Raw genomic sequence first — 53,166 nt, forward strand, 5'->3', positions numbered from 1 at the left:
GGTATATAAGAATCACAACTTGTTACTCAAGGAAGTAAGATGGAACTCAATTTAACGCCAGTTGAACAACGCATTATTGGCTGCTTACTAGAAAAACAACAAACCACGCCAGATCAGTACCCTCTTTCGCTCAATAGCCTGACTAACGCCTGCAATCAAAAATCAAATCGTGAGCCTGTAATGGCGTTGTCGGAATCTGACGTACAAGAAGGCTTAGATTCACTTGTTGCAAAACGCTTAGTGACAGTTGATGAAGGGTTGTCGGGTCGCGTGAGTAAATATGCCCATCGCTTTTGTAATACAGAGTTCGGTTCAATAAAGCTAACCGATCAGCAAAAGGCGATTGTTTGCTTAATGTTGGTACGCGGTGCACAAACGCCTGGCGAGCTTAGAACACGTTCTAACCGTTTAGCAGAGTTTAGCAATGTAACGGAAGTTGAAAGTGCCCTTAACGCATTAGCGGAGCAAGAATATGTTGTGAAGTTGGAACGCGAACCTGGTAAACGTGAATCACGTTTTATGCATTTATTTGGTGATGCCGATATTTCTGAACTAACAGCAGTGAATTCGAATGCGCAATCGACGGTTGTGGCTAGCCATCAAAGTGATGAAATGGCACAATTAAGATTAGAAGTCGCTCAATTACGCAGCGAACTTGCAGAGATAAAATCACATCTAGGTTTATAACATTGGAGATAAACAGTGCGCGCTGAAATCATGGCTGAAATGAAGGTACTCCCTTCAATCGATCCACAAGCAGAAATTACACGTCGAATTGCTTTTATTAAATCTAAGCTGGTGGAGTCAGGTACACGCAGTTTAGTGCTTGGTATCTCTGGTGGTGTTGACTCATCAACATGTGGCAAATTGTGTCAGTTGGCGATTGATGAATTAAACCAAGAAAACGCAACGGATAAATACCAGTTTATCGCCATGCGTTTACCTTATGGTGTGCAAGCAGATGAAGATGAAGCGCAACTGGCTGTGGATTTTATTCAACCATCAAAGCGCGTCACTGTAAATATTAAGCCTGCAACCGATGGTATGCATTCAGAGGCGCTAGCAGCGCTTGAGGCTGCAGCAATTGAGCCACCAGCACAAAGTGCAATTGATTTTACCAAAGGCAACGTAAAGGCACGTCAGCGCATGATAGCGCAATATGAAATTGGCGGGTTAACCCAAGGTTTAGTGGTTGGCACAGATCACAGTGCTGAAAACATCACTGGTTTTTATACTAAGTTTGGTGATGGTGCATGTGACTTAGCCCCGTTGTTTGGTCTGTCTAAGCGTCAAGTCCGCTTGTTAGCTAAAACACTTGGTGCGCCAGAATTACTGGTAACGAAAACGCCAACTGCTGATTTAGAGTGTGATCGCCCTGGCCTTGCTGATGAAGATGCACTTGGCGTGAGCTACGATCAGATTGATGACTTCTTAGAAGGTAAAGACGTATCAAAAGAAGTTGAAGAAAAGCTGATTGCGATTTATCAGCGTACTCAGCATAAGCGCAAGCCAATCCCAACAGTTTATGATTAATCTTTATAATTTATAAAGGAAAGGCGCTCAAAATGAGCGCCTTTTTGTTTTACCGAGAGAGCGTTACGCTTTTAATGCTTTCTCAATTAGCATATCAATATAGGCTTTTTGCGCTTTCGCAGCATCTGACGCGCCCCAAGATAGGCTTGCACCTTGAATATCTTGTAGTTGCTTAAATGCAGCTGCTTTTGCCAAGTTATCGTGCTTTGACGGTTTGTTGATACCCGCAATCTTAATTAACGACTGCACATACTCAGTTTGTACGTTGTGGCTTACTGATGACGCTGACTTTGCATCAACAAAAACGGCAGCGGTTAAGTCATTTAAGAAGCTGTTCACATCGTATTCGTTACCGTATTTTGTGGTATCCGAAATACGCGTCATTACATTTGGGTGTAATAGCTGAGCTAATACATTCTTTTGCATGCGAAGTACCATAGCGTGGTACTTAGGATCTTCGTTTTTACCATAATGACTAAAGCCGCGACGCTGGTGTTGCATCTTGTTAAGCAGAGGTTCCATTGCTGATAGTGTATCTGGTGCAAATACTAAATCAGTTAGTACGTTCATCGCTTCTTTTTGTTTAGCAAGTGGCACTGGCGTGTAAGGCTGTGTATTGCTACCTACATTGTCACGCTCTACGTAAACACCACCAATGTAACGCGATACAACGCCTGCTTGAGCGCGGTATTGACCAAATAGCATATTTGCTTTGATCAGCAGCTCTTGATACGACTCACCGTCATTTAGCGCTGTTTGCTCAAGTTTACCGAATGTTTGGTTTACTAATTCCATACGATCTTTAGCATACGCCACAGCGTTTGATGACATATCGCCAATCATTACGCGTGGGTCTATATGACGACCAGGTGCGCGCATATCGTCGGCATCATTACCAAATGCTAAACCGTGTTCGCTAGAACGTTTTAAAATTGATTCTAAACGCGCCGCTTCTGCCGCAGCATCAGTTAAACCTTGTGAGTAACCATATTCAATAGCCCAATCATCGTAAGGGCCTGGCTTATCTTGGAAGTAATCGCCTTGGCTCATGCCTTTTGGTGCAATGTTTGCTGGCGTATAGTCCATTACTGAACCGGTTAAAATACCTTGCGTTTTAGCTTTGTCGTGAACGTCTTTTTCATCCCACAAAATAGACGCTTTCATATTGTGGTTAAGACCCAGCGTATGACCAACTTCGTGAAGAATAAGCATCTTTAAGCCTTGCTCTAAAATTTCTTTCTTCTCGATATCGGTTGTTGCTAGCGAGTTAGCTAACATCATGCCCTGTTGTAATTCATGGCCCTGGCTGCAATGTAACCCTTCTTGGCTTGCGATCTCATGGTTGTGAGCGCTTGATGACGCCGCTTGACTGTATAAGCTGTCCATCATCCAACGGTTTTTCATAAACACGTATTCAAGCATGATATCAGAACCTAAAATCTGGCCTGTTAGCGGGTTAGCAAGTGATGGGCCGTAACCGCCAAATGGAGGACGTGGTGAAGAAGTCCAACGTAATACGTTGTAGTTAATGTCGCCTGCATCCCAATCAGCATCGTCCGGCTGTACTTTTACTTCAATAGCGTTTTTAAAACCCGCTTTTTCAAATGCTAAGTTCCATGCTAATACACCCTCTTTTACTGTTTCGCGCCATTCAACTGGTGTGGTGTTTTCAATCCACCACGTAATTGGTTCAACAGGCTCAGAAATCGCGGCATTAGGATCTTTTTTAACGAGATTCCAACGGTTAATGTAATCTTGATATGGCGCCCAGTCGCTAGTCGTCATATCGTCAAATTGCTGACCAAAATAGCCAACGCGTGAATCATCTTTACGTGGCTGATAATCGTTTTGTGGCAATTCAATAAATGAGTGCTGTACTTTAATTGATACCGTGCGCGGATCCGTTACTGACTGTGTACCGCGAACGCTTGGGTTAGCATTTTTAAATACATAATCAACAACAATATCTAAATTATTGGTGTAGTTGCGGTTACTAAGAATACGCGATTTTTTGTCGTCTAGCTTACCTGGGTTAAAACGCTTGCTAGCGTTTTTATCATTTGCGCGTTTCCAAGGTGATACCTTATGCAGTGCTTCGCTTTTAAATAACTTATCTACTTTAAGCGCAAACTTACCTTCTTCTTCTTTTTCAATTTTTAAGCTTGCTAATACAGCTTCACTGATATTTGCATCGCTTGCTTTAGCAATTGCATTATTAGGATCAAACTTATAGCGTGGTGTTTTGCTTATAATATCAATGCGGTTGAAGTGACGGCGGAACTCAATTAATTTGGTTTCGCGGTAAGAGCCACGTACATGGCCTGCATCAATTACACCGTCAACCGTATGTGCAAAGTAAACGTAAGGCTTGTTTAAGTTTGCCTCACTAATTACCATCATGGTTTCGCCAGTTTTCTTATCTTGGTAAAGATTAAATAACCCTTCAGAAGCGGTTTTTTTCTCAAGCATTTCAGCCAGTGTTTTATCTTTCTTTTCGTCTTTTTTCTTGTCGTCTTTTGCCATTGCTGCGCCGCTGGTGGCGAAGCTTAGTGCTACAGCAAGTGTAAGTAGCTTTAATTTCATTGTGTTTCCCTTGGTACCTTCAAAGTGAAATTTTTGTTTTTATCAATAAATGAGTCTACCCAAAGCAAAAATGGATTTAAAACGTAAAAAGTAACTTAATGTTAACGATGCTTAATTTTGCTAAACTGCGGCTATTACTAACGCTAATATTTTGGGTTTACTGCTCACTCCATGACAACTTTACGTTTAGACCGTACAGCTAGTGCACCAATTGCGACTAAAACAGCAAAAACACTTAGTTCACACAATCAAGAACGCATAGACAACTACTACTGGATGCGCGATGATGCACGCGCTGACCAAGCTGTGCTTGATCACTTAATCGCTGAAAATAACTATTGCGATGCAGTATTAAAACCAAGTGAAACACTGCAAACTGAATTGTTTGAAGAGCTTAAAGGGCGCATTGAAAAAGATGACAGCACGGTACCAGTAAAAGATGGCAAGTATTGGTATCACAGCGAAGTAACTGGTGACGAAGAATATGCGCGTCATTACCGAGCCACCAGCGCGACTGGCGACAATAAAACCCTTTTATTAGATGTTAATGTGCTTGCTAGTGAACATGAGTTTTACGACTTAGGTGAAATTGGCATTAGCCCAAATGATGAATTACTCGCGTATTCAGAGGATACCGATAGCCGTCGCATTTACACCGTACGTTTTAAGCATATTGATTCAAATACCTATTTAGATGATGTACTTGAAAATACTGAAGGCCAAATTATTTGGGCTAACGATAATAAAACGGTATTTTATGTAAGGAAGGACTTACAAACTTTGCTGGGCTATCAAGTATACCGTCATGTGCTGGGTACATCACAAAATGATGATGTGCTGGTTTATGAAGAAGATGATCACAGTTTTTACATGGGGCTTGGCAAAAGTCGTGACGATAGCCTACTGATGATAGATCTTGCCGCTACCGAAACTACCGATTGCTTAGTGCTCGATGCCAACAACCCTTTTGGCGAGTTTAAACGCTTAATTCCTCGTGAAGAAAACCATATTTACGATATTGATAAGCTGGGCGACGAATACGTTATTTATTCCAACTGGCAGGCGAAGAACTTTTGTATTTTTACTGCTACCGCGCAAACTATTCAAGACAAGTCACTGTGGCAACCATTTGTTGCGCACCGTCCTAATGTACTGGTGGAAGGTGTTGAATTATTTACTCAGTTTAAAGTCGTGACAGAGCGCGAATTGGGGCAAATTCGTTTTGTTATCTACCCAAATAACGGTGAGCACTATGCCCTTGCCTTTGACGATCCATGCTTTTTTGCCGGTATTGGTGATAACCCAGAGCCAGATACCAACACTGCACGTATTTTCTATTCAAGTTTAACCACGCCAAGTAGCTTATTTGAGTTTGACCTAAACACAGGTGAAAAACGTTTGCTTAAGCAACAAAAAGTACTGGGTGATTTTGATGCAGCTAATTATCAAGCTGAGCGCTTGATGGTCACTAGCCGCGATGGTGTCGATATTCCAATATCCTTGGTTTACCGCAAAGACATGTTTAAGCAATATGGCACAAATCCGCTGTACCAATATGGTTATGGCGCTTATGGCATTACCATCGACCCTAACTTTTCGGCACATAATCTAAGCTTGCTCGATAGAGGGTTTGTTTATGCTATCTCGCATGTTCGAGGCTCTGAAATGCTTGGCCGCGAATGGTACGAGCAAGGTAAAATGCAACATAAGCAAAATAGTTTTAATGATTTTATCGATGTAACACGAGCGCTGGTTGAAAGTGGCTACGGTGCTAAAGATAAAGTATTTGCTTCGGGCGGCAGCGCTGGTGGTTTATTAATGGGCGCTGTGGTTAACCAAGCGCCGGAGCTTTATTTAGGTATTGATTGCACCGTTCCTTTCTTAGATGTGCTAACCACTATGTTAGATGAAAGCATTCCACTAACGACTAATGAGTATGATGAATGGGGCAATCCAAATGAACGCGATGCCTATGAATGGATTAAAGCGTATTCGCCATACGATAATATTAGCGCGCAAGACTACCCGAATATTTTAGTAACTACCGGTTTTCATGACTCGCAAGTTCAGTACTGGGAACCGATGAAATGGGTTGCTAAGTTACGTGAGTACAAAACAGATAATAACTTACTGTTATTTAAAACCGATATGGATAGTGGTCACGGTGGCGCATCTGGGCGTTTTAAAAGCTTAAAAGAGCGTGCGCTAGTACTTGCTTTCTTCCTTTCGTTACTTTCAGAGAAATAGTATGCAACCCTACTCTAAAGCCTGTGAGAATAATAAAGATCCGATTTTATCCATTCTTAAATCGGCATTTTCTAATGCAACCAGTGTTTTAGAGATAGGTTCAGGCAGTGGGCAACACGCGGTGTATTTTGCCCCTGCTCTTGCTCACCTTAGTTGGCAAACCAGCGATGTGTTAGCAAATCATCAAGGTATGATGGCATGGCTTGATGCCTTTCCATCACCTAACTTATTGCCGCCACTAGCACTCGATATTGCAGAGCCTTGGCAAATAGCACAATACGATGGCATATTTACCGCCAATACCCTGCATATTGTTAGCCCTCAACTTGTTGAAGCGTTTTTTGAAAAAGTTAATCGCTTTTTAGCGCAAAATGGCACGCTGTGTATTTATGGACCATTTAACTACCATGGTGAGTTTATATCACCGTCAAATGCAGAGTTTGACCAATGGTTAAAAGTGAAAGACAACACCCACGGTATTCGAGATTTTGAATGGATCTGCCAACTGGCAGCAAAAGCGGGTCTTGAATTTATTACCGATCACGAAATGCCAGCAAACAATCGTTTGCTAGAGTTTATTAAGCGTTATTAACGTTTCCCACAAAGCGTATTACCACGCATTGTTTACATTCGTATAAGTTATTAGATAATTTTAGATCAGCTTATGTTGTAAATTGAGGTAGTATTTTGTTATTCCAATAAAACCTAAAGGTTGGTTTGATGATTAACGTATTTAAAACATTAGGCATTTTACTATTTTTTATAAGTGCTAGTAGCTTTGCAAATTGCCTATCTCAAAGTGCAGACGTTAAGTTAATCAACCACTCAATTAGTGAGGGTAGCTATCGGTTTTTAGCTAAATCCGATGTTGCTAAAGTTCTTGATTTATCCGACCTTAATTTCGAAGATTATTTAGTGCAAACCGAGCAGCAAATAACAGCGCTCAACCCCCGTGCAAATGTACCTTGCCCTGTTAATAACTATGTTTTAGCCCAGCAAAATATTAGCTCACCAACCATTGCTGATTTAGTAAAACCGTATCAATTAACACACGCAAATAGCGATAAAGTGGTGCTGCTAATCCACGGTTTAACCGATTCGCCGTATAGTTTTCATGATTTATCCGCGTTTTACCACCAGCAAGGGTTCAATGTACGTACTGTATTGCTGCCAGGTCACGGCACTGCTGCGGAGCATTTACGTTATGTTGATTACAATGATTGGCGCGCACAGAGTGCATTTGCGATTGAGCAATCACTTAATGATTTTGAGCAGGTATATTTAGGCGGCTTCTCAACAGGAGCCGGTCTTATTTTAGATTATATGCTTACGCGAGAGTCTCTGAGCCCTAAATTATCTGGTGTAATGCTGTTTGCGCCAGCGACAAAGGCTAAAAATTCAATGTCGTGGCTTGCGCAGTACATTGATTATGTGCCTTTTTTAAATTGGCTCGATAAAGACGCAGATGTTGATTTTGCCAAGTATGAATCGTTTCCGATTAATGCTGGTGCACAAGTACATCATTTAATGAGTGATGTATATCCTCTGACAAAACGCCATATTACGCACAATGTACCTATGTTTGTTGCTGTGCCAGAGCATGATATGACAATTGATACTGCCGCAACACTTGATTTACTGGTCCAGTGGCAACGTAAAACCCCTACACCACTCACTTTGGTTTATTACGGCGAACGTGATAATGCAAATCAGCTGAGTGCATTTAAAAATGTAAAGTTAGTAACACCGCAATGCATGCCAAAGTGTGATGACCAACTACAAATGGCGCATACCGCAATTCCTAATGCGCCAAGCAATATCCATTATGGTGAGCATGCAGTATATCGAAACTGCGGCCATTACTTGGCGGACGCAGAAAAATACAATGCTTGCAAGGTAACGCCCAATATTCCAGCTTCGGAAAAAACACCGCTTGCTGGGGAAAAGCATGCGCTTTTTCAACGCTTAAGTTACAACCCTTATTATTCTGAATTAACTAACGAACTCGCACTGTTTTTAGCTAAATAAGGTTACGTGGCTTGGTATTGTGCGAGATTAGCTTTTTACCAAGTCTGCATTAAACTTAGTGCTAGTTGTTAGGCACTCGAATGAACTTAGTTAACTTCTACAACAATAAATACAAAAATTAAAAATGCAGCAAAATAACTCTCATACTACCGATTTATGGCGAAGCTTTATTGAAGTTGATGGCTTACACAGCGCCGAACTAAAACGCAGAGTTTTTTCATTTTTGGCAATGTCTGGTATCGCTTTGGTAGTGTTTTCAGGGTTGTTGTTAGCAAACTTTCAAACTTACCCGTGGCTTTTAAGCATTACTTTGTTGGGCGCTCTCATTGCCGTATTTATTAATGTGGTGATTTACTTTAGTACTCGACAACTTAAATATTGCAGTATTGGCATTGCGCTTACTGTCTTGCTACTAAGTATTTTATTGGTTTACACCGGCGGTAAGGAAAACACTGCGCTTTATTGGATTATGTTTTATCCAGTTGTGGTATTTACTATGTTGGGTGTTCGGTCCGGATTATTGCTTACAGCACTTGCGTTAAGTGCCATTGTTTTTCAGTTATATGGACCAGATTTTGGTCAAGCAAATTATGGTCACGTTGAAAAGTCGCGATTTTTATCGGGCTTTTCGCTGGTGGTATTTTTTGCATTTATTAGTGAATATTTTCGCGATAAAAGTCATCAAGCTATTACCAATATTACCTACAATCAAAAACAAAAAGCCAATACCGATGCGTTAACAGGTTTGCCAAATCGTCGATTTATTGATGCTATTTTCTTAACAAAAATGGAAAAAAATACCGCGGAATTGCTGCCTATGGCGGTGATTATGTGTGATATCGACCGCTTTAAAGACGTAAATGATAACTATGGTCACGATATTGGTGATAAAGCATTGATGCACATAGCTAAATTAATGCAAAATCAATTGCGTTATTCGGATGTCGTAGCGCGCTACGGCGGTGAAGAGTTTATTATTTGCTTGCCCCACGCATCGATGCGTCAAGCGGTGCAAATCGCAGAAAAATTACGTAAGAATATTGAAGAGCATCCGGTTAATTTGGAAAGTGGCGAGAATTTAGCGCTAACTGCCAGTTTTGGTGTGGCAGAAGTCCATTCAGTGGTTGCCTTTTACAATGCAGTTAAACAAGCGGATGAGGCCTTGTATAGAGCCAAACGAAGTGGTCGCAATCGTGTCGCGACCCTTTAACACCAATGAATAACACAGCAAATGCTGTGTTATCGCGTTATTTTCACCTTATAAACGGCAATCTGCTTTTCAATATAGCTTTCGCTATCTTCTGGCATAAACGCTTTTGAAAGATAAGTTTGTTGGCCTTTGTAATTAACAAAAAGCATACCTTTTGGTGTGTGGATGATTTCTTTGATTTGATCCCATTCAAGCAGTGATTCGGTGTAGGGGTTTTTACTTTCTATGCCATCTTCATTTAGGGTAATGGTGACAGTCGAATTCGATGCCCTGCTCCACATCTGGCGAGTAAGCCACCAAGGACGGCGATAGTAGAAACTGATAAATTCTAAAATGCCTAAACCAACCATAATGTAAGGCGCTACGCCACCAATCTCGGTAAAGATAATAAGCCCCATTCCAATGCCAATAAAACTGCCTGCAAAGCCGTATTTTGGTGTTTGGTGAGGACTGTGTGGCAGTGATTCGTCAAAACACTCTTCAAGGTATGCTTTGTCGAGCGTGAATTGGTAACTAATGGTCATTGGTATTTAACTTTTACTCATAAATAAAGCGAGAGATAACATTAATGGCGTAAGGTTTGCCGCAGCAGCTATCATGCCCATCGCAGGTAAATGCTGTGCTATGTTATCGCCTAAACGGAACAAGTATACCAAGGAAAGCAAACAAAGTACGAGAGGCAGTAACGCGATTAACGCAAGCTTAGGCAGAAGACCAATCATTACTAAACACACTAAGCCAGCAAATGCCGAAATCAATGACAACGCAAATACCCAGCGAGCAACGTTAACGCCATAGTAAATAGCGATATGTTTGCGGCCAACGCTTTTGTCGGCGACTATGTCGGGTAGTTGGTTTATTAGCAGTAGGTTATTGGTGATTAAAAACGGCACTAAACTAATCGCGACTAATGAGTAACTAATGTTACCCGTTTGCACTAAATATGCGCCAACAGGCATTAGAATAGCAAAGCCGATACCCGGTGCAATAAAACATAGCCAAGGGTGTTTGTTAAGCACCTTGGTATAACTCACTACTATCAATAGGCCAAGTAAACCAATTGGTATAAGCGCAGCGCCAATGCGAAAAATAAAAAATACACCAATTAATATCACCGCAATTATAGAGCCAACAGCGTATCGCTTAACTATGGGAGCGAGAGTTGGGTTTTGCTTTAATAAACCGCTGCCTCCGCTAAAAGGTGTTGGCGTGGTATTTAAATCTAAACCACTTTGAAAATCTTGATATTCATTGATGGTATTCACGGCAATTGCAGCGAGTATTGCACCCAGCACGCTTAGTAGCGCATCAAACATATCAATAGTTATGCCTTGATAAGTACAGTATGCAAGTCCAACTAAACACGACAGCGGCGCTAACGTTAAAAATGGTGGGCGAATGGCGGGCAGCGCGGCTATGTATTTGTTCATGTGCTCACTCCTAGTTCAGCTTGTATTCTTCCTTAAGTGCCAAATGTTGGGTTTTTAGTTTATTTAAACTCGTTTGAAATGCCTGCACTATTTCATCAGGTGTGTCTTTACTAAAAGCAATGTAATCATCAACGACTTTCAATAGTAGAATACGTTGAAATAATTTGCTGCCAAGCTTTCTTTGTTTTATAGCAGCGTTCAACCCTGAGCGTGAAATCGCTAATAGGTCGACACGCTTTGCTTTAAACAAAGCTAGCGCATCAGCCATACTTTTAGCAGCAAGAATTTGTTGATGTGGAAAATCCGTTTCGTAGATAAGACTTTGCGTTACGTCATTTCGAATAACCGCAATAGATTTATCAAAGACTTGCGAAATATCGGTAATAAATAAACCGCTATTCGGTTGCGCAATAATGTAATACTCTGCTGTAAATAATGGCCCTACCCATTTAAATTTTGCTGCACGATCAGCTGTTTTAGACATGGCAAATAATGCCGTATTTGGTTTGTCTCTAATTTCTTTATAGCCACGTGCCCAAGGCACAACTAATATAGGTTGCTCGGTGATACCTTGGTCGTGCCAAATGAGCTTTAATAAATCGACCGATAAGCCGATTAATTGATCGTTGTAATAATAACTTGAAGGTGGGTAAAGCTCAGTGTAGTAAGTGATTGGATGCGTTTTTTCAGCAGCCGCAAGGGGTTGCGCTAAAAGCAAACAGCCTGCAACAAATGCTAAACTAATTTTTATATTTAAAAATCGAAAAAACTGCACTGTACTACATAATTACTACTTTTGTTTTACTCTAGCTTATTGAATTACATAGAACAATGCATTTTATTCAATCATCTTTGACCTAGTACAAGTTAATTGATAATTCTTTCAAGTGGTTGACGCATAGCCAATTGTTGCGTGAAATACCGCATTGGAATAGTAATTAAGGCAACCAAAATACAAATCAAATAAATACTAAGCTGCTCACTGGTGTAATGTACTAGTCCGAACACACCAACTTCTAACACACAAATCACTGCAAAAAGAGCGATATTCTTTAAATTTATACAGCCTGAAAAGTATACGATTAATAAAGGCGCAAACGCTAAAAACATTGTTGTTGCAAATACGGTTAAAAAGGCGATTTTCACAGCTGCTTGCGCATCTTGCCTAAATAAAGTGATGGCAACCATTGCAGCAAAAATAAACACTGTATTACGCAATACCACTTTATCAAATGTGTAAATAATGTGTTTGATCAACTGACTGGTGCTGTCAAAGCAGTGAGCGATTGCTTTTATTTGATGTTTAAGCTGGTTGAACTCTTGATAAACTGGAAATTGGCATCCGAGTACGAGCGATAACAACATAAAGTTTATAAGTACTTCGTTATCTGTGGTCGCAAATAAAAAGCCAAAAATCGCGGCAAAATAGCCACCTAAATAACCAATTTTTGTTTGTGGGTAACATACTGCCCAGGCGATATCTTTGTTAAATGACTTTTTAAATTTAGCGGTAAACGTAGCTAATTTTTGGTTCCACCAAATGACCGATTGGCGGTCAGTTGGTACCAGGGTTTTACTGAGTTTAGTTCTGCCAGTCGGTGACTGAAAGGCGCTATAGATTGCGTAGCAAGCTGTTACAAATATGATTATTTGGGTTATTTCATGCGTTGCTTCAAACATCATTAAAATTAATAGCGATGAGCTAAACACGTTACGCAAAATATTGTGTACAACTGAGCCACTCGAATTTACTAGTAGTCCAATAATTGCAAAGCTAACCGGTATTAAAATGTAATGCAGTGAAAGCTCACTGCTTAATGTAATAAACGAACTCATTAGTAATGAGCCTATCACCGCTAAAATTAGTGCGCTTTTTAATATTGAGAAACGGTAAAGCGTATTTACAGCCCATAGGTAATGCGTTTTTAGTTTTGCCAGCCCAATTCCCAGCAAAAAGCCAAAAAAGAGTGATGGCAAACAGGTTATTAGCAAATAGGTTTTTACATAGCGAAAGGTGCTTGGGTCGAGTGATTTTTGTAGCCATAACGCATTAAATACAACTGAAAGCACAAGCATAAATGGCAGTGTTACTGTGCCACTGCGCATTAAAATCCACGCGTTTGATTTAAACAAACTCATTTGCCACCTCCAAATACCAGTCTTCCAGGTTGATTGGCTGAATCGTGGCATCAATATCGTAAAAAGCACACCACTCGTCTATCGGCTTTTTCAATGGTGCAATAATGCAAGTGTTGGTTGTGTCACCAAATTGTTGAACTCTGCTAATCGACGTGTCTTTTTCCAGCAGGTTAACTTTTGATTTATTAGTAAAGCTAAGTTTGGCAATGCTTGCCTTGAGCGCATCAAGCTCGTAGTAGTGGCGGATCACACCAAATTGCAGTACCGCAACGCGATTGGCAATGCGTTCTAAGTCAGACACAATATGAGTTGAAAAAATCACCGTAGTACCGTGTTCACAGCACAAATCGATCACTTCTTTTAAAAAGGCGCGGCGCATATTGGGATCAAGGTGTGCAACAGGTTCGTCTAAGATCAGCAGTTCAGGGCGAATTGATAATGCCTGCACCACGTCTAGCATTTGTTTTTGGCCACCAGAAAGCTTGCCAATTACCTGATCATGGCTGATGCGCCAGCGCTTTAGCAAGGTTTCGCAATAGGCTTTATCCCACGATGGAAAAAACTGACTAATGTAATCAGTGTATTGCGCTACTTTCATCCATTCAAATGCAGAACTGGTTTGCGCTACATAGCCAATTTTTTGTTTTTTGCTTTGCGGTAATTCATGCCATTCATAACCCCATAGTTTAATTGTGCCTTGATCTAATTGGCGCAGGCCCATAATCGATTCTAATAGGGTGCTTTTACCGGCGGCATTTTTTCCAAGTAAGCCAACAATATCGCCTTCGTTAACTTGCCAATTCAGTTTATCGATTACGCGCAAGCTTTTGTATGATTTGATGGCCTTTTCAATGGTGATAATCGGTTGAGTCATAGTTACGTCCTGTTGCTTAGCGCAGAAAGTGCATCTTGTATTAGGGTTATAATCGCGTCGTCAGAAAGCTTTTGCTGCTTGGCTAACGTTACAAATTGATCGCGCTGAGTGAGCAGCGCGTCACTGTAATTATTAATGTTGTGTTGCTCGGCAACCAACATGCCAATGCCTTTTCGCTTTTCCAGCACGCCTTGTTGTTCTAATTGCGAGTATGCTTTAGAAATAGTCATTGGGTTTACTTGTAAGCTAGATGCCATTACACGTACCGAAGGCAGCTGTTGCCCCGGTTGTAACAATCCCGCACGAATGCCCTGCTTGGTTTGCTCCATCACCTGACGATAAAGCGCACTCGATGCTTGGGTGTTTATGGTGTAAATTGCATGAATTAAATCTATGCTCATAGTGTATTAGTAATTTATAGGTGTATTAATACACTAATACAGTTTGAAATTAAGTCAATAAATAAAATGAAATTAATAGCAACGCTTAACTACCCTGTAGTGATCCATTATTGCGGTGACGATGAATTGGAATATGTTGAAAGCCAGCATCAGATGCGGGATTTACTGGGTAGTTTAGTGATAAATGACGGTGTGATTGATAGTAGCGGAAATTACCATCGTGTTATCAGCAATAGCGAGCTTTTACAGATAAATTCGTTCAACTTAGAAGAATTTACGCTGTTACTGCAAAAGCATGCTTTTGCTTTAGCAAATTGCTGCATTACTAAAATGCACTTTGCCAGTTTTGCAGAGGGCTTCGCTTTTATAAAAGTGACGCGTTAGCAATTAAGCGACAGGCATAAGGTATATGCCTGCTCCTTTGTATTTACGCTAGGTACTTCCTTTAAATAGATTGATACATAGCGTTAATCAGTGACTCAGCGCGTTGTCCCATAAGCGTGTTATTGTGTTTGCTTGGTTCATGGTATTTTTCAGTGACATAAGCCATCGCTAAGCCGCTTTCTAAATCGGCGAAGCCAAATGAGCCTCCCATGCCAAAATGACCAAATGCATGTTTATTTGGCCCTATCGGGAAAATATCTGGCGCATTAAACATAAATCCATTTTGCATTGCCCAATAAACTTTGGAGATGAACTCAAGCCTCGCTGGTGGCACTTTAAATGTGGTGTCAAACCATTGTTGAGAAAATAACTCTTTGCCATTTAAGCTGCCCTTATTCGCAAGAATGGCATAAAGCTTAGCGAGCCCCTCTGCCGTACCTTGCCCTGTTACTGCGGGTATTTCACTGCTGCGCCAGAGGTCTGAGTTTGGCTGGTAGTGTTCGCTGCAAGGTTTAAAAAACTGCCATTTCCAATGCGGTATTTTACTTAGCCAGCGGCTCATTAGTTTGAGCACAAACGGGCTAAACTGTTTTGTTGGAATGATGTTTCGAGATATTTGATTATCGCTGTGTGCGAGTGCGTAATCGATGCCAAAAGGAGCTGCTATCTCTTGCTGGAAAAATGCGTTGGGCATGCGTCCATCCACTCGGCAGATGATTTCACCGAGCAAATGCCCGTAGGTTAAGGCGTGATATACCAAGGCTTCTCCTGCGGCAAATCGTGGTTTTGCTGCTGCCAGTGCCTGTGTCATTGTTTGCCAGTCAAATATATCACCGGGTTTAGTGTTAGCTATTGAGGCCAATCCCGCACTATGATTTAAAATATGCCTTGTGGTAATTGCGCCTTTGCCATTTTGAGCGAATTCAGGCCAGTACTCAGCGACAGGTGCATCTAAATTCAGCTTGCCACGTGATGCTAACAATAAAACACATAAGGCCAATGGCCCTTTGCTGCTAGACATAGTGCACACTCTATGGCTTTTATGCCACGCGCCATTAGGAGATTGGTTTGTGCCATACAAATGTGCAACCAACTTTTGATTTTGGTAAACAGCTACTGCTGCACCGGTTTCACCATGCTCAATAAATAACGCATTAAAAGCACGTTGCAGGCTTTCGAACTTAGGTTCAATAAAGCCCTCAATTTGCAGAGATTGTGAGACGCTCATTAGAAGCTTCTCGCGAATGTTACGCCCACTTGGCGAGGTGTGATGTAATTGGCAAGTGCACTGCCTGGCATCACTATTCTGAATTGTTGAACGCGCTGATCGGTTAAGTTATTGACCCATAGCGATGCTGTCCAAGCTTCTTGAAAATTAAGGCTTAGGTTGGCATTAAAGACATTACTAGCGCTTTGTTTTTGTGTTTCTTTAAAGTCGAAATAAAGATCACCTGAGTGTTGCCAGCTAATACTCGCGTCGAGCTGAATATCAGAAGAAATCTGGTTTGAGAACATTAAACTATTTGCGACACTGTATCGTGGTGTCATCGGTATTTTATCGTTTTTACTAGTATCTAAATTAGAGTGGCGTGTGTTTAAGGACTCAACGTGTGCGTTATTGTACCCTGCACTCATTTGCCACGTAACAGAATCAAGTATGCGACTGGTGAGGTTTAACTCTGCGCCTTGGCTTTTAACAGTATCAATATTGGTAACACGTGAAAAACCAAATACGGTGGCGTGAAAATGTTGGTAATCTTTAAGCTCAGTATTAAATATAGATAGCTCTAGGCTTGTGGCCAACTCATCAAAATCAGCTTTATAGCCAAGCTCGAAGTTGTTACTGAGTTCAGGTTTGTAGTCTAATCCCATGCCGTGACGGATTCCAATATCATCGGTATATTCCATTAACCAAGACGTACCTGCGCTTAAATAACCTTGGCCATAGCTGAAATAAAGGCGTTGATTATCAATGAACTGGTAATTGATAGCGGCTTTGGATAAAAACCGGTCGTCTGATTGCTGCGTTTTGGCCGAAGTTTCAATGCTCGGTAAAGGGTAACCCATATTGGCATAATGAGTATCGGCGCTGACATCTTCATTGAAATAACGTGTTCCCACTTGTACTTGCAGTACATCATTTAATTGCCAATTTAAGTCAACATAGGCTAAGTGATTGGTGCGCTCTAACTTGGCGCGTGTTGTCATAGCAAACAGTGGATAGTTATTCGCATTATTTTGCTTATTTCGGTTGTAACTCGCGCCTAGAAGCCAATCAATATCCGAATTTGGACTTTGATATGTTGCTTTAAACTCTTGATATAGATCTTTTTCATGAATGCTTGAGTGGTAGCTACCGTATGGTTGATCTGAGTAGTCGGCGTCAAATACCGCTTTAGTGTCGATCTCTAAGTGGCTGGTAATAGAGCTTAACGTCCAGTGATTGATTTGCCAATCCAAAGATAGCGCGTAACCGATATTGGTTTGCTTGAACTCATTTTCGATATTTAGGCCAATTTCTAAATCGTCGCCATTATCTAGGGGTGGCTGCGCTACTACATAAGGAGCAAGGCCATTGTCTTTTTCATCATAATTGAGTGATAAACGAGCACTGAGGTTATCGGCTTCAAAATATAACTTGGCATAGGTTGCATACTCATTGATTGGGTCGACATCGCTATTAAGCAGGGTGTTGTTTACAGTGCCATCACGCTTTGTCCAATTACCGCCTAGATTAAGCCAAAGTTTGTCAGAAATAAGCGCACCAGAGACATTGCCTTTGATGCTGGTTTGTCCCAGCTCTGCAAATCCGACTTCAGCTAAGCCAGAGATATCATCCGTTGGCTTTTTGGTATTGATCACTATGATGCCGTCACGGGTATTGCGGCCAAATAAATTGCCTTGTGGGCCTTTAATAACTTCTACTGACGCTATGTTATTCATCGGCAAGTTTAAACCGTAGAGGCTAGAATAGGGCACACCATCAATAAACACGCTTAAGGTAGATTGCTCGTAGTTTCGCGGTAGTCCTCGCACTTGGATATAAGCATAATCTCCGGTAATGGCCTGCATATTAAAGTTTGGCACAAAGTTAAGTAGTTCATCGAGATTAGAAATATTAAGTGATCTTATTGTTTCTTCATCAAATACGGTGATGTTCGACGAAACATCAAGAGGCGTTTTATCAATACGTTGAGAGGTAATGGTAATGCGTTCAATATCATCAAGTAGTGCATCTGTTGCCATTGCACAAGGTGCGATCAGTACTAGCGGAATTAAAGAGTAAAGTTTCATAATACGAGCCAAAAGTTAATTCTGGCTGCCATTTAATATTAATGAGAAGTATTTTCATATATCATCGATAGCACCTCAGGGAGTCAAATTATCACGACAGGGAGTCTTTATTTAAGATGGTAAAAAATGAGTACCCACAGTATTGATATTCGTGATTTCGACGGATTTAAAACACACCATAAATTTTATGAAACAAAGCTTTCTGAACTCAGTGACCACCAGTTTACTTTGCCTCAAGAATTTGGTGGCGGGGTGAGTTATGGATTTGAATTTAGCAAAACCAGTATATTGCAGCTAAGCAGCATGTCGTTTGAAACAGAGACTGAATTTACCAATGGTGAAGGACCATTATGCGGCGCATTTATTGTACTCGAAGGCACACTAGAGCTAGAAATTGAGGGCTATGGCAGCCTCACCGCATCAAGTGATCAGGCCTGCTTATTTTTCTTAAATAAAGCCAAGTGCCACTGTCGTTATCGCGCGGGAAAAGTACGCTTGCTTAATTTTTCTATTGAGCAAGAGCTGATGGCTTCACTGGCACAAGATTACGATAACAGTCCTTTAGGTTATCAGGCCGATGAGCTGCATATTGATAACGCGTTATGGCTGCTTCCTGTGTCACCCGAACTGCAAGACAATATTCGTCAGATTTACCAGTGTGAGCTTCCGGCAGCCAGTGGCAAGCTGCTGATCCAAGCGAAAGTACTGGAAATTCTTACGCAACTTTTCGAGCTTAGGCAGCAGCGTGAAAACAAGTGGCCCGCAATAAAATCGCGAGATTTAGATGCCATCTACAATGCGGCAAATACTATAGAGCAATCAATGCAAAACCCACCAAACTTGATTGAATTAGCACATTTGGTTGGCATTAATGACAACAAATTAAAAGTGTTGTTTAGGAAGGTATTCGATTCTACCGTATTTGAATACTTGCACCTAAAACGAATGCAAAAAGCGCAAGGGTTACTAAAACACTCGGGTTTATCCATCGCAGAAATTGGATTTGAAATTGGCTTAAAACACGCTGGCAATTTTGCGCAAAAGTTTAAGCAGTTTTCGGGCTACTCCCCGAGAGAATTTAGATCAAAAGTTCAAACCCATGAACACAGTTGAGACTAAATTATACCAATTCTGTTACGTATGTGATCAGGGATAGTGCTGGATAAATGAAATGGTAACAAGGCGGAATTTTTCTTATGTAGTTGTTCTACATTGATAAGTTCTAACGCAGTTAGCATGATATTTAGCCCGCTAGGATGATCAGCTATTTAAGTGAATTGGTATTAGTTCAACTCTGGCGATAAGCGCTTAATATCACCTTCGATCGCTTCCATGCGTGCGATAGTGAGTTGCTCGTACGGATCAATATCAAAATGCCAAATTAAATTACCTTGTTTTACCAGTGTAATATCGCTTGGGTTAGTAAGGTCGAGACGCCAAATTTTATCTTGCTTTGACCATGATGATTGCCAATACAGAGCATTGTTTTTAATGCGAATATTGTGCAATAAATTCGTTTGCTCGCGGCTAAGTTTTGCGAGATTTTCGCCGCTTTCAGTTAAATCAGTTTTGCTAATTAATTGATTGTCTTGTAGCACTAACCAACGGCTATTACTGCTATCGAAATAGGCAAACTGTGCATTTAAATCAATACTTTTAAGCACTCTGCCTTGTAAATCATAGAGCTGTATTTTGGTGCCATCAAAGGCGTAAACCGTTTGCATATCATACCAGCCGGCATTTTTTATGGTGCTATTTAGCTCAGTGGTAAACTGCAAAATCAGGCTTTTGCGATCATATAGCGCTAAATCCATATCGCGGTTCGACAGCAGCATGCTTAAATCCGGCCGCCATTCTAAAAACTTAACGTATTCATAACCTTTGTGATTAGAAAGGCGCGTTACCTTGTTGTCAGCATGCAAATACACTTCGCAAACGCCGCTGCGGCGCGACATAAATGCGGTTTCACCTAAACTATTACTGACAGGTAAATAATCGATGCTTGAGGTTGAGAAAATCGGCAAGTTGTCTTTATCTCGAATATTCACTTGCCAGCTTTCAATTGCGGTGTAGATATCGCCATTTTTATCAATTGAAGCACTGGTGAAAAGACCTTGAGCGGTGTTGTAAATAGGATAGCTTTGGCCATCGCGGTGCGTTGCTATTAAATTATGGCGCTGACTTTCATCGTTACTGACAATGGCACCGTTATTTGGATTATAGGCCACAAGCCAAACTGGAAATGGCCAGCTAAGCGCTTCTTTGCCATCAAGTGACACCAGTTTGCTGGTGTGGTCAATATAATTAAATAGAAAATAAACGCGATTATCCCATGCTGAAATAGCCCCTTTGTATTCAGCTTGAGCAGGGCGTTCAAGTGGCATCGCAATAAGTTCTTCGGTACCAATGCGGTACAAGTAGGGCACTAATACACCTTGCTGTAAGATGCTTAAAATAAGCTCGTCATTTGATTTCCAAACAGGCGGTTTTGCCGATTCACACACGATGCCGTTAGCGCGGTGGCTGGTGGCACCTTGCGGTGAAATAATTGAAAGTTCACATTTATCTTCAATAAATTGCCAATATGCTAATAGCCTTCCTTTGTGTTGCCAAGCGGGAAAACCAACTCGATGAGCAAAGGTGCGATTGAATAACTGTTGGCCCTGCTTATCGGTAATGGTGAGCGTTTTGATATCTTTAATGTACGCCATTAAATCGTGTTCACGATGTACGCTTACATCAAATTCTAACCCTAAATCGTAGCTCACATCATGAAGTTCATAATGTGGAACTTCAAACTCGCTTTCTTGGCTATTAAAAAACGCCCAAACGCTAAAACACACGACTAAAATCGGCAGCACTGCCAATAGTGGGTGAAACTTTCGACTACTGCGTTCTATGGTTTTTACTTGCGCTGGCGCATTGCTAACAAGCTCAACATTGGCAATAAAACAGTAACCCTTTTTCGGCACTGTTTTTATAAAGCGAGGATTGCGTGAACTATCACTTAGTAGTTTTCGCAGTTTAGTTAACAGTTGATACAGGCTGTTTTGTTCAACTATGGTGTTTGGCCATAACGCGGTTTGAATGTGTTCTTTTGAAATAACTTGCTGCGCATTATTTATCAGCATGGCAAGCAACTGAGACACTTGCGGTTCAAGTTTTTCTATCTGACCTGTTTGCCACAGGCAAAGCTCATCTTTAGATGCATTAAATTCAAACTCTGCAAATCTAAATGTACCTTGTCTTGGGGTATGAGCGTTTTCCATAGCTGTTTAAACAGGCCTTTTATAGTTTTAATAACAAAAATACGGTTTTGCAGATTAAAGTCAATAAATATAAGACTTCTAGCAGCTTTATTAAGAAAAAAATCAGCTTTTTAAGCAGCTTTTTCTGCTGATATGTAATGCAAATAAACCGCATATGAGCCGTTATGAAAAATCCGTTAATTTACTCAATTACACTTGTGAGCTTTGCCACACTGGCCGAGCAATCGGCAATCACATTAGATGGTCAGCTCGCTGAAAATATATGGCAGGATGCCACTCAATACCAAACCTTTTATCAGGTAGTGCCAGCCACCTTGTCAGAACATAAAAACAAAGTGGAGGGGCGAGTCTACAGCGATGAAAAAGGCATGTATATCGGCATGATTAATTATCAGCCAAAGGAGCAGCGTAAAAAGCAATACAACTTGCAAGATGCGTTTATGCAAGCAGACTTCAATCGCTTTGTTATCGATTTTTCAGGCGATGGTAGTGGCGCGTATTTATTTGCGGTAACGCTGGGTGGCGGTATTCAAGATGCGGTACTGACGCCGCAATTAGCAACCGACTATGATTGGGATGGCGCTTGGCAATCTGCATTTTATGAAGCCGATGATTTTTGGTCGATAGAAGCGTTTATTCCATGGCATGCAGTGTCGTTTCGCCATAAACAAGACAACAACGGCTACTCTCAAGTGGGTGTATCGCTTCAGCTTTATGATTTAGCGAAAAACTATATTTATGGTTCGCAGCCACAAACCACTGGCAATAGCGATTTTTACATTGAAATGCCAAAAGTGCAGGTGAAAATACCACAGAGTCAGCAGTGGGTATTTGTGCCTTATGCCAGCTATTCAAACGATTTTGTGGCGAATGATGGCGATGCAAACTTAGGGTTTGATTTAGTCTATAAGCCGAATCACCACCATAAGTTAAGTGTTGCGGTGAATCCTGATTTTGGTCAGGTCGACAGTGACGAGGTGGTGCTGAATTATTCTGCAGTGGAAACATTACGCACTGATAAGCGTCCGTTTTTTACTCAAGATATTAGTGTGTTTAGCATTCCGTCCGAGCGCAATACAAAGCTTATTCACACTCGTCGTATTGGTGCGGGCAGTGATGATAATAGTGAATTAATTACACCAATTGATGTGGCTGCGCGCTTTGTCCATCAAGGTGAAAACTTGCAGTTGGCGGGTTTTGCTGTAGCGGAAGATAATTTAGCCTCAGAAGCGGGCAAAGACTTTTATGCAGGACGCATTAATTACACCCAGCAAACGGCGCAGCAAAACTGGCAAACCGGTGTGTTGGCAACTAAAACCAAGCGACCATGGTTAGATCGAGATGCCTACAGTTATGCTTGGGATAGTCAGTATCAAAGTGATACCTGGTCAGGTCAGGTTGCATTAATGCACACGGATATAAGCGAGCAGGGGGTAAGTACACAAGGTACTGGTATATCGCTAAATGCAAAGTACCAATTTAATGTAAACACATCAATTTCAGCTAATTACTTAAGACTTGATGATGGTTTTGATAATAACGACTTAGGATACAGCGAACGTAATAATTGGCGTGCCAGTGAAATCAACTTTAGCCATGCTATCAACACTGACAATAAGTGGTTTAATCGCGTATTGCAAAAGGCCAGTATTAATTATCATACCGATGATAATGGCTTAAAGCTAACCAGTAATCCGCAATATTTAGTGAATCTAAATCTAGAAAATGGCGGCCAATTTGAAACCATAATTAATTACTACGCAGGAGCATGGCACGACAACTTAGGCTATGGCACGGACGCAGTTTATGTTGATGATAATTGGACTTCTCGCGTGATGTACATTAGCCCTTATACAGGTATGTTTAGTTGGGCAGCGAGTTACCAAAATGATCAAGAGGGGTTAAATGGCCGTGCTGATCAGTACGCTGTTGATTTAACGCTAATGCCTCACCCAAATTGGCGCATTGCATTTAACAATTACTTCCGTACGGGTGATGGCTGGTTGGTAGCAAATCAACAAAATGTGATTACCGAATACGACCGTGATTACTATGCAAACCATATTAAAATTTCAGGTTTAATTTTAGATAATCTTGAATTTAGTTCGACATTTCAGTGGGCGAGTTTGAAGGCGCAAAGTAAGCAGGTTTATCGTGTTTCGCAAAATGGTTTGCAAGCCGACACTCGCGATACCAGCTTTGATGATTCGCGTTTCAACTTGCAACTAAAACTGCGCTATAAAATGGGCGCATATTCAGATATTTATTTGGTTTATGGGCGTGGTGGTAACGAATTAATTGAACGCGATTTAACTAATAACCGCTTTGCAACATTAGAGCGCAATTGGCAGCAGCCCGATCAAGAGTTTGTTACATTTAAAGTACGCTATCTGTTTTAGCTAACACCAAAGCAAAAACCTAACTGCCCTAGGTTTTTGCTTTTTTCTTGCCTTTTACAAGCTTTATCCAAAACGCTAGCTCAAACAACACACCTAATATAATTACCAAAAAAGTACCGCTTTGAAACGAAACGGTATAAAAGAAAATGGCCGTGATAAGCAGTGCCGCTAAAATTAGGTAGTGAGTAACAGTTGAAAACATATCGATTCCTTAAGTTGTTTTCTTACGCGTTGGCTTTAAATAGCAACTGATTTTGGCCTGCTGACTTTAAATAAAAGCGAATTTCTTGGCCTAATCGAGTTGTTACCTGGCTGATAATAAAATCACCCATTTTTTCAAGCTTAGCTAAGTAGTTAGTGCGATTTTTAAATGACTGCTTAATTAAGGTTTGCTTTTGTCCGTTGATATAAAGCTTTGCATCCTGCTGATCATTTTTTGTTAAGCGTATTTGCTGTCCAGCTAACACTAATTTATATGTTTTAAGCATAATGCCTCCTTAATTTGTTAAGGCTAGACTAAGCAAAAATTAAAAACGATGAGCTTAAAAGTGTTTAAAGGCGATATTCGGTGATTACTGGATTTATTTAATTTTGCTTATGGGCGATTCGCCCATTGATTGATCATATTGAGTAAGTCTTTTTCAACCAAAGGTTTAGATAAAAAGTCATTCATACCAGCGGCTAAGCATTTATCTTTGGTTTCACTCTGATTGCTGGCTGTTAACGCAATAATGGGGGTATTTGTATCAAATTGGCGTATTTGCTTAGTGGCATCAAAGCCATCTAATTCAGGCATTAAGCAGTCCATTAAAATAATATCAAATTGATGCTCTTTTGCTTTCGCCACGGCTTCAAGCCCATTATTTGCTGTTGTGACAGTATGTTCAGCAAGCATCGCTTTTGCGATATGTTGGTTTAGCGGTACATCGTCTACTAGTAAAATAGCTGCATCGACGACTTTTTCAATATTGTGTGTGGCGTCTAGGTTTAGCTCTGGTTTTTCAACTTCATCGCACGGTAAGGTCACAACAAAACGTGATCCTTGACCAAGTTTACTGGCAACTTCAATTGCGCCATTCATTTGTTTTACTAGCGCATTACAAATGGCTAAACCGAGTCCAGTGCCGCCATATTTGCGGGTTGTACTGGCATCTGCTTGAACAAACTTAGTGAATAAAGAATCAATTTGCGCTTCGCTTAAACCTATGCCGGTATCAACAATCGTGATGGTGAGTAAATATTTTCCTTGTCCCGTTGCGGTTAATTCTACCGACACCGACACAGTGCCTTGCTCAGTGAATTTAATCGCATTACTAATTAAGTTGATTAATACCTGTTTTACGCGCACATCATCAAGTGCCACATAAGATGTTTGATTAGTATAATTTGCGATAATACTAACGTCTTTTTCCATCGCCGATGCATTAAACATATCAACAACGTTCTTTAGCATTTGGTTGATTTCACACGGCACGGGATGCAGTATAAGTTTGCCTGCTTCGATTTTCGAGATATCTAAAATATCATTGATGGTTGCGAGCAATTGCTGCCCCGAGCTGGTGATCACATCAAGTTGTTGCTGTTGTTGTTCGGTCATTGATGTTTTGGCAAGCAGTGTTGCTGTGCCGAGTACACCGTTTAGCGGAGTGCGAATTTCGTGACTCATTACGGCGAGGAAATCTGACTTAGCTTGCGCGGCCAATTGGCTCTTTTCGGTTTCTTTCTTTAATTCGGCCTGCTTGGTTAGCAAATTATCGAGCAAGTCGTTGTATGCATTGACTAGTTCGCCAATTTCATCGCTGCGTTGAACCGATACTTTTTTTGGTTTACGAGATTTAATGCCCGCGCGGATAGAGTTCAACAATTGATATAGCGGCACAATTGCTTGGGAACGAATTACATAAATACTTAGTGCCATAGTGATTGAAAAGCCAAGTAGGGCGGCGAAGAAAATATATTGGTTAGACAGCGCGATATAGTTGCCTAATTGTTTGGTGTTTATCACAAAAATAACAATGAGATCTTCAAGTGCGCGGCGGTCTTCCGATACCGCTTCAAAGCTGGCTAAATAAATAAGCTGGTTATCAAAGTAAAAGTAATCGGGTGCTTGGTTAAAGTTTAGGTTATCGAGTAGTTGGCTAAAGCGAAAATGAGAAGAGGTAAACGATTCACCAATTAATTCAGCTTGGTTGCTTGCTAAAATAACCCCTGAATCTGCTTTGGCAATAAGTACATGATCTACGGCATCGTTTGCACCGATTGCACTTGTAACGCGTTTAAAGTTTGCGGTGCTAATGCGATTGGCTGTGGCAACAACAATGCTTTCAATAATTAACTCGGCTTCATGCTTCATCATTGCTTTAGAAAGCTGGGTTGCATTGTGTTTATTAAACAATACTAACCCCGCCAACACGGTGATATAGATAATACTGAGCAGTAAAGTTATTCGCTTTCCGAGCGTTAAGCCTTCAGTCACTTAATTTCCCTATAGATAAAAACTGCGAGAGCGCGTTGCACTCAAAATTTATACTATTTGTTTCATTTAGCACAGTACACACTTGCTGCATGTTTTGCGATAAGCCTTTTGGCGAGAGTATCTCTCGCTGCTCATTTGCGGATAACACCTTTAAATCCTGAAAAGCTGCGGCAAATTCATCTGCGCTAATACCTTCGCGTTTAGCCATAATATTGTTTGCTTCAATAGGGTGCTGTTTCGCGTAATCAAGCGCTGCTTGCCATGCGTTATGAAAGCGTTTTATCCAATCTGGGTTTTGTTCAACTAGCTCGCTTGAAACCGTTACCACATCTAAAATCGTTTTAGGTATTTCACGCGAATCAAACACCTTTTGTAACTCAAATTCATTTAATAGTAAGTTGGAATAGGGAGGGTAGGTTACGTAGGCGTCGATAATATCTTTATCAAATGCATCTGGCGCATCAAGCTGCTCAATGTTTAGCATTTCAATGTCATTAAGTGCCAAGTCGTGCTTCGCCAGAGCTTGATGCAAAAAGAATGAACCTAGCGAACCAAGCTCAACACCTACACGTTTACTTTTAATTTGGCTAAGTTCGCTAATGTCCGACTTTGCTAAAATCATATCACCGCCGTTTGAGTAATCCGTTACTAATACAATTGATATCGGCTTTTTATGCTGCGCAGCTAATGACACAGCTTCGATCATGGTACTGGTCATGGCATTTGCTTTGCCTTGTCGGAAAAAGCGTTTTACTTCAGCCAATGACGGTGCTTCAATGATTTCTATATCTAATCCCGCTTGTTTAAATAGACCTTTTTCATTCGCTAAATATAAAAACTCGTAACCTGGCCATGGATTGATTGCCAGTTTGATTTTTGGATTATGAGGCTGAGAGCATGAGCTTAATAGCAAGCTGGTAAAAATAACTAGTATTAGATGGATTGGTTTCATTATTTGTCTTCGCCTAACGCTTTTTTATTTAGTATAGAAAACCTTATGGTAAGTGGTATAAATCAAAGTAAAAATATGAAATTCTTCAATATTCTAAAATATTCAGCTGTTTATTTTCCAATGACTAGCCAAGAATAAGTGTGTTTGCTGGCCAGCGACGGACAATTAACGAATTAAGGAATATACAATGACATTAGGCGAAAAGTTAAAACAATTAAGACAAGAAAAAGGGTTAAGCCAACCCGAATTAGCAGCTGAAGCCGGTATTGAACAATCGTATTTATCAAAGTTAGAAAATGATAAATCGCTCCCATCGAATGACATTTTGCGGAAAATACTCGCTGCGTTTCAGGTGTCACTGAGTGACTTTGTAACAGACGAATTAGTGCAAAAAGACATGTCACGGCTAAAGCAAATACCCGACATAGAGCAGCTTATTGCGCAAAAATCACAAAATCAATTTACGCAAAGGCGCAACTTTTTATTGGCTGCTAGCATAAGCATCGTGTTGGCCTCGACCCTGTTTTTTATTGGTTACAGCAAACTTATTTTTAATGAGTATGTGTATCACTATGAATCGATTGGTGTGGTGAAAGACGATGAACCAGCGGATATATTTTCGCGTTGGGAAAGGTATTATTTAAATACAGGTGAGGAGTTGTCGGCATTACAAAGGCAGAAAAAACAAAAATCCTTAAGCTTAGAAATGGCAAAACGTCGCGTTACATTAGTGCAAATGACACCAGAGTATAAAGGCCCAAGCTTTACCGAGACTGTCGCAGGGGGCAGACGCATTTATAAGCTTGATAACTTAATGAGTAAAAAGATTCGCCGCCCAATTAATTCATGGTTGCAAGTGCTTGGCGTACTGCTATTTGCATCAGGCATTATGGGTTTTGTATTAGAAAGGCGATTATTTAAACTGAACTAGGGTAATCAAGTAAGCCGATCATGTTAAAGCACTTAATGGCCAATTAAGTGCTTTAACGTTTTAGCTCAGAACAACTGAGTTAATAAAAACGTCATCCACATTGCCATAAGTAATAATGAGCTGATGCCAAATGCATATGTACGCCTTTTTAAATTGCGTGCAGAGATATGCTCAAATGCATGCCAAAACCGTAGCGCAACATAACTCCAAGCAGCAATCATCCAAATGAGCGTTTCAATAGAATGAAACGATAAAAAGCCTAATAGAATAATAAATAAAACTGGCTGTTGAAACTGATTGTCATAGCTGCGCCCTGCTAACAAAATATCTTGCGGCATTTCGCTGTAATTAATATTTTGTACTGTTTTATAATTGAGCTGTTTTTTACGCACTGCGATAATGCGCTTTGTTGCGGCACGGATCAGTAAATAAAAGGTCAGAACTAGCTGTGCCAAAATAGGGCCGTATATCCAAATCATGTGTCTTTTTCTCCTTAAGTAAACACGGTAAGGCCTAGTGTATTGCTAAAAAGCTTGCTATAACGTGTCTTAACTGACTAAAAAAGGTTAATTAAAGACATGCATAAAATTGGTATATTGGTTAATCAAGGTGTGATGGCGACCGCAGTTACAGGTGTAATTGATGTACTCAATGTGGCGAATGGTGTTTACAAAAAACGCACTGGCGCAAATGCAGATGCCTTTAGTTGGCAGCTAATAGGTGTCGATAAAAAATACGTAGAATCGAGCCAAGGATTGGTGTTTAAAGCGGATGTATGGCTTGAAGAAACCAGTGAATTTGATGTGGTGATTTGGCCTGGCAGCCAATACCGCAGCTATCAGGAGCTCTGGCAGCTATGCAAAAGCCTAAAGCCGTTTCATCCGCATATTGTTAAGCTCGCAGAAAATGCCGAATTGGTAATGTCGGGATGCACCGCTGTTCCGCTGCTGGCGCACACAGGCTTACTGGCTGATAAAAAAATTACCGCGAGCTGGTGGCTAGATAGTTTTTTTCAGCGTCACATAAAGGGTTGTAAACTCGATACGAGTGAGATGTTGCGACTTGATGGTAAGTTTTTAACCTGTGGTGCCACATCGAGCTTCCTGCTATTAACTTGGTATTTGGTGCGTCATTACTTAGGTAAAGATATTGCCGACACAGTTGCTCGTTATCTATTGATAGATACTGAGCAGGTAAAACAAAGCGCATTTTTTGCGTTAAATGATTTACCTGAACACCAAGATGCGGAAATGCGAAAGCTAGAGCAGTGGATCTGCGATCATTTGGATAGCAGTATCGATGTATCAACTATGGCGTATAAGCTCAATATTAGTGAGCGTACATTAACTCGTCGATTCAAAAAGCTGTTAGGCGTTGCGCCCATGCAATATGTGCAAATTGCACGCATTGAACGCGCGTGTGGTTTGTTAAAAACAACCAATAAAACGGCACAGCAAATTGCGTTGGGTTTAGGTTATCAAGATGACGCCGCGTTTCGTAAATTATTTATTAAACATAAAGGCGTGGGTATGGGTGAATACCGCAGAAACAAAGAATTTTTTGAATTGTAAAAAAGGGGCAAGTGCCCCTTTTTTATTTCATTAAATTAACTTCAACTTTGCCGTCTTTTATAACAAAATCAACCTGTTCCATTGTACTGATGTTCTCAAGAGGATTGCCTTTTACTGCAATCACGTCGGCAAACTTCCCAGCATCTAATGAACCAAGAGAGTTTTGTTGTTTAAGTAACGTTGCGGCATTAATGGTTGCCGCCTGTAGCGCTTGTAGCTCAGTCATGCCAAATTTCACCATGCGGCTAAATTGGTGACCATTGTCACCGTGAGGATATACACCAGCGTCAGATGCAAACACCATATTCACCCCCGCTTTTACCGCTTTAGTGAAACTTGCACGCTGACGCGAACCTACTTTACGTTCTTTATTCAAACTTTCTTCTAGAATGCCGGCTTTTTTACCCTCGCTAAGAATATACTCGGTGTTATAGATATCCATCGAGAAGTAAGTGCCTTTTTCAAGTGCTAACTGGATTGCCTCATCATCCACAAAGCTGACATGCTCAACCGAGTTAACACCTGCTTTAATTGCCGATTTAATACCATCGGTACCATGGGCGTGTGCTGCTACCGTTAGGCCGCGTAAATGGGCTTCATCAACAATCGCAGTCATTTCTTCTTGTGAATATTGTTGTGCGCCCACTTTGGTGCCTTTTGATAGCACGCCACCGGTAGCGCAAAATTTAATAACATCAGCGCCGTATTTGATGTTTTCACGCACTTTTGCTCGCACTGCCCAAGGGCCGTCGGCAACACCTTGACTCGTCACTGCATGTTCATGGGTTAATAAATTATTGTCACAGTGGCCGCCAGTAACGCCTAGGCTTGGCCCAGCCGCAAAAATACGAGGGCCGGGTACATCGCCATCTTTAATTGCATCTTTTAGCGCGATATCGGCGTAGCCTAGTGCGCCTAGGTTACGTACCGATGTAAAACCGGCCTCCAATGTACGTTTTGCATTACGCACTCCAGTAATTGCGGAGCGTTGTGTAGTGCGTTGCAGGCGTTTGTAACCGTGTACTTGGGCGTCACTTGTTAAATGCACATGCATATCAAAAAGCCCAGGCAATAATGTGTAGCCTTTTAGTTCCATTACTTTGGCATCAGGTGCGTAAGCTTTGCGATTGCTTTTGCTAAGGCTCACAATTTTATTATCTTCAATGACCAGTGTGGCTGGTTTAATTAATTTACCTGTGTTGATATCGAGTGCGGCATCGGCATTTAATACGAGCTGCCCTGCCATTGCCGAAAAACTACTGAGTGTTGCTAACGCAATAAGTGTACGTTTAAACATAATTACAAACTCCTGCTGATTTTTATTTGTTATCCCATAGCTGTTCGCAATAGTGAAGAAAAACTCGATAATTAACCAAGTTAAAAATCCACACGGTAAAAATAAACGTAACATCATGGATATAGGCTAAAATTATCTGCAAAATTGGGTTATATTTAGCGTGCATAAAATCAACAGGAAGTCATAAATGAAAGCGTTACTCGTCAAAATTTTAGTACCAATCGGTATTTTTATTATCGGAGCCTTAGGTTTTAGTTTAATCAAATCAAGTGCCGCCGATGATGGCGAGAAAAAGCCTGTTGATACCCGTCCTACGGTAAGCGTTTCAACATTAAAAGCGGTTGAGCATCAAGTTGTACTAACCAGTTTTGGCGAGGTAAAACCGCTAGAAACAACGCATTTAGCGGCGCAAGTTTCGGGCGAAGTGATGTCTTGGCATAAGAACTTTGTTGCGGGTGGTTTAGTAAAACGTGGTGAAGTGTTATTTACCATTGAAAAAGATAATTATCAGGCTGCATTGTTGCAAGCCGAAGCCGCACTTACTAGCGCGCAAGCAGCGTTAATTGAAGAGCAAGCAAAAGCACAAGTTGCGGAAGATGAAGCCAAACGTTTTCCGAATAAACCACGCACCGATTTATTTTTAAGAAAACCACAAGTGCTTAGCGCACAAGCACAAGTGAAATCAGCACAAGCTGCATTAATGCGTGCACAACGCGACCTTGCTGATTGCGAAGTAAAAGCCCCTTACGATGCGTTAATTATTTCGCGTGATATTGGCGTGGGCCAGTTTGTTAACAAGGGCACTCAAGTGGCTCAGTTAAACAACATTGAAACCGCTGAAATCATTGTGCCGATTGCTGGTTTTGATAGTTTATTTTTGCCTTCACCGCTTGCTGAAACACCTGTAAATATTTCTTATAAAGGCGTTAACGGCTTCGCTCGCCAAGGCAAAATTGCGCGTGACTTAGGGATAATTGATAGTGCAACGCGAATGAGCCATATCGTGGTTCAGGTTGACGATCCATATAATCTTAAAAGCCAAGGTAGCGACTTAAAATTTGGTAAATATGTCGAAGTGTCGTTTAGCGGTCAGCAACTATCGCAAGTATTTAAATTGCCACAAGAGCTTGTGAACAACCGTACTGTATGGGTTGTTGATAACGAGCAAAAGCTGCAAGCCAAAGAAGTAAATATATTGCGCAGTGAAGGGGCATTCTTTTTGATTGATAAAGGCCTTACTAATGATGAGAAGCTGGTACTAACACTGCCTGAATACCCGCAGCAGGGCATGGCGGTAAAGCTAGCAGTAAGTAAATCAAGCGAAGCGCTAAAGTAAGGGCAAACCATGAAACATAATCAACAAACAGGGTTAATTGCCTTTTTTGCCAATAACTCAGTTGCCGCCAACTTAATGATGTTTTTCATTATTTTGATGGGCATTGTGAGCTACGCAACGATTCAGCGACAAATGTTTCCCAGCATTGAAATTAACTATATTACGGTTAATGCCAACTACCCAGGCGCCTCGCCACAAGAAATTGAAGAAGGCATTTTAATCAAGATTGAAGAGTCGATTAAAGACATTACTGAAATCGAAAAAAGCATTTCGCGTGCGTTTCGTAATGGCGGTAGTGTAACCCTAGAGATCGACCCTGATAAAAACTTGGCTGAAGTACTCGATAAAGTAAAACTGAGAGTGGATGGCATTGCCACTTTCCCTGCTGGAATGGAGCCTGTTACCGTTTCGCAGATAGAATTTCAGCAAGATGTTATCAACATGGCGTTAGTCGGTGATTTGCCGCTCACTCAGCTAAAACCAATTGCACGCCAAGTTGAGACAGAATTGCTGCAATTAAAAAATGTCTCACTGGTTAACTTAAGCACGCCAGACGATGAAATAGCGGTTGAAATTCAACCCGATCAGCTGCGTAAATATAATCTCACCTTAAGCCAAGTAAGTGATGCGATTCGTCGTTATTCTGCCAACATTTCAGCAGGCCAACTGAAAACCGACTCGGGCATTATTTCTGTGCGTGTGGAAAATCAGTTTTATAAAGGCGATGAATTCCGTCAAATCCCCGTAAAGGTGGGCAACAATGGCGCAAAAGTATTGCTTGGTGATATTGCGGAAATTAAAGACCAATTTGTTGAAGGAGAACGCTATTTCCAAATGTCGGGTGCCAATGCGATTTCTTTGTCGGTAAAAGCAACGAAAGACCAGAATATGATTCCAGTTGCGGAATCGGTAAACCGCTATATTGAAGAGCGTAATAAAACACTGCCACCGGGCGTGCAGCTTGAGAGCATTGTTGATATGACATATTACCTCAATGCGCGTCTCGATATGATGCTGAAAAACCTATTTCAAGGTGCGATTTTAGTAGCCTTAATGCTAACCCTATTCTTACGTTTTAAATTGGCGCTTTGGGTGATGGTGGGTTTGCCAGTGTGCTTCTTGGGTGCCATGATGATGATGCCGATGGTCGGCGTAAGCATTAATATTGTATCGCTTTTTGCCTTTATTATGGTGTTGGGTATTGTGGTTGATGATGCCATTGTAATTGGCGAAAGTGCCTATAGTGAAATTGAACGGTCCGGCCCTGGCGTAACAAGTGTGGTGCGTGGTGCGCAGCGGGTAGCGACACCGGCGACTTTTGGTGTACTAACCACCATTGCGGTATTTGCGCCGTTTACGCTATCAAGTGGACCTGAAAGTGCGTTTTTTGTCAGTATCGCTGCAGTCTCTATTTTGTGCTTAATCTTTAGCTTGATTGAATCTAAGCTAATTTTACCCGCTCACTTGGCGCACACCCATTTTAGTGAAGTAAAAACAGATGGCTTTAGAGCCAAGTTTAACAAGCGATTTTTTGGCTTTGTAAATGGCCCTTATCAGCGTTTTGTTATTAAGTGTGTGGAGTGGCGCTACGCTGTATTTGCTGTTTTTGTTGCGTTACTAATGATTAGTGTCGGTTTGCTTGCCGGTAACTATGTGCGCGTTGTACCAACACCAAAAGTACCACATGACTTCCCAACTATTCGTATTGAAATGAACGATAACGTTTCAGATATGCAAACTATTTCTGCGTTGCAAACAATTGAAGCTGTGATCACACAAATAGATAAAGAAACTCAAGCAAATACCGGACAAACCATGATCCGCGATATGTTGGTGTTTAACCAAGGTCGTACCGAAGGCCAACTTGTTGTTCCTTTGGTTGATGAAGAATTAAGACCATATAACACCTTTGAACTGTCGCGTCGTTGGCGTGAAGCATTACCCGAAATTCCGGGACTTAAATCAATTAATATTCAAGATGATGTAAACGGTGGCGGTAATGATGGCGAATTTGGTTATCTGTTATTTGGCCCAGATATCGATACTTTAAATGCTGCAGGTCGTCAGTTTATTGCCATGTTGCAACAACAAAAAGGTCTGTTTGATATTAGCTCGACAATCGACCCTGCCAGTAAAGAAGTGCAAATCAGCTTAAAGCCTGTTGCGTACGATCTAGGGCTTAATCTTGCCAATATTGCTAATCAGGTAGGCGCGAGTTTTTATGGTGGCGAAGCGCAGCGAGTCATTCGTAATGGCGAAGAAGTGCGGGTAATGGTGCGTTATCCTAAATTAACACGCGAAGCGTACTCGTCACTTAAATATACCGTTATCACAACACCTAGCGGCAAAGAAGTTATGTTAGGTGATGTTGTGGATTTAGTTGAAAAGCCGGGCATTAGTTATATTCGCCGTGAAGGGGGTTATCGTAGTGTGTATATTTGGGGCGCGATTGATGAAGAAGTGGTTGAGCCCGATGCAGTTGTTAAATCGGTTAAAGATGAATTACTTCCACAACTTAAAGAGCAGTTCCCAACCGTAAAATCTGAGCTTGGCGGTTCCATTGAAGAGCAGCAAGCGCAGGCCAATGAGCAGAAACTGTTTTTCGTAGCTGGTATGTTTATTGTTTATATTTTGCTGGCAGTGCCACTGAAGAGTTATTTCCAGCCGTTAATTATTATGTCGGTGATTCCATTTAGTATGGTGGGAGCAATTTGGGGACATTTCTCGTTTGGTTTAGATATTTCATTGATGTCGACCTTTGGTCTTATTGCTGCAGCTGGGGTGGTTATTAATGACTCCCTAGTTATGACCGATTTTGTTAACCAAATGCGAGCGCAAGGCGCATCGATAAAAGAGGCGGTAACAAAAGCGGGGTGTGCACGTTTTCGCGCAATTACACTGACCTCAATCACCACGTTTGTTGGGGTATTGCCAATTATGTTTGAAACCAGCTTACAAGCGCGCTTTGTTATCCCAATGGCAGTTGCTCTTGGCTTCTCGGTGCTGTTTGCCACATTGGTAACACTAGTGCTAGTGCCATGTATGTACCTTATCTTACAAGATCTTGGCAATGGGTTTATTTGGTTATGGAATAAAATCACCAGCCTTTTCGGAAGGAAAACCAGCTTGCAAAATTAACAGAAAAAGCCCTATTTATTAGGGCTTTTTTAATTGCTTTAAATCCCTATAAATCTGAATAGTTTTTAGCAATTCAATTTTCCTCGACTACACTTTTTAAGAACACTTATATTGCGGCTAAAAATCGTACACGAATGATAGCTACGGAACGCATAAGGATTATAAAGTGGAGTTTCGTTTGAAAAATACCTTATCTCACTCAGCGGAGTGTTTACGCAAAGCTGTGCCGTTAATGGTTAAGTACAATATTGCGGTTACCCCCGCAAATTATGCGCTATGGTATAGCTATGTATCTGGTAACCATCCCAAGTTAAATCAAAAGCTCGATTCTGCGTTAAGAACCTTTGGTACTTGCCCGCCTGCATTGTCACGGGATTTATTTGAAGAGTTTTTATCAGACAAAGATCTTGAGCTGTTTGATTCAGTTGCTGAAGACATTAATGCAGTTGTTGCTGAGGTTGAAAAGAACGTTGGGCAAACCTTAAATTCAGCCAGTGATTTTAGTGAAATTTTGAATTCATGTAATCAAGAACTGAGCGACTTTTCAAAAGAAGACGCATCAGAACGAGATATTTTAGAGTTAGTTAATAAGCTGTCGGAAGAATCAAAAAGCATGCAGCATACAACCGAGCGTTTTCAGCAGCAATTACGTGCTGCATATCAAGAGATTTCCAAACTGCGCAGTGAGCTCAATGAATCGAAAAGAGCGGCATCGAAAGATGGTTTAACAGGCCTTAATAATCGTAAGTCATTCGATGAAGATCTCGACTTATTGTGTAACAGTCACCACAGTGTTTTAAAGCTCTATTTAACCATTGTGGATATCGATAATTTTAAACAATTTAACGATGATTTCGGTCATCAAAAAGGCGACCTCGTACTAAAAGTGGTTGCTGAAAGATTAAAAAAACACGCCGATGAACTTAATGCTGCGTATCGCTATGGTGGTGAAGAGTTTTGTATTTTGAGCCAGTTTAAAGACAAGCGCTCAGCGGTTAATTATTTAGAAAAAATTCGTGTCGATATTGAACGTTTGGCGTTAAAAGACAATAAAACAGGCAAATCATTACGCAGTATTTCAGCCAGTTTTGGTGTAGCCGAGTTTGATGGTGAATCGTGTGAAATGCTTCTCGAACGTGCAGATAAAGCACTGTATAAAGCGAAAGAATCAGGTAGAAACTGCATTATTGTTGCTTAAGGAACAACGATGACAACGTTAATTGAAATGTTAGCAATGCAAAGAGCGCAAAGCGAAGGACGTCTTAAAGTGACGGCTGATGATATTATGTGGGCGCAAGCCAACATAGATTGTTTTGAAGCGTTGCGCGATTGTATGGGATTAGATGTTGCCGATAATGACGTACTATTTGACGACCAAATACACAGCTCTGAACGTTTACCTGAGTAACCTGAAGAGTTTTATAAATTGCCAATTATTTCATACAAGGTAAAGGCAACTTCAAGACCAATGAGCAGTAGCAAAAAGCTTAATAACACGGATTTAGGTACTTTTGCGCAGCAGTATGCGCCAAGAGGTGCGCCTACCACAACAACCGGAATCGCCGCCAATACATATTGAGATATTGGCGCGGTTATCGCGTTTAAATATAAGAAATTTATAACGCTAGCAAATACTGATGTTACCGCCATAATGATGACTGACGTGGCAGTCGCGATCTTTAAATCAGCTTTAAAATGCAGCATTAACAAGGCAAAAATAGCGATATCTGCCCCTGAGCCAATTAAGCCGCTGACGATACCTCCTAACAACGCCACAAATACCACCAACGCATTTTTCTTTTTACAGCCGAAGTCTATATCTAACTGCTGTTTACCCTTCCAATGAGCACGAAGCAGGGTGATGGCAAAGACTAATAAAAAAACGCTAAACAGAGATTTTGTGACCAATCTAGGCAGAAGGTCAGCAATAAACAACAAGCTGATAGCAATGCCGGGTAATGCGCCAAAAAGCGCAAGCAGTACAACCGAACGGTAATATTTAATGCCGCTAAATATAATGGTGAGACTGGCAGCTGTCATCCCAAAGCTCTGAATAGCGAGTGAAAATACTTTCGCAGTAGCAGGTTCAATGGCCAGCACTTTTGTCATGACTGGAAAAGCCACAGCACCGCCGCCAAGCGCTGTACCGCCAGCAACAAATGACCCGAATGCCATAGTAATCGCAATACTAATTTGCGACATAAAATTAGCCAATGCACTGTTAATTCCCTGCATGAATAGCCAGCAAATATAAGTACTAGCTAAAAATAAAAGGGGAATGTATTGACGGTAGCTTCGGTTTTTAAAATTCATGGACAGCGCTGTCATTTCTAATTGTTTACAAAATAGCAAAGTATTTGATACAAAGACAAGGTAAATAATTACAGCGTTACCTTTGCGTGTGCTATAGGCTGACTTACATAGAATATGGCACGCAGCTTTTGCTTTTTATAAAACCCTATCAAGCTGCTACAAAAATGAATTTACTGAAGCAAGCAACCAATAAAAGGCACATTACAGATCTAAGCGTCGTGAAAAACAGTATAAATCTCGGTGTAATTTAGTTTAATTTGCTTAACCACTTAATAAATCAAGAAGTTAGGTTTATAGTTAAATTAGAAACATAAAACCTCAACGATAATTTATTAAAACTATATGGCAACAATATTAATTACCGGCGCAGCGCAGCGTATTGGCCTTGATTTAGCAAAGCATTTTTTAAATAAAGGCGACAAACTGATTATTACTTATCGCACTAAACATGCGTCAGTAAATGAGTTGTTGGAGCTTGGCGCTATTTGTTTAGCATGTGACTTTGAGCAAAGTGATGCCGTAGAAAAGTTGGTAGAACAAGTTAAAAGCTACACTAACGAACTCAGTGCGATTATTCATAATGCATCAAGTTGGGATTGCGAAAGCAAGAACCCAGACTTTAATAGTTTATTTGATAACATGATGAATATTCATGCAAAAGTGCCTTATTTATTAAACTTAGCACTTATGCCTTTATTACAAAATAGCTGCGACGAACACAGTGATATTATCCATATTACTGATTACGTTGTTGAAAAAGGTAGCCCAAAGCATATTGCTTATGCCGCGAGTAAAGCGGCACTTGATAATTTAACGCGTTCATTTTCTGCCAAGCTAGCGCCAAAAGTGAAAGTAAATTCGATTGCGCCGTCATTAATTATTTTTAATGACCATGATGACGATGCTTACCGTGCAAAAACCCTGAAAAAATCGATTATGGCGTTAGAACCCGGCACGGCAGAAGTTATTAATGGTATCGAAATGATTCTAAACAGCAATTATATGACAGGACGCACATTGCAACTCGATGGTGGTCGCCACCTAAAATAGGACAGAACAATGGAAAAGAAACTAGCTGAAAACTACCGACAAATTATTGAAGCGGTTGGCGAAAATCCTGAGCGCGAAGGCCTGCTTGATACGCCAAAACGAGCTGCCAAGGCAATGGAGTACCTAACAAAAGGTTATCGCCAAACGCTTGACGAAATTACCAACAATGCAGTGTTTACCTCAGATGCCGACGACATGGTGTTGATACAAGATATTGAGCTGTATTCTATGTGTGAGCATCATTTATTACCTTTTGTTGGTCGTTGTCATATTGCCTATATTCCCGATGGTAAAGTACTTGGTTTATCAAAGTTTGCGCGTATTGTTGATATGTTTGCACGCCGCTTTCAAATTCAAGAACAGCTTACACATCAAATTGCTGAAGCGGTGCAACAAGTTACCAACGCGAAAGGTGTGGGTGTTATTGTTGAGGCCAAACACATGTGCATGATGATGCGCGGTGTAGAGAAACAAAACTCCAAAATGCGTACGTCTGTGATGTTGGGTAACTTCCGTGAAGATCCAAAAACACGCAATGAATTCTTGCAGTTAGTTAAGGGGTAACTATGCTCAATGCGATTATAAATATAACGAATTTACGCCTGCGCACTTACATTGGCTTTAACCCTGAAGAGCGTGAAAAAAAGCAAGATGTAGTGATTAATATTGAAGTGCATTATCCGGCCGATATGGCCTGTGTTACCGATCAAGTAGACCAAGCGGTAAACTATAAAGACATCACCAAAGCAGTGATTGAGCTGGTGGAAAACGGCCACTTTTTGCTGCTTGAAAAATTGGTAGCTGATGTACTGGAAGAGTGTCATCGCCATTCAAGTGTGACATTTGCCAAAGTGTCTATTGATAAGCCACATGCATTGCGCTTTGCAGATTCGGTATCGCTTACGCTTGCATGGCAAAAGGCAAGCTAAAAAAACTGTAGCGCCATAGCGATAACTATGGCGTATCGCAGTGCTTTTCCAATAGCTACAAGCAATACGAAAATAGAAAACGGCACCCGCATAATGCCAGCAACAAAGGTTAGTGGATCGCCCACAATGGGTAGCCAAGCTAATAATAAACTGGCTCTGCCGTAACGATTAAAGCTTTGCTGTGCTTTGTCTAGTTGTTGCTCAGATACTGCAAACCACTTTCTATCTTTAAAGCGATTAAGCTCCTTTCCTAACCACCAATTAACGCAGCTACCTAAAGTGTTACCCAATGTTGCACTAAACCACAGCAAAGCAATGTTGTATTGTTGCTGGGTGAGATAAGCAAGCATGCCTTCAGAGGCTGTGGGAAGTAGTGTTGCAGCAATAAATGCGGTAAAAAATAGTGATAGGTAGCTCAAACAAGGACTTAAATATTACTCAGTGATAGCTTGACGCATGATGCTAAATTTTTAACACTGAGTCCAGCGTAAATAATTATATGGAATATAAATGAAATACCTATTACCTCTGATGTTGCTAGGAACGCTAGCAGGTTGTGCGCAAACGCCAAAAAATCAAACCACCTACCAGAAACCGAATTACGAAACCTATATTGCTCAAGGTGAATCTTTTCCTATCTCACAATTTAACGATATGAAAGGTGAGACGGTTGAGTTGGCCGAAGACAAGCGCAAGTTAGTGTTACTTTTCGCCACTTGGTGTAGTGATTCACAGCGTTTTGTTAAACAGTTAATGGCATCGCCACTTATCGCAGACCCTGATCTGCAGATTATTGCGATTGGTCGAGAAGAAGATACGCAAAGCTTAGTGAACTTTTCAGAAAAGTTTGCAACTAACTTCACCATGGTGGCTGATCCAGAACGTAAAATTTATAGTCAATTTGCCAACGCGGGTGTGCCACGTATTATCTTGTTAGATAAGCAAAATCGTGTGGTTTCGACCTTGATTGGTGAAGCGCCAAACACCATTGAAAAAGTGCTTTGGTAACAAAAGAATACACCATTTAAATCTTATAACGCGTAAATTCGCGGATTGGTCGTTTCCAGTTGCAGCATTGAATGGGATGCTGTAATAATTGGTAAGTTAATAATATTAGGGGCAAACTATGAAATTAAGAACATTAGTTCTTGCAGCTGCAATTGCTGCACCAGCACTTGCAAACGCTAACCCTGCATTCAAAGAAGCAGAGGATGCTATCGAATACCGTCAACAAGCGTTTCAGTTAATTCGTACGCAAATCGCAAATATGGGCGATATGTTGAAAGGTAAAGTTGAATTTAACGCGGAAACTTTCCAAATGCGTGCTAACAATGCTGCAGCATTATCAAAAATGCCTTGGGAAGCGTTTTACGCGGGCACAGATAAAGGCGATACGTCTGCATTAGCAGCTGTATGGTCAGACAATGAAACGTTTATGCAAAAAGCAAATGCGTTTGCTGATTATGCAGATAAACTAGCTGTTGCTGCACAGTCAGGTGACCCAAAAGTAATTAAACCTGCATTTGGCGCCTGGGCAAAAGGTTGTAAAGATTGTCACAAGTCTTTCAAAGATTAATTGCTTAAGTTAATCGCAAAAAAAGGTCAGCATATGCTGACCTTTTTTAATGTGAGCGCTTGGTGTTAGTTTAGCCAATCAATGTACTAATTGACTCAGCGCCCCAAACGTAGAGAATAGACGTGGCAAGCACTGCAAAAATCGCAAAACCTAGCCAACCGCTTTTCATTTTGACACTTTGTTCATAACTTTCTGCTGTTTTGCCTGTGATCATAGGCGGCACAAGTGCTTTACCTTTTAGTTTATAAATAACAATAGCTGCAATATGCAGTGCGATAGCAATCAAGATTAAGTCAAAAATTTTGTGGTGTAAGCTGCCAGCAAGCGACGATAGGTCACTGCTTACCATAGCCACTAACGGGCCATCATACATTATATCGTCTGTGGTCATTAAACCCGTAACGGCTTGCGAAATAAGTAATATAAGAAACGCGATCACCATATAACTACCAGCTGCGTTGTGCCCTGGTTTAGCTTGTTGTTGCCCTTTAATCGCTGCGATAATGCTTTTGGGTGAATGCAGTAATGCCGATAATTTTGCAGTATCACTGCCGATAATGCCCCAAATAATACGTGTTGCTAATAGTGCTAATAGTGTGAAGCCTGCGACAAAGTGCACTTCCATAAGGCTGTTTTCAGCCGAATAGTAAAGTGTTGCAACCAATGCGACCATGCTCCAATGGAAAAAACGGATAAATCCATCCCATACTTGTGTTTTTTGCATTTTGGCCCCTAAAGCGTGTTATAAAAATAAACCATTAATTAAGGTCGTTAGACCCAAATTGAAGTTTTACTATGTTGCCATAAATCAGATAAATACGGTAAGCAAATACGTTAAACATCATAAAAAATGCTATTGAGCAATTTTGTACAATTTTAAAAAAACCGCTTGGCTATACTGATTGTGTAAATATTTTGCTCCCTTTATTTTTGAGAAGCGTTCATGGAAAAAACAGTCTTTCAATATCATCAGGATTTAAATGGACTCGAAGTACTAAAAGCGCAGTACAAGCAGCAGAATTTCGCACGCCATAGTCATGAAGGCTATACCATAGGGCTAATTGAAAATGGTGCGCAGCGGTTTTTTCGCAGTGGTGCAAATCATGTTGCGCCAGCAAGCAGTATTATCTTAGTTAATGCAGACCAAGTGCATAATGGCCAAACTGCGACTGAGCATGGCTGGGGTTACCGTGCTATGTATCCAACCCCAGAGTTATTTGAAGGGCTAACGGATGATATTGGTAAAGCAAAACTAGGCGCGCCCTATTTTGAACAAGCGGTAGTGTTCGACCCTGTGTTAGCACAGCAAATGGCGTTAACCTTCGATTTATTAGCGACTGAGAAAAGTGTATTGGCAAAGCAGTCAGCATTGTATCAATTATTAATTAATTTAATTGCTCGCCATAATAAAAGTGCTTTTAATTTAAAAGGGCTATCACGCAAACCACAACTAAACACTGCGCTTGAATATTTGCGCGATTATTATTTCGATAATATTAGTCTGACCGAACTTGCCGCGATTGCTCATATGAGTCCGTTTCACTTTATTCGACAGTTTAAGGCTGAAACAGGTATGACACCGCATGTTTATCAAACGCAATTTCGTATAAATCGTGCCAAGCAAATGCTACGCTCGGGGCTTGCGATTAATGACGTGGCACTATCTGTTGGTTTTTATGACCAAAGTCACTTTCATCGATATTTTAAGAAGAATATGGGGTTAACCCCTAAGCAGTACAGTAAGGCAGTGCTTTATAAAGCCTCATAAATTACTGATCAATCAACGAGAATTAAATGAAAACAGCAATTGCTAAAGGGTTTTGGGATATGCTCCCACTCAATCTAGCGGTGATCCCATGGGGTATTTTATGTGGCTCACTGGCAGTGCAATCGGGTTTTAGTCCGTTAGAGGCACAGCTGATGTCACTATTGGTGTTTGCCGGTTCTGCGCAACTTGTTGCTATAGAATTAATTGCTGGTAACGCTTCACTTATCACCATTTTAGTCACTACCTTTATTATTAGTGCTCGCCACTTTTTGTATGGCTTAAGTGTGCGCCATCGTTTAATTGATAAGCCGCTTAAGTGGCGTTTAGGCTTGGGTTTTCTACTAACGGATGAGCTTTTTGTTTTTTCACATCACCATAGGGCATATCAAGGGAAAGTTAGGCTAGTTTACGCCTTAGTTGCGGGCGGCAGCTTTTATATCGCTTGGAATATTTGGACGCTCATTGGTGTTGTAGCAGGGGCATTACTGCCGGACCTCACCCAGCTTGGGTTAGACTTTGCGATCGCTTCAATTTTTATCGCTTTGGTGATCCCAAGCATCAACAATTGGCCAGTGCTAATTGCGTGTTTAACCTCGGCTATTAGTATTGTTATTTTTAAACTGTGGCAATTTGAACTTGGACTTATTTTCGCAGCGCTGCTGGGCATGAGTGTGGGTTATGTGCTTGAAAGCAGACGAGGTGCAAAATGCTAGAGATTATTTTTTTGATGGCATGCGTCACGTTCACAACGCGTTTTTTATTTTTATCTAAGCGTTTGCCCTTTAGCATTGGGCCTAAAATGCAGCGTTTTTTAAGTTTTAGCGCGCCCTGTGTACTTACCGCGATTTGGGTACCGATTGTATTTGTGCAACAGGGGGAGTTGGCTATTTCGCTCGATAATCCGTATTTAATAGCAGCAGGTGTTGCCGTTTTACTGGCATATCGCTTTAAGAGTTTATATGTCACTACCGTGGTGAGTTTAGTGGTGTTTTTTTTACTGAAACTCTAACTGCTTTAAAGCAGTTAGAGTTTAGAAGCGGGCGCTTAAACCGACGCCTTTAATACTGCGCGGCTTATATCAAGTGTTACTTGTTGGCTTTCACCCAGTTCAGTCATACCGTGACGTTCAAGTTGTTCAACGACGGCATCAGCTACTTTTTCATCTAACTGGTAATCGCTTAAACGTGTTGGCATGTTTACCGAGTGGAAAAACGCCTCGGTTTTTTCAATCGCTTGGTCAATGGCTAAGTTTTTATCTTGCTCTGTAATACCCCAAATACGTTCAGCATACTGCAATAACTTCGCTTCTTTTTGTTGGCGCATAGCGTTCATCATACGTGGCAGCACAATCGCGAGAGTTTGCGCGTGATCTAAGCCGTATAATGCAGTTACTTCATGACCAAGCATATGTGTAGACCAGTCTTGTGGTACACCGGCACCAATTAGCCCGTTTAGTGCCATAGTTGCCGACCACATTAGGTTTTCACGAACCATCATATTATCTGGTTCTGCGAACACACGTGGTCCATCTTCAATTAGCGTATGCAATAAGCCTTCAGCAAAGCGATCTTGCACTTTGGCGCCATGGTCAAATGTTAAGTATTGCTCCATAACGTGCACAAATGCGTCAACGACACCGTTCGCTAATTGTCTTTCAGGTAATGTTTTTGTTACTTGTGCATCAAGTACAGCGAACTTTGGTTGTACTTTTTCACTTGCGAACGGCAGTTTGTCGTTGGTGTCGAGCTTAGACACAACTGAATAGCTATTTGATTCCGAGCCTGTCGCAGGTAAGGTAAGTACAACACCAATTGGCAGGGCGTCTGTTACTTCTGCTGCTTTTGCTAAAATATCCCATGGTTCACCATCGAACTTGGCCGCAGCAGCAATAAACTTAGTGCCATCAATAACGGAGCCACCGCCTACCGCAAGTAAATAATCGATGTTGTGCTCTTTTATTTTTGCAACGGCACGCATTGCGGTTTCATAACTCGGGTTTGGCTCAATACCCGAAAATTCAAAAACTTGGTGTTCACTTAGGGCATCGGTTACCTGCTGGTAAATACCATTTTGTTTGATACTGCCACCGCCATAAATAACCAGTACTTTTGCTGACTGTGGGATCTCGTGTTGAATACTCGCGATTTGGCCTTGGCCAAAAATAATTTTAGTTGGATTTACAAAACTAAATTCCATTGTATTGCCTCAATTAGGTACGGTAATTAAAGCCAGTCTAACGTTTTTCTGAGTTGGGATAATCCCCACTGTTGACAAATCACTTTTGCATGTATGCAATAATAAGTGTGTTCTAATTTCTATTTTTGCATAGGTGATCGGTATGAACTGGCAAGGGATCAACGAATTTTTGGCTGTAGTGGACAGTGGTAGCTTTACTCAAGCTGCTAAAGTGCTTGATGTGTCAACATCACATATTAGCCGTAGCGTCTCGCAATTAGAGTCGAGATTGGGTGTTGCGCTGTTAAAACGAACAACGCGTTCGCTTAATTTAACTGAAGCTGGGCAGCAATATGCAGCCTCATTACACTCGATTCAATCTGCAATGGAAGAGGCTAACCTAGCGCTGCAAGGTGAACAACAAGAGCCGAAGGGCAAGATTAAAATCTCGTGTGCTGGCGATTTTGCCTCAAAGCAAATTGCACCTAAGCTCGCGCAGTTTTGTCAGCGTTATTCACAAGTGTCGATTACCATGGATTTTAATAACCGCAATGTAGATTTGATCGCCGAAGGCGTTGATTTAGCGATTCGATTTGGCCGAATGGCTGACTCTAATTTAATTGCGCGGCCACTTTCAACACGTGTTATGACTTTAGTTGCATCGCCTGAGTACTTAGCAAGGTTTCCTGCACCAAGCCACCCAGAGCAATTGATAGAGCATAATTGTTTAATAGCGGTGACTAACCGTTGGCGCTTTAATATGGGCGACAATATTAAAGAGTTTAAGGTGGCTGGACGTTGGCGCAGCAATAATGGAGAAGCGCTGTTGCAAGCGTGTTTATCGGGCTTAGGCATTGCGCATCTAGCGTATGATATTGTTGGTGACTATATTGAAAGTGGCAAATTAGTAAGCTTATTAGACTCATATCAAGTTGCTGATAACGCTTCTTGGCTGGTCTACCCCAACCGTGATCTAATGCCCTTAAGAGTACGTTTATTAATAGATTTTTTAATTGAAGAGTTTAAATCGAGATGACCGCGATTTATTTCAATTTCTGAACTATTATTGTGCGATTATATCGTGCACGATATATTGGCTGCAATAGAGGAGAAAGCTAATGGCACCATTTTATCAATTTAGTATTAACAGTTTGCAAGGTCAGAATATCGACTTTGCAGATTTTGCAGGCAAAGTCGTATTAGTCGTAAATACTGCGAGTAAGTGTGGTTTAACACCGCAATATGAAGGTCTTCAAGCGTTACACAAAAAGTATAGCGACCAAGGTTTAGTGATTATTGGTTGCCCGTGTAATCAGTTTGGCCAACAAGAACCGGGCTCGCCAGAACAAATTCAGGGTGAATGCTTAATTAACTATGGCGTTGATTTCACTATGACAGAGAAAATCGATGTAAATGGTGAAAATAGCCACCCACTTTATAAGTATTTACGCACTGAATTGTCGGGTATTTTAGGCAATAAAATTAAGTGGAACTTTACTAAGTTTTTAATTGGCCGAGATGGCAAGCCAGTTAAGCGTTTTGCCCCAACAACAAAACCTGACGCACTTGCTAGCTATATCGAAAAAGCACTGGCGCAATAGTATGGCAAGTAAGCCCGAGCAACTGTTAGAAAATCAACTTTGCTTTCCAATTTATGCGGCGTCACGTCTAGTGACGCGGCTTTACCAGCCTGAGTTAGACAAATACAAACTAACTTATCCGCAGTACGTTATTTTACTGATTTTATGGCAGCAAGATGGTGTTACTGTAGGTGAAATTGGGCAGCAGGCAATTTTAAATAATAATACATTAACGCCTATTTTAAAGCGTATGGCCGACAACAACTTAATTGAGCGCAGGCGTGATGATTGGGATGAGCGAAAAGTACGTATTTATTTAACTGATTACGGTAACTCTCTACAGCAGTCGCTTTCGTGCCTACCTTCACAACTGGTAGATAAAGTGGGGTTAGATCTTGATAAAGCGGCCCAACTAAAAGCATTGCTCGGTGATTTAATGTTGCAGTTAAACGAACACAGTTAACCTAAATTTAGGTTAACTGTGTTCAGATTAACTAAAGCGTTTTGTTCTTTGTTGTTGCTTATTGACTTAGTCCGCTGGCCTACAAGACAACGCCGCGATCAAAAAGCTTTGGATTTAAACAGAATTTAGACCACAAAGATCAACACGCTCTACTTCTATGGCTTAACTTGTATTGGCTGTTTTTATTATTTTTGTGTGACTAAGTTTGGAATTAGGGGTGTGCAATACCCGCCACATAAAACATCAACAGTGGCTAATTATTGTTTTTAAACAATGGCGCGAAATGCTGTTATAGCTCATCCCAGTAATTGTGGGTGTCATCCATGCCAATGGATTTACGTAATCGCTTTCTTTCTAAAATATCTTCTAAACGCTTTTTAACTTCGCGTTTATGTTCGTTTTCTTGGTTGTTTTCTAAATCGCTATTTAGCGGCTCTTGATTGTTTATGTTTTGGTAATTGTCTTTCATGATCACCCTCAACATTAAATGTTTAAGCACTCATAAACAGTAATAACCATTATTGTATTTTGCGCAAGTAAATATATTTCAATTAACTTAGTCAAATACACAAATCATATGGTTAAATTTACTATTTTTTAGTTTTTACATGCTTTTTAGAAGCTCTTAAAGGCACGTGAAAATGGTTATCTATATGTATTTTATATGTTTTTTAGAATTGGCACTGACCTTGATATAGCTATATCAACAAGAGAAAAAATTAAAACGCAAAAGATACGGGAATCACTATGAAACAATTACTTTTAACAACAGCAGTGGCAGCGTGTATTGGCTTATCAACAAATGCAGTAGCACATCAAGATGGTCACGATAGCAATATGAGCTTTTCGTCGGATAGCTGCAATTTAGAATTTAACAACACCCTATCAATTACACCTGATACGGTTAATATCAAAGCCGCTTCAGGTGAAGTGGTTATTGACCAAGATGGTAACTTGCAGATTAATGGCGAAGCGCAGTCACTTTCTGCAGCGGATCAAACATTACTTGCCCGTTACTCTAGCGATGTGCGCGGTCAGGTTCCACAAGTGGCTGAGATTGCGATGGAAGGTGTCGCGTTAGCAGGTGTTGCCCTAAGCGAAGTGGGCAATGCATTTGGCTTAAAAAATATGGCTACAATGGAACAAATGATGTCTGAGATTGGCGATGAAATTCACGCTGCATTTTATGACGGTGGCACATTCATTATGGATCAAGGCCGTTTCGATAACATTGGCGATACCTTCGATAGTAAGTTCGACCAGCAAATGGAACAAGCAATGGAAGAAATGATTATGGAATCCATTGGCAGCTTGCTGATTACGCTAGGTAGCGAAATGTTAAGCTCTGGTGGTGATATGAGCGAGTTTGAGCAGCGCATGGAACGTATGGGCGAGCAAATAGAAGAAAAAGTTGAGCTACAAGCGAAGAATATTGAGCAAAGAGCCGACCAAATGTGTTTTGACTTTAAAGACCTAGCAATGCAAGAGGATGAGTTACAAGCGCGTATTCCGGCACTTGCAAATTACGATGTATTTAAAGTCGAAACTAAAAAGTCATCAATCTAAATTAAGGATATTGAATTTAGATTAAAGCGTCAGTCATCAATGTTAAGGAGCCTAGGCTCCTTTTTTATGGTGTTAAATTATTTTTATCGTTAACGCGCTTTTAGCTACTTCAATCACCAAAGGTGTGTAGCCTGCAGATTCTCCATCTGCTTGCACAGGCAAGTTTGGGGTTAAGACTTCAAGTTGTGTAAATGCGTGTTCCTTCACTTCTGGTAGCGAAATATGTTTACCGTAATAGAGCTTAGGTAAAGCCCAAAGCTTTTTGGCTAAATGCGTTTTTTCTACACTGTAACGCATTAAGTGCGACGAGTTTAGCTCTGCGTTGGGCGCAATTTTCATACCGCCGCCAAAGTATTTGCCATTAGCAAACACCGTAAGAAAGTTTTTATAATGCGTTTCTTTACCTTGCTGCTGTAATGATAAGAGTGATTCCTTAAAGAATACAAGACAAGCAAGGGTATGATATAAATAGCTGAAACGCGCTAACCAGCCTTTATTTCCTTTGGTACGCTCTACGATTTCAGCGTCAAAGCCTACGCCGGCACTGTTAATAAAATAACGCGCATTAACTCTTCCTAAATCAATCGTGATTACGCGATCGCTTTGTACTAACTGCTTTAGTTGTTGTTTGCTATAGGCAAAATTGCGCATAAAGTCGTTACCTGTACCGCACGGCAAAACGGTAATTGGTTTGTTGCTGTAAGCCATACAATTGGCTAGCAAGTGCAGCGTGCCATCACCACCCAGCATGATCACTTCAGTGTACTCTGCCAAATGTTGTTTAAAGAAAAGTTGGTTATCCGCTAATACTGCTGAGGTCGTAAAAATATAGTAGCTATGTTGTTGCTGCTTTAAGGTGGTAACGAGCCAATTTAACCAATATTTTTTTTGTTTATTTGGTAGTGGGTTTAAAACAATTAGATAATGTTTATTCATGAAATGGTGATTAATAAAACGCTAAGCACAAGCTTGCCCGTTTAAGGCTTTTAGGTCAAATAGATAGGATTGGGTTTTGCACATTTATGCAGTTTATATGCAACTATAGTTACTTTAATTTCGCATTAGAAAAATTCATGTCAAAATGGTAATTTTATTGATTGGATTTTAACCATGTTTGAACGCAAAATAGCACCTAGTTAAACAACAGGAGCAATCACATGACTAAACAAACGTTAAATCAAGGTGGCCAATCTCAAGGTCAATTAACTCGTTCTAATAACGGTAAAAAAAGCTTATTGGCTAAGTTAAACCGCTATGGCAAAAAACTCGCATTAGCAGGCGCAGTTGCATATAAATAAATGATGATTTATTTGCGACCGTTCGCACCTGTTTAAATGGCTGTAATTTTATAAATTACAGCCTTTTTTATTTAATAATCTAATGCTTTTTAAAGTCAGTTATGTTGTTTAACTAATTTTTAAATATGACTTAGGAAAGTTTAATTAATTCAACAGGCTTAATTTAGCTGTTGTCATTACTATATGTCTCGCGTTCCTGTATTACCGTCGGCTTTAATTGACGTAAGAATATTTAAGTCGATGGTATTTTCAGGGGACAGGAACGCAATCCCAATATTGTTGTTGTGAGAGTTAATAGGTAGGTGAATTATTAACTCTTTTTACTTCTTACAATATAGTAAACTCGCAAATTTACGGCTAACTTAGTATTTATGCACTAGTTAGTTGGTAACCCATTGAATGGAAAAGCAGTTGAATCACCTTCCTTATCAAATCCAAAGTCGCCTTACTCATAAATTACTTATCGCGTTAGTGATTATTTCACTGTTCAGCTCAGCGATGGCAGGTCTTTACTTTGATAGTTCAAACCGCTTTAAAGACAATGCACAAAAATCAGAACTTGTTCATAAAATTCTTAACCAGTATTCAAATATTGCCCTTTACACTTTCGAAAAGCTTGTTGCGATCGGTGAAATGTCGCGCAATGGCATCGTGCTTGCGCCTGAGTTACGCGAAGAAAATGAGCAAAAGTTGCGTACAGCAATTGTTGAAGTACGTAATTCCCTGTTAAAAAAAGTAGCTTTGGCACCTGAGGTCAGCACGCAAAATGAACTCGCGTTGTTAGACCGAGTAACACAAAAAGTTGAGCGCATTATTACGACTTCGCAAGAAATCAGGTCGCTTATTACACGTGGTGAATTATCTGAAGCGCAAAGCCTGTATCGTTTATTGCAGCAACAGGGCGTGCATGCTGAATTTAATGCCTTAATAAGTGAGGCCGTAAAGCAAGAAAATTTACAGGCTGAAGCGATCCGTGATAACAGTAAAATTATGTCTGAGCGCAATAACCGCTACTTGGCAATTGCACTCGGGCTATTAAGTTTGTTTATGATGCTGACCATTTGGTTTTTTTGGCAGCGTATTTCAAAGGCAACAAAACAACTTCAGTTTGCAGCTAGCCAGTTTACAGCCGGCAAACTAGAACACCGTATTCCAAAACTAAAAGACACCGAATTTGCCAAGCTTGCAGATGCCTTAAACTTTATGGCAAGTGAGCTAAAAACAAAACAAACAGAATTGGGTGAGGCTAAACTTCAGCTAGAAGAAAAAGTACAAGAGCGGACAAAAGCCTTGGCTTTGAGTAACGAAAAATTGGCCTATGTTGATAAGCAGCGTCGCCAATTTTTAGCTGATATTTCTCATGAATTACGCACGCCTCTTACAATAATTCGCGGTGAATCAGAGATCTTGTTACGCAGTCATTCAGAGAATGTTGATGATTACCTTGAAACCCTTGTTGCAGTTGTTGATCAAGTAAGTCACACCACTGCATTGATCGATGATTTGATGCTAGTTGCGCGGTCGAGCGCAGGTGAGTTAAGGCTTTCTTGTAGTGAAGTGAATCTATCAAAGCTGATTCAGGATTTGTGTTATGTGTACCGTCGTAAAGCGCAAGAGCGTAAACAAGATATAGTATTTGATATTAGCGAAGAGATCAGTCTTGAGCTTGATGAACGTAGAATTCGCCAAGTACTAATGATTTTGTTAGAAAATGCACTTAGCTACTCGACTGAACATGCGGTTACAGAAGTTAAAGTATTGTGTCGTCAGCAAGTGGTTATTATTAAAATAATTGACGCAGGTCAGGGTGTTACTAAGCAAGAGTTGGAAAATGTTTTTGAACGCTTTTATCGTAGTAACCGTTCAAACACACCGGGTTCGGGGTTAGGTCTGCCTGTTGCAAAAGCGATAGTTGATGCGCATGGCGGTCATATTAGTTTAAAATCAAATGCTTCAGGTGTAGGCTCTGTGGCGACTATACTATTACCATTAAATGGTGAGGAACGTAATGAGAATTTTATTAGTTGAAGACGATGACCGCGTAGCGAGTTTTTTAGAGCGTGGATTGCGTGCTGAAGGGTACTTTGTGGTGCGCGCCAGCGACGGTAAAGAAGGATTAGATCTGGCGCTTGAAGGCGACTTTAATCTGATTTTGCTCGATATAATGCTTCCGGGTTTAAACGGCTTAGAAGTGTGTCAGGCATTACGCATTAAAAACTTTGAGATTCCAATCATTATGCTGACCGCCATGGATGCTTCTCAGGATATTGTGCATGGCTTACGTTTAGGTGCAGATGATTACGTAACTAAGCCTTTTGCCTATGAAGAACTTTTGGCGCGAATTGAAGCGGTTACGCGTCGCAAGCCATCGCAAAAAGCACGTTCGAATACCTTAACGTTTGAAGAGTTGAGATTTGATCGTGACAGCTACATTGTAACCTTGGCAGATAAAGAAATTTCACTAACGGTTAAAGAGATGGCGATACTTGAACTGCTAATGACAAACCCTGGCAAGTACCTTAGCCGCGAGCGCATTTTAAGCAATGTTTGGGGTATGGAAATGGATCCAATGACCAATGTTGTTGATGTTTATATTGGTAAGTTACGTAAAAAGCTAATGCTGTCAGATCAAGACGAGAGCATGATAGAAACTAAGCGAGGCATAGGCTACCGATTGGTTTGTGCATAATTGCCAAGGTCGCAGGGCTTTAAAAATCAAAAAGGGCGAGTTTACTTGAGTAAACTCGCCCTTTTAACTTCAGGTAATTGGTTTATTAGCGCTTAGCAATATAGTCTGTGTTATCGCTAAATTGTTTCGCTACTTTTGCGTTTTTGATGTCTTGCGCAAACGCTTCAAGTGATTTGCCGTTACATAAAATATTTTCAGCAGCCTTACGTACGTTTTTGTTTTCCTGCTTAAGTAAGCGACGTAATTTACCATCTTGCTCATTTGCCG

53 protein-coding genes are annotated in these 53,166 nt (G+C 40.8%); 30 read left to right on the plus strand and 23 right to left on the minus strand.

Translation table 11 applies throughout. The features are described from left to right. The first annotated feature begins 39 nt into the window (after window positions 1–39). Window positions 40–687, plus strand: coding sequence for a YceH family protein (locus ACHSBP_RS03160; RefSeq protein WP_010561337.1), 648 nt, complete (start codon window positions 40–42; stop codon window positions 685–687). 15 nt (window positions 688–702) lie between these two features. Further along, complete coding sequence (nadE, locus tag ACHSBP_RS03165) at window positions 703–1,533, plus strand: ammonia-dependent NAD(+) synthetase (protein ID WP_010561338.1); 831 nt, start codon at window positions 703–705, stop codon at window positions 1,531–1,533. Window positions 1,534–1,596: 63 nt separating this feature from the next. Here the strand turns inward: nadE and ACHSBP_RS03170 are convergent, their stop codons facing one another. Then, window positions 1,597–4,116 (minus strand): zinc-dependent metalloprotease, encoded by a 2,520-nt coding sequence (locus ACHSBP_RS03170; protein ID WP_010561339.1) that lies wholly within the window; start codon window positions 4,114–4,116, stop codon window positions 1,597–1,599. Between the two features lie 171 nt (window positions 4,117–4,287). On the opposite strand from ACHSBP_RS03170, the gene ACHSBP_RS03175 reads away from it, so the two are divergent. The 4 genes from ACHSBP_RS03175 to ACHSBP_RS03190 all read left to right on the plus strand — a co-directional run bounded on the left by ACHSBP_RS03175 (window position 4,288) and on the right by ACHSBP_RS03190 (window position 9,601). Then, window positions 4,288–6,363: a S9 family peptidase gene (locus ACHSBP_RS03175; protein WP_395388128.1), complete on the plus strand. Its 2,076-nt coding sequence runs from the start codon at window positions 4,288–4,290 to the stop codon at window positions 6,361–6,363. Window position 6,364: 1 nt separating this feature from the next. Beyond that, window positions 6,365–6,955 (plus strand): DUF938 domain-containing protein, encoded by a 591-nt coding sequence (locus tag ACHSBP_RS03180; RefSeq protein ID WP_395388129.1) that lies wholly within the window; start codon window positions 6,365–6,367, stop codon window positions 6,953–6,955. 128 nt (window positions 6,956–7,083) lie between these two features. Beyond that, window positions 7,084–8,391: a carboxylesterase gene (locus tag ACHSBP_RS03185; RefSeq protein ID WP_010561342.1), complete on the plus strand. Its 1,308-nt coding sequence runs from the start codon at window positions 7,084–7,086 to the stop codon at window positions 8,389–8,391. Window positions 8,392–8,515: 124 nt separating this feature from the next. After that, window positions 8,516–9,601, plus strand: a complete 1,086-nt coding sequence (locus tag ACHSBP_RS03190; protein ID WP_010561343.1) for a GGDEF domain-containing protein — start codon at window positions 8,516–8,518, stop codon at window positions 9,599–9,601. A 29-nt stretch (window positions 9,602–9,630) separates the two neighbouring features. On the opposite strand, the gene ACHSBP_RS03195 is transcribed toward ACHSBP_RS03190, so the two are convergent. The 6 genes from ACHSBP_RS03195 to ACHSBP_RS03220 form a co-directional block, all read right to left on the minus strand. Beyond that, the gene (locus tag ACHSBP_RS03195) at window positions 9,631–10,125 is read right to left on the minus strand and encodes a YcxB family protein (RefSeq protein WP_010561344.1); all 495 of its coding nucleotides are present in this window, start codon (window positions 10,123–10,125) and stop codon (window positions 9,631–9,633) included. 6 nt (window positions 10,126–10,131) lie between these two features. Beyond that, entirely contained in the window at window positions 10,132–11,031 is a 900-nt protein-coding gene (locus ACHSBP_RS03200) for a prenyltransferase (protein ID WP_010561345.1), read from the minus strand. Between the two features lie 10 nt (window positions 11,032–11,041). Continuing rightward, complete coding sequence (locus ACHSBP_RS03205; protein WP_395388130.1) at window positions 11,042–11,749, minus strand: substrate-binding periplasmic protein; 708 nt, start codon at window positions 11,747–11,749, stop codon at window positions 11,042–11,044. A gap of 149 nt (window positions 11,750–11,898) precedes the next feature. Beyond that, window positions 11,899–13,170 carry a hypothetical protein gene (locus tag ACHSBP_RS03210; protein WP_010561347.1) on the minus strand — a complete coding sequence of 424 codons (1,272 nt, stop codon included), beginning with the start codon at window positions 13,168–13,170 and terminating at the stop codon, window positions 11,899–11,901. Beyond that, a complete protein-coding gene (locus ACHSBP_RS03215) occupies window positions 13,157–14,044 on the minus strand; it encodes an ABC transporter ATP-binding protein (protein ID WP_010561348.1) in 888 nt (295 codons plus the stop codon). Before ACHSBP_RS03215 ends, ACHSBP_RS03210 begins: the two co-directional genes overlap by 14 nt. Before the next feature lie 2 nt (window positions 14,045–14,046). Beyond that, entirely contained in the window at window positions 14,047–14,445 is a 399-nt protein-coding gene (locus tag ACHSBP_RS03220; protein ID WP_395388131.1) for a GntR family transcriptional regulator, read from the minus strand. Between the two features lie 66 nt (window positions 14,446–14,511). Here ACHSBP_RS03220 and ACHSBP_RS03225 point away from each other — a divergent pair, with 66 nt between their 5' ends. Continuing rightward, entirely contained in the window at window positions 14,512–14,829 is a 318-nt protein-coding gene (locus tag ACHSBP_RS03225; RefSeq protein ID WP_010561350.1) for a DUF4144 family protein, read from the plus strand. A 61-nt stretch (window positions 14,830–14,890) separates the two neighbouring features. Here ACHSBP_RS03225 and ACHSBP_RS03230 read toward each other — a convergent pair whose 3' ends face one another. Both ACHSBP_RS03230 and ACHSBP_RS03235 read right to left on the minus strand, forming a co-directional pair. Further along, window positions 14,891–16,057 carry an EstA family serine hydrolase gene (locus ACHSBP_RS03230; protein ID WP_010561351.1) on the minus strand — a complete coding sequence of 389 codons (1,167 nt, stop codon included), beginning with the start codon at window positions 16,055–16,057 and terminating at the stop codon, window positions 14,891–14,893. Continuing rightward, window positions 16,057–18,123, minus strand: coding sequence for a TonB-dependent receptor (locus ACHSBP_RS03235; protein ID WP_395388132.1), 2,067 nt, complete (start codon window positions 18,121–18,123; stop codon window positions 16,057–16,059). The genes ACHSBP_RS03230 and ACHSBP_RS03235 overlap by 1 nt, the downstream gene beginning before the upstream one ends. 126 nt (window positions 18,124–18,249) lie before the next feature. Here ACHSBP_RS03235 and ACHSBP_RS03240 point away from each other — a divergent pair, with 126 nt between their 5' ends. Continuing rightward, window positions 18,250–19,236 (plus strand): helix-turn-helix transcriptional regulator, encoded by a 987-nt coding sequence (locus ACHSBP_RS03240; RefSeq protein ID WP_010561353.1) that lies wholly within the window; start codon window positions 18,250–18,252, stop codon window positions 19,234–19,236. Window positions 19,237–19,406: 170 nt separating this feature from the next. On the opposite strand, the gene ACHSBP_RS03245 is transcribed toward ACHSBP_RS03240, so the two are convergent. Further along, a complete protein-coding gene (locus ACHSBP_RS03245) occupies window positions 19,407–21,392 on the minus strand; it encodes a transcriptional regulator (protein ID WP_395388133.1) in 1,986 nt (661 codons plus the stop codon). 164 nt (window positions 21,393–21,556) lie between these two features. Between ACHSBP_RS03245 and ACHSBP_RS03250 the strand changes: the two genes are divergently transcribed. After that, window positions 21,557–23,791, plus strand: a complete 2,235-nt coding sequence (locus ACHSBP_RS03250) for a DUF5916 domain-containing protein (protein WP_395388134.1) — start codon at window positions 21,557–21,559, stop codon at window positions 23,789–23,791. 28 nt (window positions 23,792–23,819) lie between these two features. Here the strand turns inward: ACHSBP_RS03250 and ACHSBP_RS03255 are convergent, their stop codons facing one another. The 4 genes from ACHSBP_RS03255 to ACHSBP_RS03270 all read right to left on the minus strand — a co-directional run bounded on the left by ACHSBP_RS03255 (window position 23,820) and on the right by ACHSBP_RS03270 (window position 27,219). Further along, entirely contained in the window at window positions 23,820–23,993 is a 174-nt protein-coding gene (locus tag ACHSBP_RS03255; protein ID WP_010561356.1) for a hypothetical protein, read from the minus strand. A gap of 22 nt (window positions 23,994–24,015) precedes the next feature. After that, window positions 24,016–24,279, minus strand: coding sequence for a hypothetical protein (locus tag ACHSBP_RS03260; RefSeq protein WP_010561357.1), 264 nt, complete (start codon window positions 24,277–24,279; stop codon window positions 24,016–24,018). 107 nt (window positions 24,280–24,386) lie between these two features. Next, on the minus strand, window positions 24,387–26,267 hold the full coding sequence (locus tag ACHSBP_RS03265; RefSeq protein WP_395388135.1) for an ATP-binding protein: 1,881 nt from the start codon (window positions 26,265–26,267) through the stop codon (window positions 24,387–24,389). Next, window positions 26,260–27,219 (minus strand): ABC transporter substrate-binding protein, encoded by a 960-nt coding sequence (locus ACHSBP_RS03270; RefSeq protein ID WP_395388136.1) that lies wholly within the window; start codon window positions 27,217–27,219, stop codon window positions 26,260–26,262. The genes ACHSBP_RS03265 and ACHSBP_RS03270 overlap by 8 nt, the downstream gene beginning before the upstream one ends. Window positions 27,220–27,406: 187 nt before the next feature. Here ACHSBP_RS03270 and ACHSBP_RS03275 point away from each other — a divergent pair, with 187 nt between their 5' ends. Beyond that, complete coding sequence (locus tag ACHSBP_RS03275) at window positions 27,407–28,150, plus strand: helix-turn-helix domain-containing protein (protein WP_395388137.1); 744 nt, start codon at window positions 27,407–27,409, stop codon at window positions 28,148–28,150. Window positions 28,151–28,215: 65 nt separating this feature from the next. Here ACHSBP_RS03275 and ACHSBP_RS03280 read toward each other — a convergent pair whose 3' ends face one another. Beyond that, window positions 28,216–28,629 carry an MAPEG family protein gene (locus ACHSBP_RS03280; protein WP_010561361.1) on the minus strand — a complete coding sequence of 138 codons (414 nt, stop codon included), beginning with the start codon at window positions 28,627–28,629 and terminating at the stop codon, window positions 28,216–28,218. Window positions 28,630–28,728: 99 nt separating this feature from the next. Here ACHSBP_RS03280 and ACHSBP_RS03285 point away from each other — a divergent pair, with 99 nt between their 5' ends. Next, window positions 28,729–29,721: a GlxA family transcriptional regulator gene (locus ACHSBP_RS03285; RefSeq protein ID WP_395388138.1), complete on the plus strand. Its 993-nt coding sequence runs from the start codon at window positions 28,729–28,731 to the stop codon at window positions 29,719–29,721. Window positions 29,722–29,743: 22 nt separating this feature from the next. Here the strand turns inward: ACHSBP_RS03285 and ACHSBP_RS03290 are convergent, their stop codons facing one another. After that, on the minus strand, window positions 29,744–31,018 hold the full coding sequence (locus ACHSBP_RS03290) for an amidohydrolase family protein (protein ID WP_395388152.1): 1,275 nt from the start codon (window positions 31,016–31,018) through the stop codon (window positions 29,744–29,746). A gap of 187 nt (window positions 31,019–31,205) precedes the next feature. Here ACHSBP_RS03290 and ACHSBP_RS03295 point away from each other — a divergent pair, with 187 nt between their 5' ends. From ACHSBP_RS03295 to ACHSBP_RS03310, 4 genes are all read left to right on the plus strand, one after another. Then, the gene (locus ACHSBP_RS03295) at window positions 31,206–32,354 is read left to right on the plus strand and encodes an efflux RND transporter periplasmic adaptor subunit (RefSeq protein WP_395388139.1); all 1,149 of its coding nucleotides are present in this window, start codon (window positions 31,206–31,208) and stop codon (window positions 32,352–32,354) included. Window positions 32,355–32,363: 9 nt separating this feature from the next. After that, window positions 32,364–35,492, plus strand: coding sequence for an efflux RND transporter permease subunit (locus ACHSBP_RS03300; RefSeq protein ID WP_395388140.1), 3,129 nt, complete (start codon window positions 32,364–32,366; stop codon window positions 35,490–35,492). A gap of 178 nt (window positions 35,493–35,670) precedes the next feature. After that, window positions 35,671–36,690: a diguanylate cyclase gene (locus ACHSBP_RS03305; RefSeq protein WP_395388141.1), complete on the plus strand. Its 1,020-nt coding sequence runs from the start codon at window positions 35,671–35,673 to the stop codon at window positions 36,688–36,690. A 9-nt stretch (window positions 36,691–36,699) separates the two neighbouring features. After that, on the plus strand, window positions 36,700–36,900 hold the full coding sequence (locus ACHSBP_RS03310) for a hypothetical protein (RefSeq protein WP_010561367.1): 201 nt from the start codon (window positions 36,700–36,702) through the stop codon (window positions 36,898–36,900). 11 nt (window positions 36,901–36,911) lie between these two features. On the opposite strand, the gene ACHSBP_RS03315 is transcribed toward ACHSBP_RS03310, so the two are convergent. Further along, window positions 36,912–37,694 carry a TSUP family transporter gene (locus ACHSBP_RS03315; RefSeq protein WP_395388142.1) on the minus strand — a complete coding sequence of 261 codons (783 nt, stop codon included), beginning with the start codon at window positions 37,692–37,694 and terminating at the stop codon, window positions 36,912–36,914. Window positions 37,695–38,147: 453 nt separating this feature from the next. Between ACHSBP_RS03315 and folM the strand changes: the two genes are divergently transcribed. The 3 genes from folM to folX are packed head-to-tail and all read left to right on the plus strand — an operon-like array spanning window position 38,148 to window position 39,784. Next, on the plus strand, window positions 38,148–38,855 hold the full coding sequence (folM, locus tag ACHSBP_RS03320) for a dihydromonapterin reductase (RefSeq protein WP_010561369.1): 708 nt from the start codon (window positions 38,148–38,150) through the stop codon (window positions 38,853–38,855). Window positions 38,856–38,864: 9 nt separating this feature from the next. Continuing rightward, on the plus strand, window positions 38,865–39,419 hold the full coding sequence (gene folE / locus ACHSBP_RS03325; protein ID WP_010561370.1) for a GTP cyclohydrolase I FolE: 555 nt from the start codon (window positions 38,865–38,867) through the stop codon (window positions 39,417–39,419). A gap of 2 nt (window positions 39,420–39,421) precedes the next feature. Further along, the gene (gene folX / locus ACHSBP_RS03330) at window positions 39,422–39,784 is read left to right on the plus strand and encodes a dihydroneopterin triphosphate 2'-epimerase (RefSeq protein WP_395388143.1); all 363 of its coding nucleotides are present in this window, start codon (window positions 39,422–39,424) and stop codon (window positions 39,782–39,784) included. Here the strand turns inward: folX and ACHSBP_RS03335 are convergent. After that, the gene (locus ACHSBP_RS03335) at window positions 39,781–40,203 is read right to left on the minus strand and encodes a YqaA family protein (protein WP_395388144.1); all 423 of its coding nucleotides are present in this window, start codon (window positions 40,201–40,203) and stop codon (window positions 39,781–39,783) included. The two genes, folX and ACHSBP_RS03335, sit on opposite strands and share 4 nt — an antisense overlap. Before the next feature lie 91 nt (window positions 40,204–40,294). On the opposite strand from ACHSBP_RS03335, the gene ACHSBP_RS03340 reads away from it, so the two are divergent. Both ACHSBP_RS03340 and ACHSBP_RS03345 read left to right on the plus strand, forming a co-directional pair. Next, window positions 40,295–40,792 carry a TlpA disulfide reductase family protein gene (locus ACHSBP_RS03340; RefSeq protein WP_105173063.1) on the plus strand — a complete coding sequence of 166 codons (498 nt, stop codon included), beginning with the start codon at window positions 40,295–40,297 and terminating at the stop codon, window positions 40,790–40,792. A 118-nt stretch (window positions 40,793–40,910) separates the two neighbouring features. Beyond that, entirely contained in the window at window positions 40,911–41,360 is a 450-nt protein-coding gene (locus ACHSBP_RS03345) for a cytochrome c (protein ID WP_010561374.1), read from the plus strand. 70 nt (window positions 41,361–41,430) lie between these two features. Here ACHSBP_RS03345 and ACHSBP_RS03350 read toward each other — a convergent pair whose 3' ends face one another. After that, entirely contained in the window at window positions 41,431–42,084 is a 654-nt protein-coding gene (locus tag ACHSBP_RS03350; protein ID WP_395388145.1) for a cytochrome b/b6 domain-containing protein, read from the minus strand. Window positions 42,085–42,303: 219 nt separating this feature from the next. Here ACHSBP_RS03350 and ACHSBP_RS03355 point away from each other — a divergent pair, with 219 nt between their 5' ends. Genes ACHSBP_RS03355 through ACHSBP_RS03365 form a run of 3 tightly spaced genes read left to right on the plus strand, consistent with a single transcriptional unit; the run spans window position 42,304 to window position 44,137 of the window. After that, a complete protein-coding gene (locus tag ACHSBP_RS03355; RefSeq protein WP_395388146.1) occupies window positions 42,304–43,128 on the plus strand; it encodes a helix-turn-helix domain-containing protein in 825 nt (274 codons plus the stop codon). A gap of 26 nt (window positions 43,129–43,154) precedes the next feature. Continuing rightward, on the plus strand, window positions 43,155–43,841 hold the full coding sequence (locus tag ACHSBP_RS03360; protein ID WP_395388147.1) for an AzlC family ABC transporter permease: 687 nt from the start codon (window positions 43,155–43,157) through the stop codon (window positions 43,839–43,841). Next, a complete protein-coding gene (locus ACHSBP_RS03365; protein ID WP_395388148.1) occupies window positions 43,835–44,137 on the plus strand; it encodes an AzlD domain-containing protein in 303 nt (100 codons plus the stop codon). The genes ACHSBP_RS03360 and ACHSBP_RS03365 overlap by 7 nt, the downstream gene beginning before the upstream one ends. Before the next feature lie 35 nt (window positions 44,138–44,172). On the opposite strand, the gene ACHSBP_RS03370 is transcribed toward ACHSBP_RS03365, so the two are convergent. Continuing rightward, window positions 44,173–45,324, minus strand: a complete 1,152-nt coding sequence (locus ACHSBP_RS03370; protein WP_395388149.1) for an iron-containing alcohol dehydrogenase — start codon at window positions 45,322–45,324, stop codon at window positions 44,173–44,175. A 142-nt stretch (window positions 45,325–45,466) separates the two neighbouring features. On the opposite strand from ACHSBP_RS03370, the gene ACHSBP_RS03375 reads away from it, so the two are divergent. The 3 genes from ACHSBP_RS03375 to ACHSBP_RS03385 all read left to right on the plus strand — a co-directional run bounded on the left by ACHSBP_RS03375 (window position 45,467) and on the right by ACHSBP_RS03385 (window position 47,346). After that, window positions 45,467–46,339 (plus strand): LysR family transcriptional regulator, encoded by an 873-nt coding sequence (locus ACHSBP_RS03375; RefSeq protein ID WP_010561380.1) that lies wholly within the window; start codon window positions 45,467–45,469, stop codon window positions 46,337–46,339. Window positions 46,340–46,421: 82 nt separating this feature from the next. Continuing rightward, window positions 46,422–46,904, plus strand: coding sequence for a glutathione peroxidase (locus ACHSBP_RS03380; protein ID WP_054979349.1), 483 nt, complete (start codon window positions 46,422–46,424; stop codon window positions 46,902–46,904). A 1-nt stretch (window position 46,905) separates the two neighbouring features. Continuing rightward, on the plus strand, window positions 46,906–47,346 hold the full coding sequence (locus ACHSBP_RS03385) for a MarR family winged helix-turn-helix transcriptional regulator (protein ID WP_100914421.1): 441 nt from the start codon (window positions 46,906–46,908) through the stop codon (window positions 47,344–47,346). Between the two features lie 289 nt (window positions 47,347–47,635). On the opposite strand, the gene ACHSBP_RS03390 is transcribed toward ACHSBP_RS03385, so the two are convergent. Further along, window positions 47,636–47,815, minus strand: a complete 180-nt coding sequence (locus ACHSBP_RS03390) for a PA3496 family putative envelope integrity protein (RefSeq protein WP_040641207.1) — start codon at window positions 47,813–47,815, stop codon at window positions 47,636–47,638. A 278-nt stretch (window positions 47,816–48,093) separates the two neighbouring features. Between ACHSBP_RS03390 and ACHSBP_RS03395 the strand changes: the two genes are divergently transcribed. Further along, entirely contained in the window at window positions 48,094–48,912 is an 819-nt protein-coding gene (locus ACHSBP_RS03395) for a YggN family protein (RefSeq protein WP_100914420.1), read from the plus strand. A gap of 72 nt (window positions 48,913–48,984) precedes the next feature. Here ACHSBP_RS03395 and ACHSBP_RS03400 read toward each other — a convergent pair whose 3' ends face one another. Next, complete coding sequence (locus tag ACHSBP_RS03400; protein ID WP_395388150.1) at window positions 48,985–49,848, minus strand: diacylglycerol/lipid kinase family protein; 864 nt, start codon at window positions 49,846–49,848, stop codon at window positions 48,985–48,987. A 221-nt stretch (window positions 49,849–50,069) separates the two neighbouring features. Here ACHSBP_RS03400 and ACHSBP_RS03405 point away from each other — a divergent pair, with 221 nt between their 5' ends. The 3 genes from ACHSBP_RS03405 (at window position 50,070) to ACHSBP_RS03415 (ending at window position 52,899) form a co-directional block, all read left to right on the plus strand. Then, on the plus strand, window positions 50,070–50,210 hold the full coding sequence (locus ACHSBP_RS03405) for a hypothetical protein (RefSeq protein WP_158523452.1): 141 nt from the start codon (window positions 50,070–50,072) through the stop codon (window positions 50,208–50,210). Window positions 50,211–50,609: 399 nt separating this feature from the next. After that, window positions 50,610–52,238, plus strand: coding sequence for a HAMP domain-containing sensor histidine kinase (locus ACHSBP_RS03410; protein ID WP_336435847.1), 1,629 nt, complete (start codon window positions 50,610–50,612; stop codon window positions 52,236–52,238). Further along, a complete protein-coding gene (locus ACHSBP_RS03415) occupies window positions 52,219–52,899 on the plus strand; it encodes a response regulator transcription factor (RefSeq protein WP_010561387.1) in 681 nt (226 codons plus the stop codon). The genes ACHSBP_RS03410 and ACHSBP_RS03415 overlap by 20 nt, the downstream gene beginning before the upstream one ends. 85 nt (window positions 52,900–52,984) lie before the next feature. Here ACHSBP_RS03415 and ACHSBP_RS03420 read toward each other — a convergent pair. Then, on the minus strand, window positions 52,985–53,166 hold a 182-nt coding region (locus tag ACHSBP_RS03420; RefSeq protein WP_395388151.1), incomplete at its 5' end, for a DUF3718 domain-containing protein.

The sequence above is a fragment of the Pseudoalteromonas sp. XMcav1-K genome (assembly GCF_044005875.1).
In the GTDB taxonomy this organism is placed as follows: domain Bacteria; phylum Pseudomonadota; class Gammaproteobacteria; order Enterobacterales; family Alteromonadaceae; genus Pseudoalteromonas; species Pseudoalteromonas spongiae.

Bases quoted from the DNA above. Each gene is read 5' to 3' on its own strand.
- ACHSBP_RS03390 (WP_040641207.1), bottom strand. From the start codon at position 47,815: ATGAAAGACAATTACCAAAACATAAACAATCAAGAGCCGCTAAATAGC.
- ACHSBP_RS03410 (WP_336435847.1), top strand. From the start codon at position 50,610: ATGGAAAAGCAGTTGAATCACCTTCCTTATCAAATCCAAAGTCGCCTT.
- ACHSBP_RS03270 (WP_395388136.1), bottom strand. From the start codon at position 27,219: ATGAAACCAATCCATCTAATACTAGTTATTTTTACCAGCTTGCTATTA.
- ACHSBP_RS03340 (WP_105173063.1), top strand. From the start codon at position 40,295: ATGAAATACCTATTACCTCTGATGTTGCTAGGAACGCTAGCAGGTTGT.
- ACHSBP_RS03405 (WP_158523452.1), top strand. From the start codon at position 50,070: ATGACTAAACAAACGTTAAATCAAGGTGGCCAATCTCAAGGTCAATTA.
- folM (WP_010561369.1), top strand. From the start codon at position 38,148: ATGGCAACAATATTAATTACCGGCGCAGCGCAGCGTATTGGCCTTGAT.
- ACHSBP_RS03220 (WP_395388131.1), bottom strand. From the start codon at position 14,445: ATGAGCATAGATTTAATTCATGCAATTTACACCATAAACACCCAAGCA.
- ACHSBP_RS03280 (WP_010561361.1), bottom strand. From the start codon at position 28,629: ATGATTTGGATATACGGCCCTATTTTGGCACAGCTAGTTCTGACCTTT.
- ACHSBP_RS03225 (WP_010561350.1), top strand. From the start codon at position 14,512: ATGAAATTAATAGCAACGCTTAACTACCCTGTAGTGATCCATTATTGC.
- ACHSBP_RS03345 (WP_010561374.1), top strand. From the start codon at position 40,911: ATGAAATTAAGAACATTAGTTCTTGCAGCTGCAATTGCTGCACCAGCA.
- ACHSBP_RS03240 (WP_010561353.1), top strand. From the start codon at position 18,250: ATGAGTACCCACAGTATTGATATTCGTGATTTCGACGGATTTAAAACA.
- ACHSBP_RS03185 (WP_010561342.1), top strand. From the start codon at position 7,084: ATGATTAACGTATTTAAAACATTAGGCATTTTACTATTTTTTATAAGT.
- ACHSBP_RS03365 (WP_395388148.1), top strand. From the start codon at position 43,835: ATGCTAGAGATTATTTTTTTGATGGCATGCGTCACGTTCACAACGCGT.
- folX (WP_395388143.1), top strand. From the start codon at position 39,422: ATGCTCAATGCGATTATAAATATAACGAATTTACGCCTGCGCACTTAC.
- ACHSBP_RS03370 (WP_395388149.1), bottom strand. From the start codon at position 45,324: ATGGAATTTAGTTTTGTAAATCCAACTAAAATTATTTTTGGCCAAGGC.
- ACHSBP_RS03195 (WP_010561344.1), bottom strand. From the start codon at position 10,125: ATGACCATTAGTTACCAATTCACGCTCGACAAAGCATACCTTGAAGAG.
- ACHSBP_RS03360 (WP_395388147.1), top strand. From the start codon at position 43,155: ATGAAAACAGCAATTGCTAAAGGGTTTTGGGATATGCTCCCACTCAAT.
- ACHSBP_RS03200 (WP_010561345.1), bottom strand. From the start codon at position 11,031: ATGAACAAATACATAGCCGCGCTGCCCGCCATTCGCCCACCATTTTTA.
- ACHSBP_RS03235 (WP_395388132.1), bottom strand. From the start codon at position 18,123: ATGAAACTTTACTCTTTAATTCCGCTAGTACTGATCGCACCTTGTGCA.
- ACHSBP_RS03400 (WP_395388150.1), bottom strand. From the start codon at position 49,848: ATGAATAAACATTATCTAATTGTTTTAAACCCACTACCAAATAAACAA.
- ACHSBP_RS03385 (WP_100914421.1), top strand. From the start codon at position 46,906: ATGGCAAGTAAGCCCGAGCAACTGTTAGAAAATCAACTTTGCTTTCCA.
- ACHSBP_RS03315 (WP_395388142.1), bottom strand. From the start codon at position 37,694: ATGTCGCAAATTAGTATTGCGATTACTATGGCATTCGGGTCATTTGTT.
- ACHSBP_RS03415 (WP_010561387.1), top strand. From the start codon at position 52,219: ATGAGAATTTTATTAGTTGAAGACGATGACCGCGTAGCGAGTTTTTTA.
- ACHSBP_RS03260 (WP_010561357.1), bottom strand. From the start codon at position 24,279: ATGCTTAAAACATATAAATTAGTGTTAGCTGGACAGCAAATACGCTTA.
- ACHSBP_RS03250 (WP_395388134.1), top strand. From the start codon at position 21,557: ATGAAAAATCCGTTAATTTACTCAATTACACTTGTGAGCTTTGCCACA.
- ACHSBP_RS03180 (WP_395388129.1), top strand. From the start codon at position 6,365: ATGCAACCCTACTCTAAAGCCTGTGAGAATAATAAAGATCCGATTTTA.
- ACHSBP_RS03295 (WP_395388139.1), top strand. From the start codon at position 31,206: ATGAAAGCGTTACTCGTCAAAATTTTAGTACCAATCGGTATTTTTATT.
- ACHSBP_RS03395 (WP_100914420.1), top strand. From the start codon at position 48,094: ATGAAACAATTACTTTTAACAACAGCAGTGGCAGCGTGTATTGGCTTA.
- ACHSBP_RS03375 (WP_010561380.1), top strand. From the start codon at position 45,467: ATGAACTGGCAAGGGATCAACGAATTTTTGGCTGTAGTGGACAGTGGT.
- ACHSBP_RS03245 (WP_395388133.1), bottom strand. From the start codon at position 21,392: ATGGAAAACGCTCATACCCCAAGACAAGGTACATTTAGATTTGCAGAG.
- ACHSBP_RS03175 (WP_395388128.1), top strand. From the start codon at position 4,288: ATGACAACTTTACGTTTAGACCGTACAGCTAGTGCACCAATTGCGACT.
- ACHSBP_RS03310 (WP_010561367.1), top strand. From the start codon at position 36,700: ATGACAACGTTAATTGAAATGTTAGCAATGCAAAGAGCGCAAAGCGAA.
- ACHSBP_RS03160 (WP_010561337.1), top strand. From the start codon at position 40: ATGGAACTCAATTTAACGCCAGTTGAACAACGCATTATTGGCTGCTTA.
- ACHSBP_RS03215 (WP_010561348.1), bottom strand. From the start codon at position 14,044: ATGACTCAACCGATTATCACCATTGAAAAGGCCATCAAATCATACAAA.
- ACHSBP_RS03300 (WP_395388140.1), top strand. From the start codon at position 32,364: ATGAAACATAATCAACAAACAGGGTTAATTGCCTTTTTTGCCAATAAC.
- ACHSBP_RS03380 (WP_054979349.1), top strand. From the start codon at position 46,422: ATGGCACCATTTTATCAATTTAGTATTAACAGTTTGCAAGGTCAGAAT.
- ACHSBP_RS03190 (WP_010561343.1), top strand. From the start codon at position 8,516: ATGCAGCAAAATAACTCTCATACTACCGATTTATGGCGAAGCTTTATT.
- ACHSBP_RS03210 (WP_010561347.1), bottom strand. From the start codon at position 13,170: ATGAGTTTGTTTAAATCAAACGCGTGGATTTTAATGCGCAGTGGCACA.
- ACHSBP_RS03350 (WP_395388145.1), bottom strand. From the start codon at position 42,084: ATGCAAAAAACACAAGTATGGGATGGATTTATCCGTTTTTTCCATTGG.
- ACHSBP_RS03170 (WP_010561339.1), bottom strand. From the start codon at position 4,116: ATGAAATTAAAGCTACTTACACTTGCTGTAGCACTAAGCTTCGCCACC.
- ACHSBP_RS03355 (WP_395388146.1), top strand. From the start codon at position 42,304: ATGGAAAAAACAGTCTTTCAATATCATCAGGATTTAAATGGACTCGAA.
- ACHSBP_RS03285 (WP_395388138.1), top strand. From the start codon at position 28,729: ATGCATAAAATTGGTATATTGGTTAATCAAGGTGTGATGGCGACCGCA.
- ACHSBP_RS03290 (WP_395388152.1), bottom strand. From the start codon at position 31,018: ATGTTTAAACGTACACTTATTGCGTTAGCAACACTCAGTAGTTTTTCG.
- ACHSBP_RS03275 (WP_395388137.1), top strand. From the start codon at position 27,407: ATGACATTAGGCGAAAAGTTAAAACAATTAAGACAAGAAAAAGGGTTA.
- ACHSBP_RS03255 (WP_010561356.1), bottom strand. From the start codon at position 23,993: ATGTTTTCAACTGTTACTCACTACCTAATTTTAGCGGCACTGCTTATC.
- ACHSBP_RS03230 (WP_010561351.1), bottom strand. From the start codon at position 16,057: ATGAGCGTCTCACAATCTCTGCAAATTGAGGGCTTTATTGAACCTAAG.
- folE (WP_010561370.1), top strand. From the start codon at position 38,865: ATGGAAAAGAAACTAGCTGAAAACTACCGACAAATTATTGAAGCGGTT.